The organism is Rothia sp. P5766, from assembly GCF_048513555.1.
Classification (GTDB): domain Bacteria; phylum Actinomycetota; class Actinomycetes; order Actinomycetales; family Micrococcaceae; genus Rothia.
The window spans coordinates 57,672-115,342 of the sequence record NZ_JBLXXS010000004.1 but is presented as its reverse complement, the minus strand read 5'-3'; the positions used below and the strand labels follow the sequence as shown (position 1 = coordinate 115,342).

Annotated in this window: 51 protein-coding genes (2 of these 51 cut by a window edge); 40 read left to right on the top strand and 11 right to left on the bottom strand. The window is 54.7% G+C overall.

Annotated features, from left to right (window positions below):
• The 14 genes from nusB to ACN08V_RS03240 all read left to right on the top strand — a co-directional run.
• Positions 1 to 290 carry the 3' portion of a transcription antitermination factor NusB gene (gene nusB, locus ACN08V_RS03305; RefSeq protein WP_419104529.1) on the top strand. 121 nt of this gene lie to the left of the window's left edge, so 290 of the gene's 411 nt are visible here — the last part of the coding sequence; its start codon lies off the left edge, out of view; the stop codon is at positions 288 to 290.
• A 197-nt stretch (positions 291 to 487) separates the two neighbouring features.
• Positions 488 to 1,093 (top strand): bifunctional pyr operon transcriptional regulator/uracil phosphoribosyltransferase PyrR, encoded by a 606-nt coding sequence (gene pyrR, locus ACN08V_RS03300; protein ID WP_419099653.1) that lies wholly within the window; start codon positions 488 to 490, stop codon positions 1,091 to 1,093.
• Positions 1,090 to 2,073, top strand: coding sequence for an aspartate carbamoyltransferase catalytic subunit (locus tag ACN08V_RS03295; RefSeq protein ID WP_419104528.1), 984 nt, complete (start codon positions 1,090 to 1,092; stop codon positions 2,071 to 2,073). The genes pyrR and ACN08V_RS03295 overlap by 4 nt, the downstream gene beginning before the upstream one ends.
• Before the next feature lie 23 nt (positions 2,074 to 2,096).
• The gene (locus ACN08V_RS03290; RefSeq protein ID WP_419099655.1) at positions 2,097 to 3,407 is read left to right on the top strand and encodes a dihydroorotase; all 1,311 of its coding nucleotides are present in this window, start codon (positions 2,097 to 2,099) and stop codon (positions 3,405 to 3,407) included.
• Between the two features lie 31 nt (positions 3,408 to 3,438).
• Positions 3,439 to 3,981 (top strand): hypothetical protein, encoded by a 543-nt coding sequence (locus ACN08V_RS03285; protein WP_419104527.1) that lies wholly within the window; start codon positions 3,439 to 3,441, stop codon positions 3,979 to 3,981.
• 33 nt (positions 3,982 to 4,014) lie between these two features.
• Positions 4,015 to 5,184 carry a glutamine-hydrolyzing carbamoyl-phosphate synthase small subunit gene (gene carA / locus ACN08V_RS03280; protein WP_419104526.1) on the top strand — a complete coding sequence of 390 codons (1,170 nt, stop codon included), beginning with the start codon at positions 4,015 to 4,017 and terminating at the stop codon, positions 5,182 to 5,184.
• An 11-nt stretch (positions 5,185 to 5,195) separates the two neighbouring features.
• Positions 5,196 to 8,501 (top strand): carbamoyl-phosphate synthase large subunit, encoded by a 3,306-nt coding sequence (gene carB / locus ACN08V_RS03275; protein WP_419104525.1) that lies wholly within the window; start codon positions 5,196 to 5,198, stop codon positions 8,499 to 8,501.
• A complete protein-coding gene (pyrF, locus tag ACN08V_RS03270; protein WP_419104524.1) occupies positions 8,498 to 9,358 on the top strand; it encodes an orotidine-5'-phosphate decarboxylase in 861 nt (286 codons plus the stop codon). The genes carB and pyrF overlap by 4 nt, the downstream gene beginning before the upstream one ends.
• A 230-nt stretch (positions 9,359 to 9,588) precedes the next feature.
• Positions 9,589 to 9,903: an integration host factor, actinobacterial type gene (mihF, locus tag ACN08V_RS03265; RefSeq protein ID WP_419099660.1), complete on the top strand. Its 315-nt coding sequence runs from the start codon at positions 9,589 to 9,591 to the stop codon at positions 9,901 to 9,903.
• Positions 9,904 to 9,913: 10 nt separating this feature from the next.
• On the top strand, positions 9,914 to 10,486 hold the full coding sequence (gene gmk / locus ACN08V_RS03260; protein WP_419104523.1) for a guanylate kinase: 573 nt from the start codon (positions 9,914 to 9,916) through the stop codon (positions 10,484 to 10,486).
• Between the two features lie 152 nt (positions 10,487 to 10,638).
• Positions 10,639 to 11,025 (top strand): DNA-directed RNA polymerase subunit omega, encoded by a 387-nt coding sequence (gene rpoZ / locus ACN08V_RS03255; protein WP_419099662.1) that lies wholly within the window; start codon positions 10,639 to 10,641, stop codon positions 11,023 to 11,025.
• A 13-nt stretch (positions 11,026 to 11,038) separates the two neighbouring features.
• Positions 11,039 to 12,289: a bifunctional phosphopantothenoylcysteine decarboxylase/phosphopantothenate--cysteine ligase CoaBC gene (gene coaBC, locus ACN08V_RS03250; RefSeq protein WP_419104522.1), complete on the top strand. Its 1,251-nt coding sequence runs from the start codon at positions 11,039 to 11,041 to the stop codon at positions 12,287 to 12,289.
• 44 nt (positions 12,290 to 12,333) lie between these two features.
• On the top strand, positions 12,334 to 13,539 hold the full coding sequence (metK, locus tag ACN08V_RS03245) for a methionine adenosyltransferase (RefSeq protein WP_419099664.1): 1,206 nt from the start codon (positions 12,334 to 12,336) through the stop codon (positions 13,537 to 13,539).
• A 12-nt stretch (positions 13,540 to 13,551) separates the two neighbouring features.
• Positions 13,552 to 15,675, top strand: coding sequence for a primosomal protein N' (locus ACN08V_RS03240; protein ID WP_419104521.1), 2,124 nt, complete (start codon positions 13,552 to 13,554; stop codon positions 15,673 to 15,675).
• Here the strand turns inward: ACN08V_RS03240 and ACN08V_RS03235 are convergent.
• Together ACN08V_RS03235 and ACN08V_RS03230 are read right to left on the bottom strand one after the other, a co-directional pair.
• The gene (locus tag ACN08V_RS03235; RefSeq protein ID WP_419104520.1) at positions 15,672 to 16,796 is read right to left on the bottom strand and encodes a glycosyltransferase family 4 protein; all 1,125 of its coding nucleotides are present in this window, start codon (positions 16,794 to 16,796) and stop codon (positions 15,672 to 15,674) included. The genes ACN08V_RS03240 and ACN08V_RS03235 overlap by 4 nt on opposite strands.
• Positions 16,793 to 17,710, bottom strand: a complete 918-nt coding sequence (locus ACN08V_RS03230; protein WP_419104519.1) for an alpha/beta fold hydrolase — start codon at positions 17,708 to 17,710, stop codon at positions 16,793 to 16,795. The genes ACN08V_RS03235 and ACN08V_RS03230 overlap by 4 nt, the downstream gene beginning before the upstream one ends.
• A gap of 237 nt (positions 17,711 to 17,947) precedes the next feature.
• On the opposite strand from ACN08V_RS03230, the gene leuS reads away from it, so the two are divergent.
• From leuS to holA, 6 genes are all read left to right on the top strand, one after another.
• The gene (gene leuS / locus ACN08V_RS03225) at positions 17,948 to 20,386 is read left to right on the top strand and encodes a leucine--tRNA ligase (RefSeq protein ID WP_419104556.1); all 2,439 of its coding nucleotides are present in this window, start codon (positions 17,948 to 17,950) and stop codon (positions 20,384 to 20,386) included.
• Between the two features lie 100 nt (positions 20,387 to 20,486).
• Positions 20,487 to 21,395, top strand: coding sequence for a DegV family protein (locus tag ACN08V_RS03220; protein ID WP_419099668.1), 909 nt, complete (start codon positions 20,487 to 20,489; stop codon positions 21,393 to 21,395).
• 165 nt (positions 21,396 to 21,560) lie between these two features.
• Positions 21,561 to 22,487: a helix-hairpin-helix domain-containing protein gene (locus ACN08V_RS03215; protein WP_419104518.1), complete on the top strand. Its 927-nt coding sequence runs from the start codon at positions 21,561 to 21,563 to the stop codon at positions 22,485 to 22,487.
• Positions 22,488 to 22,798: 311 nt separating this feature from the next.
• Positions 22,799 to 24,067: a ComEC/Rec2 family competence protein gene (locus ACN08V_RS03210; RefSeq protein ID WP_419104517.1), complete on the top strand. Its 1,269-nt coding sequence runs from the start codon at positions 22,799 to 22,801 to the stop codon at positions 24,065 to 24,067.
• Positions 24,064 to 25,041 (top strand): ComEC/Rec2 family competence protein, encoded by a 978-nt coding sequence (locus ACN08V_RS03205; RefSeq protein ID WP_419104516.1) that lies wholly within the window; start codon positions 24,064 to 24,066, stop codon positions 25,039 to 25,041. The genes ACN08V_RS03210 and ACN08V_RS03205 overlap by 4 nt, the downstream gene beginning before the upstream one ends.
• 51 nt (positions 25,042 to 25,092) lie before the next feature.
• Positions 25,093 to 26,100, top strand: a complete 1,008-nt coding sequence (gene holA / locus ACN08V_RS03200) for a DNA polymerase III subunit delta (protein WP_419104515.1) — start codon at positions 25,093 to 25,095, stop codon at positions 26,098 to 26,100.
• A 114-nt stretch (positions 26,101 to 26,214) separates the two neighbouring features.
• Here the strand turns inward: holA and rpsT are convergent, their stop codons facing one another.
• Both rpsT and ACN08V_RS03190 read right to left on the bottom strand, forming a co-directional pair.
• Positions 26,215 to 26,478, bottom strand: coding sequence for a 30S ribosomal protein S20 (rpsT, locus tag ACN08V_RS03195; RefSeq protein ID WP_419099673.1), 264 nt, complete (start codon positions 26,476 to 26,478; stop codon positions 26,215 to 26,217).
• Positions 26,479 to 26,679: 201 nt separating this feature from the next.
• Positions 26,680 to 27,375: a type II toxin-antitoxin system PemK/MazF family toxin gene (locus ACN08V_RS03190; RefSeq protein WP_419104514.1), complete on the bottom strand. Its 696-nt coding sequence runs from the start codon at positions 27,373 to 27,375 to the stop codon at positions 26,680 to 26,682.
• Positions 27,376 to 27,520: 145 nt separating this feature from the next.
• Between ACN08V_RS03190 and lepA the strand changes: the two genes are divergently transcribed.
• Positions 27,521 to 29,377 (top strand): translation elongation factor 4, encoded by a 1,857-nt coding sequence (gene lepA / locus ACN08V_RS03185; protein ID WP_419099675.1) that lies wholly within the window; start codon positions 27,521 to 27,523, stop codon positions 29,375 to 29,377.
• Positions 29,377 to 30,624, top strand: a complete 1,248-nt coding sequence (gene hemW / locus ACN08V_RS03180) for a radical SAM family heme chaperone HemW (protein ID WP_419104513.1) — start codon at positions 29,377 to 29,379, stop codon at positions 30,622 to 30,624. Before lepA ends, hemW begins: the two co-directional genes overlap by 1 nt.
• A 60-nt stretch (positions 30,625 to 30,684) precedes the next feature.
• Here the strand turns inward: hemW and ACN08V_RS03175 are convergent, their stop codons facing one another.
• Both ACN08V_RS03175 and ACN08V_RS03170 read right to left on the bottom strand, forming a co-directional pair.
• On the bottom strand, positions 30,685 to 31,101 hold the full coding sequence (locus ACN08V_RS03175) for a DUF4870 domain-containing protein (RefSeq protein WP_419099677.1): 417 nt from the start codon (positions 31,099 to 31,101) through the stop codon (positions 30,685 to 30,687).
• A gap of 159 nt (positions 31,102 to 31,260) precedes the next feature.
• Complete coding sequence (locus ACN08V_RS03170; RefSeq protein ID WP_419104512.1) at positions 31,261 to 32,112, bottom strand: DUF3097 family protein; 852 nt, start codon at positions 32,110 to 32,112, stop codon at positions 31,261 to 31,263.
• Between the two features lie 149 nt (positions 32,113 to 32,261).
• Between ACN08V_RS03170 and hrcA the strand changes: the two genes are divergently transcribed.
• From hrcA to ACN08V_RS03110, 12 genes are all read left to right on the top strand, one after another.
• A complete protein-coding gene (gene hrcA / locus ACN08V_RS03165; RefSeq protein WP_419099679.1) occupies positions 32,262 to 33,254 on the top strand; it encodes a heat-inducible transcriptional repressor HrcA in 993 nt (330 codons plus the stop codon).
• Between the two features lie 57 nt (positions 33,255 to 33,311).
• The gene (gene dnaJ, locus ACN08V_RS03160) at positions 33,312 to 34,427 is read left to right on the top strand and encodes a molecular chaperone DnaJ (RefSeq protein ID WP_419104511.1); all 1,116 of its coding nucleotides are present in this window, start codon (positions 33,312 to 33,314) and stop codon (positions 34,425 to 34,427) included.
• 9 nt (positions 34,428 to 34,436) lie between these two features.
• Positions 34,437 to 35,198 carry a 16S rRNA (uracil(1498)-N(3))-methyltransferase gene (locus ACN08V_RS03155; protein WP_419104510.1) on the top strand — a complete coding sequence of 254 codons (762 nt, stop codon included), beginning with the start codon at positions 34,437 to 34,439 and terminating at the stop codon, positions 35,196 to 35,198.
• Between the two features lie 185 nt (positions 35,199 to 35,383).
• Positions 35,384 to 36,493, top strand: a complete 1,110-nt coding sequence (locus ACN08V_RS03150) for a PhoH family protein (protein WP_419104509.1) — start codon at positions 35,384 to 35,386, stop codon at positions 36,491 to 36,493.
• Entirely contained in the window at positions 36,490 to 36,996 is a 507-nt protein-coding gene (ybeY, locus tag ACN08V_RS03145) for an rRNA maturation RNase YbeY (RefSeq protein ID WP_419104508.1), read from the top strand. Before ACN08V_RS03150 ends, ybeY begins: the two co-directional genes overlap by 4 nt.
• Positions 36,997 to 36,999: 3 nt before the next feature.
• Positions 37,000 to 38,292, top strand: a complete 1,293-nt coding sequence (locus tag ACN08V_RS03140; protein WP_419104507.1) for a hemolysin family protein — start codon at positions 37,000 to 37,002, stop codon at positions 38,290 to 38,292.
• Between the two features lie 178 nt (positions 38,293 to 38,470).
• Positions 38,471 to 39,553, top strand: coding sequence for a GTPase Era (locus tag ACN08V_RS03135; protein ID WP_419099685.1), 1,083 nt, complete (start codon positions 38,471 to 38,473; stop codon positions 39,551 to 39,553).
• Between the two features lie 159 nt (positions 39,554 to 39,712).
• Complete coding sequence (locus ACN08V_RS03130; protein WP_419099686.1) at positions 39,713 to 41,125, top strand: LCP family protein; 1,413 nt, start codon at positions 39,713 to 39,715, stop codon at positions 41,123 to 41,125.
• Between the two features lie 290 nt (positions 41,126 to 41,415).
• Complete coding sequence (gene leuA / locus ACN08V_RS03125) at positions 41,416 to 43,155, top strand: 2-isopropylmalate synthase (protein ID WP_419099687.1); 1,740 nt, start codon at positions 41,416 to 41,418, stop codon at positions 43,153 to 43,155.
• A 124-nt stretch (positions 43,156 to 43,279) separates the two neighbouring features.
• Positions 43,280 to 44,047 carry a DNA repair protein RecO gene (gene recO / locus ACN08V_RS03120; protein WP_419104506.1) on the top strand — a complete coding sequence of 256 codons (768 nt, stop codon included), beginning with the start codon at positions 43,280 to 43,282 and terminating at the stop codon, positions 44,045 to 44,047.
• Between the two features lie 4 nt (positions 44,048 to 44,051).
• A complete protein-coding gene (locus tag ACN08V_RS03115) occupies positions 44,052 to 44,831 on the top strand; it encodes an isoprenyl transferase (RefSeq protein WP_419104505.1) in 780 nt (259 codons plus the stop codon).
• Between the two features lie 51 nt (positions 44,832 to 44,882).
• Complete coding sequence (locus ACN08V_RS03110) at positions 44,883 to 45,968, top strand: quinone-dependent dihydroorotate dehydrogenase (protein ID WP_419104504.1); 1,086 nt, start codon at positions 44,883 to 44,885, stop codon at positions 45,966 to 45,968.
• A gap of 70 nt (positions 45,969 to 46,038) precedes the next feature.
• Here the strand turns inward: ACN08V_RS03110 and ACN08V_RS03105 are convergent, their stop codons facing one another.
• On the bottom strand, positions 46,039 to 46,650 hold the full coding sequence (locus ACN08V_RS03105; protein WP_419099691.1) for a DUF3043 domain-containing protein: 612 nt from the start codon (positions 46,648 to 46,650) through the stop codon (positions 46,039 to 46,041).
• A 56-nt stretch (positions 46,651 to 46,706) separates the two neighbouring features.
• On the opposite strand from ACN08V_RS03105, the gene ACN08V_RS03100 reads away from it, so the two are divergent.
• From ACN08V_RS03100 to ACN08V_RS03080, 5 genes are all read left to right on the top strand, one after another.
• Entirely contained in the window at positions 46,707 to 48,101 is a 1,395-nt protein-coding gene (locus tag ACN08V_RS03100) for a M20/M25/M40 family metallo-hydrolase (RefSeq protein ID WP_419099692.1), read from the top strand.
• Positions 48,102 to 48,187: 86 nt separating this feature from the next.
• Positions 48,188 to 48,544, top strand: a complete 357-nt coding sequence (locus ACN08V_RS03095; RefSeq protein WP_419099693.1) for a HesB/IscA family protein — start codon at positions 48,188 to 48,190, stop codon at positions 48,542 to 48,544.
• Between the two features lie 217 nt (positions 48,545 to 48,761).
• Positions 48,762 to 49,631 (top strand): cytochrome c oxidase subunit II, encoded by an 870-nt coding sequence (gene coxB / locus ACN08V_RS03090; RefSeq protein ID WP_419099694.1) that lies wholly within the window; start codon positions 48,762 to 48,764, stop codon positions 49,629 to 49,631.
• A gap of 10 nt (positions 49,632 to 49,641) precedes the next feature.
• Positions 49,642 to 51,342 carry a cytochrome c oxidase subunit I gene (gene ctaD / locus ACN08V_RS03085; RefSeq protein WP_419104503.1) on the top strand — a complete coding sequence of 567 codons (1,701 nt, stop codon included), beginning with the start codon at positions 49,642 to 49,644 and terminating at the stop codon, positions 51,340 to 51,342.
• Between the two features lie 9 nt (positions 51,343 to 51,351).
• A complete protein-coding gene (locus tag ACN08V_RS03080; RefSeq protein WP_419099696.1) occupies positions 51,352 to 51,753 on the top strand; it encodes a cytochrome c oxidase subunit 4 in 402 nt (133 codons plus the stop codon).
• Positions 51,754 to 52,550: 797 nt separating this feature from the next.
• Here ACN08V_RS03080 and ACN08V_RS03075 read toward each other — a convergent pair.
• Genes ACN08V_RS03075 through ACN08V_RS03060 form a run of 4 tightly spaced genes read right to left on the bottom strand, consistent with a single transcriptional unit; the run spans position 52,551 to position 56,839 of the window.
• Entirely contained in the window at positions 52,551 to 54,215 is a 1,665-nt protein-coding gene (locus tag ACN08V_RS03075) for a cytochrome b (RefSeq protein ID WP_419104502.1), read from the bottom strand.
• The gene (locus ACN08V_RS03070; RefSeq protein ID WP_419099698.1) at positions 54,215 to 55,303 is read right to left on the bottom strand and encodes a Rieske 2Fe-2S domain-containing protein; all 1,089 of its coding nucleotides are present in this window, start codon (positions 55,301 to 55,303) and stop codon (positions 54,215 to 54,217) included. The genes ACN08V_RS03075 and ACN08V_RS03070 overlap by 1 nt, the downstream gene beginning before the upstream one ends.
• A gap of 49 nt (positions 55,304 to 55,352) precedes the next feature.
• Entirely contained in the window at positions 55,353 to 56,147 is a 795-nt protein-coding gene (locus tag ACN08V_RS03065; RefSeq protein WP_419099699.1) for a c-type cytochrome, read from the bottom strand.
• 53 nt (positions 56,148 to 56,200) lie between these two features.
• Positions 56,201 to 56,839: a cytochrome c oxidase subunit 3 gene (locus ACN08V_RS03060; protein ID WP_419099700.1), complete on the bottom strand. Its 639-nt coding sequence runs from the start codon at positions 56,837 to 56,839 to the stop codon at positions 56,201 to 56,203.
• Between the two features lie 243 nt (positions 56,840 to 57,082).
• Here ACN08V_RS03060 and trpD point away from each other — a divergent pair, with 243 nt between their 5' ends.
• Positions 57,083 to 57,671, top strand: partial view of an anthranilate phosphoribosyltransferase gene (gene trpD / locus ACN08V_RS03055; protein WP_419104501.1) — the 5' portion only. Its footprint extends 452 nt past the window's final position; the window shows 589 of its 1,041 coding nt (coding positions 1-589); the start codon lies at positions 57,083 to 57,085; its stop codon lies beyond the right edge, outside the window.

Genomic DNA, 57,671 nt, shown 5'->3' with positions numbered 1-57,671 from the left:
CCCTGTACTCCGAGCAGGTGGTTCGCGGTGTCCGTGACCACGCCGAAGAAATTCGGGAGTACATTGAAACCTATTCGCAGGACTGGACTATGGACCGCATGCCCAGTGTTGACCGTGTTGCCCTGCAACTTGGTGCCTGGGAGCTTCTCTACAATGATGAGATTCCCGATGCGGTAGCTATCTCAGAGGCCACCGGCCTGGTAAGGCTCCTCTCAACCGATGACTCACCCAAATTTGTCAACGGTTTGTTGGATCGTTTGCGCCAGGTTAAGCCGACCCTTCTGGTATAGTTCCTACTTTTTATCCCCACCCGCTCATTGAGCAGGTGGGGATTTTGCCTTCGGGCCTTGGGACTGCACAGCGATAAGGTGCGTCCAGTACGTAATATTTTTGTGGCCCTCATACCACCGGGTAACCTGACATGGTAAATTGAAGTGCGACAGCAACCTTTAAGTCCGTCCTGTGAGGCGGGGAAGGAGGCCGGCACATGATGGATACCACCGGTGTATCTTCAGACCCAGAACACCAGAGAGTGATTCTGGAGCAAGCCGACATAGAGCGTGCGCTCACGCGCATTGCACACGAAATTTTGGAAGCCAACAAGGGCAGTGAAAATCTGGTTCTGCTGGGTATTCCACGCCGAGGATATCCTCTTGCCGAAAGGATCGCCGCTAAGATAGCGCAGACTGATTCCGGCTTTAATCCAGCCCTTTCGCTCGGCCAACTCGATATCACCATGTACCGTGATGATCTCAGGTCTATGCCCGGGCGAACCCCACAGCCAACGCGCCTACCGGCTGCCGGGATTGACGGCAAGAATGTAGTATTGGTCGACGATGTCCTCTACTCAGGGCGGACCATTCGGTCCGCTCTCGATGCCCTCAAAGATTATGGTCGCCCAGCGGTAGTTCGGTTAGCCGTTCTCGTGGATCGGGGCCACAGGCAACTACCTATCCGGGCTGACCATGTGGGAAAGAACCTGCCCACCAGCTCCGGCGAATCCGTCAAAGTCCTCTTGGAGAGCATAGACGCTATCAGCGACCGAGTAGTGATTATTCAGAAGGCATCAACCAAACAGGGGGCTGGTGCATGAAACACCTACTGGATACCCAAGACCTGAGCCTGCTAGAAGCTCTCGATATTCTCGACACCGCCGATTACATGGGTGAAATCGGCCAGCGCGAGGTCAAAAAACTGCCCGTCCTTCAAGGCAGAACCGTTGTTAATCTTTTCTTCGAGGACTCCACCCGCACCCGCCTCTCATTTGAGGCAGCAGAGAAGCGGCTCTCTGCAGATATCATCAATTTTTCCGCCAAAGGGTCTTCTGTTTCCAAGGGCGAATCTCTTAAAGACACTGCTCAGACCTTAGCGGCTATCAAGGCTGATGCAGTTGTTATCCGGCACAGTGCCTCCGGGGCACCCCAGCGTTTAGCCCAAGCCGGTTGGATTGATGTGCCTGTTCTCAACGCCGGTGATGGAACCCACGCCCACCCTACTCAGGCTCTGCTCGATGCTATGACTCTCCGGCAGTTCAAGGCCCGTGTTGAGGGGTGCGAGACCCGAGGACTCACCCTTGAGGGCATGCGGATCGCCATTGTGGGAGATATCCTGCACTCCCGTGTAGCCCGCTCCAACCTCTGGCTACTTCACACCTTAGGTGCAACCGTTAAGTTTGTTGCACCACCGACCCTGCTACCGGTGGAAATCGGACATTGGCCAGCAGAAGTTTACTACGACCTTGACGATGCGATTGAGTCAGGCCTTGATGCCATCATGATGTTGCGCATCCAAAAAGAGCGTATGAACGACGCTTTCTTCCCCTCCAGCCAAGAATATTCCCGCCGCTGGGGGCTTACCCCTGAACGCTTTATCAGGCTTGATAGCGCTAGCCATGAAACCGCAATTCTGCACCCCGGCCCCATGAACCGAGGTCTAGAGATTTGTGCCCAAGCAGCTGATTCACCCCGCTCCTGGGTGCTTCGCCAAGTCACTAACGGCGTATCGGTCCGTATGGCTGTGCTCTATCTACTCATGACCGGTGGCTCATCCGCTGACTTCTACTCGGGTTCCTAACCCCGCAAGGAAAAGAGAACACTATGACCTCTCATCTTTATCTCATCAAGGGAGCATCACTGCTCGGTGAAAAGACCGCCGACATTCTCATTCGCGGCGGGAAGATTGCTGAAGTGGGGGAGAACCTTCAAGCCGCTGAAGCTCAAATCATTGAGGCTAAGGGGCTCATCGCTCTGCCCGGCCTGGTCGATTTACACACCCACCTTCGTGAACCCGGCCAAGAGGACGCAGAAACCGTAGAAACCGGCAGCCGTGCGGCAGCTCTGGGTGGTTACACCTCAGTCTTTGCAATGGCTAACTCTAAGCCTGTAGCCGATACCGCTGGTGTTGTCGAGCAGGTCTATGAGCTGGGCCGCGAATCGGGTTGGGTTCACGTTCAACCTATCGGTGCCGTCACCGTAGGCCTGGCAGGAGAGCGGCTCTCAGAAATTGGTGCTATGGCAGATTCACGTGCTCAGGTACGCGTCTTCTCGGATGATGGCATGTGCGTATGGGACCCGGCCTTGATGCGCCGCGCCCTGGAATACGTCAAGACTTTCAACGGTGTCATTGCCCAGCACGCCCAGGAGCCGCGCCTGACCCAAGGCGCCCAGATGAACGAGGGCAAGGTATCAGCTGAGCTAGGCTTGGCTGGCTGGCCCGCGGTAGCTGAGGAATCTATCATTGCCCGCGATGTACTACTTGCAGATCACGTTGGTTCGCGTCTGCATATCTGCCATCTCTCCACCAAGGGCTCGGTAGAAATCATCCGCTGGGCCAAAGAACGGGGAATTAACGTCACCGCAGAGGCAACCCCCCACCATCTACTGCTAACCGATGAGCTGGTGAGAACCTACGACCCCGTCTATAAGGTCAACCCACCCTTACGGACCGAAGAGGACGTTCTGGCCCTGCGCCAGGCAGTTGCCGATGGGATTATTGACATCATCGGTACTGACCATGCCCCGCACCCGGCAGAAAGCAAGGACTGTGAGTGGGCATGTGCAGCTAACGGGATGACCGGGCTTGAACAGGCTCTCTCCATCGTGCAGAAAACCCTGGTCGACACCGGGTATATCAGGTGGGCTGATGTCGCCCGAATCATGAGCACCAAGCCTGCTGAAATTGGTCTAGCCAACCAGCAGGGACGCCCCCTAGAAGCCGGAGAACCAGCAAACCTAGTTCTGGTTGACCCCGCAGCGACCCGCCTGATTGACCCGCAGGCTCAGGCAACCAAGGGTAAAAACAACCCCTACCGCGGTCTCGAAGTCCCCGGCATGGTTGTTGCCACTTTCTACAGCGGCCACCCCACCGTGCTTGATGGCAAACTCAATTCCCCCGTTCCCGCTGCCTAATTTGGGCACCAACCACAGATTAGAGAAGACCGTGCAGGAAAAGCTCATCCCCACCCTCATTCTGGCCCTCCTCTGCCTCCTTATTTTCTGGGCAATGCGGGCAGGCTGGAAAAGTCGTCAAAAGCGGCAGGTACAGGTGGGGGAGTTGCCCCCCGTACCAGCCCACTATGACGATGCCGAATCCGTCCTGGCCGTCCCCGGTGTTTACATTGCCACCACGATCATGGGGGACTGGCTCGATAGAATCGCTACCCAAACCCTGGGAGTCAAGGCAGCAGGAACTTTCTTTGTCTTTGACGATGCACTGATTATTGCACGTGATGGTGCCGAAGATATCTGGATTCCCGCGACCGACATTATTGCCGTGAGAACAGAGTCAGGTATGAGCGGCAAGTTCGTTGAAAAGGACGGCCTGGTCATGGTGTCCTGGTCCTTGAACGGAAACGCAGTCGATACCGGCTTCCGCACTCAGTTTGCCATCGATAAGCAATCTTTGCTCTCCGCTATCCGGGCTATCGCGCCGCAGGCATCCACAACCCTGCCCGATTGGCCTGTCTCAACTCTTAGCCGCTAACTGCGGCCTAACCGACCAAGATCAAGAGGAAGTGTGAATTTGTCTCAGCAAGCCAGTACCCCCCAAACCGCCGTCCTCGTCCTTGAAGACGGCACCGTCTACCGTGGTGAAAGCTACGGAGCTATAGGTTATACTCTGGGCGAGGCGGTTTTCTCTACCGGCATGACCGGCTACCAGGAAACCCTCACCGACCCCTCCTACGCAGGGCAGATCGTTATCCAGACCGCCCCCCACATCGGTAATACGGGTGTCAACAGGCAAGACGCTGAATCTCGACGTATCTGGGTTGCCGGCTACGCGGTTCGTGATGCGGCTCGTCGCCCTTCCAACTGGCGTTCCGAGCGTTCTCTGGATGAAGAACTGATTGAGCAGGGCATCGTGGGTATTCAGGGCATCGACACCCGCGCTCTGACCCGTCACCTGCGCAGCGCCGGTGCCATGCGGGCCGGTATCTTTACCGGTAGCCATGCAGAACAGCCTGTTTCTGAACTGCTTGAAAAGGTCAAAGAAGCCGCGCCCATGAAGGGGCAGAAGCTGGCAGATCGCGTCTCCGTTGAGGCCGCCTACACTGTTGAACCGGCTGACTGGGGCTGGGACGGCCCTGTGCGGGCCACTCTGCTTGCTCTTGACCTTGGGATTAAGGCCATGACTCCTCAGCGCTTCGCAGAGCGCGGTGTGCGTGTTCATGTCCTTCCTGCATCCGCAACACTTGAAGAAATCAAGGGCTTGAGACCTGACGGTGTCTTTTTCTCCAACGGCCCAGGTGATCCCTCGACAGCCGACCAGCAGGTTGAACTGCTCCAGGACATCCTGCGAACCGGCACTCCCTTCTTCGGAATCTGCTTCGGCAACCAGTTGCTGGGCCGTGCCCTGGGCTTTGGCACCTACAAGCTACCTTTTGGCCACCGTGGCATTAACCAGCCCGTGCTTGACCGCACCACGGGCAAGGTAGAGATTACTGCCCAGAACCACGGTTTCGCTGTTGATGCACCGCTTGATGGCCCTGTGACCGCCCCCAACTCAGAGTTTGGTCGTGTAGAGGTCTCTCATATCGGCCTCAACGATCAGGTCGTAGAAGGTCTGCGTTGCCTCGACATCCCGGCCTTCTCGGTTCAATACCACCCAGAAGCCGCGGCTGGCCCGCACGATTCGGCCTACCTTTTTGACCGTTTCATTGATCTCATGCTCGAAAAGAAGAACTAAGGAAAAGAACCATGCCCAAGCGTCACGATCTCACATCAATTCTGGTCATCGGTTCAGGCCCCATCGTTATCGGTCAGGCCGCCGAATTCGACTACTCAGGTACACAGGCCCTCCGCGTGCTCAAAGATGAAGGTGTACGCGTCATTTTGGTCAACTCCAACCCGGCCACCATCATGACCGACCCCGAGTTCGCCGATGCCACCTACATAGAACCGATTACCCCAGAAGTCATTGAAAAAATCATTGCCAAGGAAAAGCCCGACGCAATCCTGCCTACCCTGGGTGGCCAGACCGCCTTGAACGCGGCCATCTCTCTCGATGAACAGGGAATCCTGGATAAGTATGGTGTTGAGCTTATCGGTGCAAACATCGAGGCTATCAACCTGGGTGAAGACCGAGAAGCCTTCAAGGGGGTCGTCGAACGTGCTGGTGGCGAATCTGCCCGGTCAGTCATTGTTCACACCATGGAGGAAGCCCTTGAAGCGGCCAAAGAACTGGGCTATCCCATGGTGGTTCGCCCGTCTTTCACCATGGGTGGTCTTGGCTCCGGCATGGCCTACAATGAGGTCGACCTGCACCGCATTGCCGGTGCCGGTATCCAATACAGCCCCACCAGCGAAGTCCTGCTCGAAGAGTCAATCCTGGGCTGGAAAGAATACGAGCTGGAAATGATGCGGGACAAGAACGATAACGTGGTTGTCGTCTGTTCCATCGAAAACTTTGATCCGGTCGGTGTTCATACCGGTGACTCCATCACGGTTGCCCCGGCCCTCACTCTGACCGACCGTGAGTACCAGCGCCTGCGTGATATCGCTATCAAGGTGATTCGTGAGGTGGGCGTTGATACCGGTGGCTGTAACATCCAGTTCGCCATTGACCCGGCTACCGGCCGTATCATCGTCATTGAGATGAATCCCCGTGTGTCGCGCTCTTCAGCTCTGGCCTCCAAGGCAACCGGTTTCCCCATCGCAAAGATCGCAACCATGCTCTCGCTGGGCTACACCCTAGACGAAATTCCCAACGATATTACCCAGAAGACTCCGGCTAGCTTTGAACCTACCCTTGACTACGTTGTGGTTAAGGTTCCCCGATTTGCCTTTGAGAAGTTCCCTGCGGCTGACCCCACTCTGACTACCACCATGAAGAGTGTGGGAGAAGCTATGGCTCTGGGCCGTAACTTTACTGAAGCTCTGCAAAAGGCTATGCGCTCCATGGAGCAAAAGGGCTCGACCTTCCGTTTTGACCAGCCCCAGCTTAGTTCTGCTGAGCTGTCAGAGCTAATTGAAAGTAGCAAGGTGGCAACCACCGAGCGTATCTTCCAGGTCCAGCGAGCTCTGCTTGCAGGTGCCACCGTTGAACAGATCTACCAAGCAACGGCCATCGACCCCTGGTTCCTGGACCAGCTGGTTCTGCTGAACGAGGTGGCTGCTGAAATCGCCCAGTCCAAGACACTCAACGAGCGGACCCTGCGCCTTGCTAAGCGACATGGCTTCTCCGACGCGCAAATCGGTGAGATTCTGGGCATGAACGAGGCAGTGGTTCGGGGTATCCGCCATGCTCTCAACATCCGCCCGGTCTTCAAGACCGTAGATACCTGCGCCGCTGAGTTTGAGGCTTTTACCCCCTATCACTACTCTTCCTACGATCTTGAAGATGAGGTAGCGCACCACGAGAAGCCCTCCATCATGATTCTTGGTTCAGGGCCAAACCGCATCGGCCAGGGTATCGAGTTCGACTACTCCTGCGTGCATGCCTCCTTGGTCCTGCGTGAGGCCGGCTATGAGACCGTCATGGTTAACTGCAACCCCGAGACTGTCTCCACTGACTACGATGTCTCCACTCGCCTCTACTTTGAGCCCCTCACCCTAGAGGACGTCCTGGAGATTGTTGAGGCAGAGCGCCGAACTGGAGGCCTGATGGGTGTCTTTGTTCAGCTCGGTGGGCAGACCCCGCTCAAGCTGGCTCAGGAGCTTAAGGCTGCTGGTATTCCGATTCTGGGTACCTCGCCCGAGGCAATTGACCTAGCCGAAGACCGCGGTGAGTTCTCACGCGTCTTGGAAGAAGCCGGCCTGATTTCACCCAAGAACGGCATGGCTTTCACCTTTGAGAACGCCAAGAAGGTTGCTGACGAGATCGGTTACCCGGTCCTGGTTCGCCCATCCTACGTCTTGGGTGGCCGTGGCATGGAGATTGTCTACAGTGAAGAACAGCTGGCCCGTTACCTGGAAAATGCAACCGAGATTTCGCCCTCTCAGCCTGCCCTCATCGACAAGTTCCTCGAGGACGCTGTCGAGATTGACGTTGATGCTCTCTATGACGGAAGGGAGCTCTACTTAGGTGGGGTCATGGAGCATATTGAAGAAGCCGGTATTCACTCCGGTGACTCGGCCTGTGCCCTGCCGCCTATCACGCTCGGCCCCGATCTTGTTGAGCAGGTCAAAGAGGCAACCCTCAAAATCGCTCAGGGTGTTGGTGTACGGGGTCTGATTAACATTCAGTTCGCTGTCGCTTCTGAGATTCTTTATGTCATTGAAGCTAATCCCCGCGCTTCGCGCACTGTTCCTTTCGTCTCAAAGGCAACGGGTGTACAGCTCGCTAAGGCCGCAGCTCTGATTGGTGCAGGTAAGACCATTGCCTACTTGAAGGCCGAGGGCTACCTGCCCGCTAGCATGGACGGAGCTTCACTGCCCGCTGGTACCGCGATTGCTGTCAAGGAAGCGGTGCTCCCCTTCAGTCGCTTCCGCACCCCCGAAGGTATCGTTGTTGATTCCCTGCTGGGCCCGGAGATGCGCTCTACCGGTGAGGTTATGGGCCTGGACCGCTTCTTTGACACCGCTTTCGCTAAGGCTGAGAAGGCAGCCGGTTCCAGCCTACCGACTGAGGGTAAGGTCTTCGTATCGGTGGCTAACCGCGACAAGCGCAACTCGATTATTTACGTCAAGATGCTTCAGCAGCTTGGCTTTGAGATTGTTTCAACAGGCGGTACCGCAGAGGTGCTCCGACGAAACGGTGTTGAATCGCAAGTTGTTGCAAAGATCGCTGATACACCTGAGGGGGAGCGTTCCATCGTTGATTTGATTCGTGATGGCGAAATCAACCTGATTTTCAATACTCCCTCCGGTGGCCAGGCCCGTGGCGACGGCTACGAGATTCGTGCGGCTGCTACCTCGGTTGGTTGCCCGGTCATGACCACGGTTTCAGAATTCGGTGCTGCTGTTCAGGGTATCAACGCTCTGCGTGAGTATAGCTGGGGCGTCATGAGCCTACAGGAACACGGCGCTTCCATTGCTGCCGCGCTGACTCAGGAGCAGGCATGAGTGCCCGGGTAGGTTTCGGTGATCGCCTTGCAGCGGCTATGGAGTCGCGCGGGCCTCTGTGCGTAGGGATTGATCCCCACCCGGGTTTGCTTTCTGCCTGGGACCTGCCTGATACTCCGGAGTCCTTAGAGGCCTTTGCTTTGACAGTGCTTGAAGCTTGCGGGCCCGTTTCAGCAGCGCTCAAGCCTCAGGTTGCCCTATTTGAGCGCCACGGATCTGCTGGCTTGGCCGTACTTGAAAAACTGCACCGGGTGGCAGCTGATGCCGATGTGCTGATTATTGCTGATGCCAAACGCGGCGATATTGGCTCCACTATGGCCGCTTATTCCGATGCCTGGCTGGGGGAGCGTTCACCTCTGGCAACAGACTCTGTAACTCTGAGCCCCTACCTGGGCTTTGAATCGCTTCGGCCAGCTCTTGATCAGGCAGCGCAGACCTCGCGCGGCGTCTTTGTTCTTGCTTTGACATCTAACCCTGAGGGCAAGACTGTTCAGCATATCGGTGGGGAGCACTCTGTTGCTAAGGGAATTGTCGATGCCGCTTACCAGGAGAACGCTCAAGGCCACTGGTCTGTTATGGGGCCGTGCGGTTTGGTGGTCGGGGCAACAGTGGGTCCAGCTCTTCAGGAGCTTGGTATCGACCTAGCCAGCTTCAACGGGCCAATCCTTGCTCCTGGGTATGGTGCACAGGGCGCAAGTGCGTTAGATCTTTATAAAGTGTTTACCGGGGTTAAACAACAAGTGCTTGTTAATTCGAGCCGCGGTGTACTTGTGTCGGGACCTGATGCTATATCTTTGAGAAACGCCGCCGAACGTTCGCGAGACGAATTGATCAAAGCGCTTCTCAAGGCAGAGTAATCATACAAATGGTGGGGAATTATTCAATTTCCCACCATTTTTTATATTGTTTCGTGTTACTCATGGGTAACATCTTCCATAATCGCCTCTGACATGCTAATTTGTAAATGTTGGTTCGCAGTAGGCGTGTATCACCCCCAAAAAAATGAGCATCTGCTCAGATTCACCCTACCCAACACCTTATGAACCCCCGTTGCCGGTAACGGCACCTCGCACAGAAGGATACGATTATGCCTCTACAACCTCTGACCGAAGAACAGCGCGCAGCCGCCCGCGAAAAGGCCAAGAAAGCTCGCGTTACCCGCGCAGAAATTAAGAATGCTGTCAAGACCAAGCAAATCACCATTGCAGAGGTCCTTAAGCGCGCTGAAACCGATGAAGCAGTCGCTAGACTTAAGGTGACCGATTTGCTCACCTCCCTGCCGGGCGTGGGTGAGGTTCGGACCGAAAACATTTTGAACGACCTGAATATCGCCGCCTCCCGTCGCTTGCGTGGCCTTGGCATCCACCAGCGTAAGGCGCTTATTAACCTTCTCGATCGATAGGGAACACCGCATGACAGAACAGACAGCCACACCTCAGCTCACCGTACTTGCTGGCCCTACCGCCGTCGGCAAAGGGACGGTTTCTGCTTACATCCGTGAGCATTACCCGGAGGTCTGGTTCTCTGTCTCTGCCACGACCCGTGATCCCCGCCCCGGCGAAGAAGACGGTGTCCACTACTACTTTGTCTCCGACGAAGAGTTCAGCTCCATGGTTGAAAACCGGCAGATGCTGGAGTGGGCTACCGTTCACAATAGCTACAAGTACGGCACGATTCGTTCTATGGTGCAGAAGCAGCTCAATGCGGGTAAGCATGTATTGCTAGAAATTGATTTGCAGGGGGCACGTCAGGTCCGCAATGCCATGCCCGAAGCTCAGCTCATCTTTCTTGCTCCCCCCAGTTGGGATGAGCTTGTTGCCCGCCTGATTGGTCGCGGAACGGAATCAGCGCAGGAGCAAGAGAGTCGCCTGGAAACAGCCAAAATTGAATTAGCAGCTGAACCCGAGTTTGACCACACTGTCATTAACGAGACAGTAGCCGAAGCGGCTGAAGAGATTATCAAGCTCATGGGTATTGGGCGTTAGGTTTTACGGCACGGGGCGGCAGACTAGGGGAACATCACCCTAAGACGCCGCCCTTTTGCGTGACAAAAAAACCGTTGACCGATAGTATAGGTAGAGTTTTATGCCGTCGTTATTTTCGATGGCCAGCAAGCATAGTCAAGATGGAGTCTTAAGTGGCAAACGCACACAACGATGAAGGTATCATCAATCCCAGCGCAGACGCTCTGATCCAAAAAGCTGAGTCGAAGTACGGTCTGGTGATTTTTGGTGCTCGCCGTGCACGCCAGATTAACGCCTACTACTCTCAGCTTCACGAGAACCTCTACGATCATGTTGGTCCTCTGGTTGATTCTGAGCCCAACGAAAAGTCACTTTCCGTGGCTATGCGTGAAATCAACGAAGGCCTGATTGAGTCACGACACATCAAGGACGGCCAGTTCGACGAGAACGGTACCCTGATTCACGAAGATGAGCCCAGCGCTTTCCTTCCCGGCAATGACTTCTACATCGACGAACCTTTTGTAGAGTACGTCGATGCAGATGGCACTCAGCAGGCCTAGCAGCTCATCACCGATGCGAGTCGTTATAGGCATTGGAGGGGGCATTGCTGCATATAAAGCAGCAATGCTCCTTCGTCTTTTTGGTAAAGCGGGCCATGAGGTTATCGCTATCCCCACCCAAGCCGCGCTCAAGTTCATTGGGCAGCCCACACTCGAGGCTCTCAGCAGTAACCCTGTCTCTGTAGACGTATTTGAGCGAGTGCCCGAGGTCAACCATGTGCGCCAGGCCGAGCAGGCCGATGCAGTGATTATTGCACCGGCTACAGCAGATTTGATGGCCCGCCTTGCAACGGGTCGGGCAAACGATTTGCTGTCGGCAACAGTTCTGACCACCCATGCCCCAGTTATTCTGGCACCCGCTATGCACACCCAGATGTGGGAGCACCCTGCCACCCAGGCCAATGTAGCCACGCTTCGGTCCTATGGCTACCGGCTTATTGAGCCTGCTGTTGGCCGGCTCACCGGCCCAGATTCCGGGGTTGGCAGACTACCTGAGCCTGAAGAAATTTACGCTCAAGCCCTAGCTGTCCTTGGTTGGGGCCGGGAACAGGGCTCCTGCGCTGAGACTGTCTCGAAGCCACTTGCAGGGCAGAGGCTGCTGATTACTGCCGGTGGCACAAGGGAGGCCCTAGATCCTGTCAGGTTCTTGGGCAACCGCTCATCGGGTAAGCAAGGGGTTGCTCTTGCCCAAGTAGCAACCGACCTAGGGGCAAGGGTTCATCTGATTGGAGCCAACCTAGAAGTCAGGCCACCGTCAGATCTAGATAAACTGACCCTTGTCACCAGCGCCGAGCAGATGCGCAGGGCTGTATTCGACGCCTTATCTGAGTCGGATATGGTAATCATGGCGGCAGCAGTTGCTGATTTCAGGCCTGCAGACTACACCGACTCCAAGATTAAAAAGACCGATGATCCGCTGGCCGATCCGGTTATTCGTCTAGTGCGTAATCCCGATATCCTGCGTGAAATCGTCCTGCACCGCCAGAACAATCCTGAGGGGGGACCAAGGACTATCGTGGGGTTTGCGGCCGAGACCGGCGATGACACGGCTACCCCGCTGGAGTACGGTCAAGCAAAGCTGACACGAAAAGGGTGCGACTATCTGGCCGTAAACACCGTCAGCCCTACGCTAGGTTTCGGAGCAGATAATAACACAGTTACGCTTTTGCCCAAAGATGTGGGAGAGCACTTGGTCGCCCAAGGCACTAAAGAAGACGTGGCTCGTGCGCTTCTGCTTCATATCGCGCAACAAACCCAACAGTAGTTAACTTTATAGCCCGCTTTCATTGAGAGAAGTACAGTAGAACCGTGACTGAAAATAACCATCTCCGTTTGTTTACCAGTGAGTCCGTCACTGAAGGACACCCCGACAAAATTTGCGACCAGATTTCAGACTCCATTCTGGATGCTCTGCTGACCGTTGACCCGCTCTCTAACGTCGCTGTAGAAACCTTGGTCACCACCGGCCAGGTTCACGTTGCAGGTGAAGTGACCACCAACGGTTACGTCGATATTCCCCAGATTGTCCGTCAGACCATTCTTAAAATTGGTTACAATTCCTCAACCCACGGGTTCGACGGTGAGTTCTGTGGCGTATCAGTTTCCATCGGCGAGCAGTCACCCGATATCAATTCGGGTGTCTACAACTCTCTTGAGGCCCGCCAGGGAACCGCAACCGATGACCTTGATCTACAGGGCGCAGGAGACCAGGGCATCATGTTCGGCTACGCGACCAAGGAGACCGATGTTCTCATGCCCGCTCCTATCTACCTGGCCCACCGTCTAGCCGAACGACTGACACAGGTACGCAAAGAGGGAACTCTGCCTAATCTACGCCCCGATGGTAAGACCCAGGTAACGCTCGGTTACGACGATAACTTCAAACCCGTCACTGTCGATACCGTGGTGGTTTCTACCCAGCACACGGCAGACTACGATTTGGCTCAGCTCGATGCCGATATTCGTGAGCACGTCATTGAACCCGTTCTGGCCTCTTTTGACTGTGATTCCTCAAACGCAAAGTTCATTATCAACCCGGCTGGCCGTTTCGTTCAGGGTGGCCCCGTGGGCGATGCCGGTCTAACCGGCCGCAAAATTATTGTCGATACCTATGGTGGTATGGCACGCCACGGAGGCGGTGCCTTCTCAGGCAAGGACCCGTCCAAGGTTGACCGCTCCGCTGCCTACGCTATGCGCTGGGTTGCCAAGAACATCGTGGCAGCCGGTCTTGCGGACCGCGCCGAGGTCCAGGTAGCCTACGCTATCGGCCAGGCCGCTCCGGTGGGTATCTACGTCGAAACTTTCGGTACCGAGAAGGTATCGGTAGCAACCATCGAACACGCTATCCGCGAGGTCTTTGACCTGCGCCCCCTAGCTATTATTCGTGACCTGGAACTGCGCCGGCCAATCTACGCAAGGACCGCAGCCAACGGCCACTTCGGCCGCGAAGAACGTGAGTTTACCTGGGAGCGGACCAACCGCGTCAGCGAGCTTAAGGCTGCAGCGGGCATCTAATATAATGTCCTCATGACTCAGGTGCCTTCTTACGAATCCCCGCAACTTGATTTGTTGCGGGGATTCGACCTTGCTTCGCCCCAGCAGGCTGATGCTGTACCAGCCGAAGCGCAGGCCGGGCATCTACCCGTAGCAAGGGTTCACATTGATAGTCCGCTACCGCACCTGGACAGGCTCTTCGATTACAGCATTCCTGTCTCGCTTGATGCCCAAGCACAGCCCGGTGTGCGGGTGCGCGTGAAATTCAACAACCGGACCGTCTCAGGCTGGATTCGTGAAAGGGCAGCAACAAGCAGTGTCGCGGGACGCTTGCTACCCCTCCAAGAAGTAATCTCACCGGTTTCCGTTGTTTCACCCCAGGTTTTTCAGCTTGCTGATGCGCTAGCTGATAGGTATGCGGGGCTGATTCCCGATATCCTGCGCCTTGCGATTCCACCGCGTGTTGCCAGCGTTGAAAAACCCTATCTACCGCGAAAGGGCGATAGCGGCCCCGGCCAGCACGGCCTGACCCACACCTATCGTGCTGAACCGCTGGAAATAGCACCGGTGGATTTGGAAGGCTTTGCTGACTATACCAACGGTCCCGAGTTCTGCGATGACCTTTTAGCAGGTGCAGAGGCGCGGGCAGTTATGGCCGTCCTACCCTCGCACCCCGAACGGAGCTGGGAGGACCTACTTGCCTCAGCTCTGGTGGCTACCGCCAGCACCGGCAGGGGAGCCTTAGCTCTCGTTCCTGACCGCAAAAGCCTGGACCGCCTTGCCCAGGCTCTGAATAAGCTGGTTCCGGCATCAGCATTCGTCCAGCTAACAGCACACGACCAGCCCACCATAAGGTACCGTAACTTTCTGTTGACCAGATGCGGGGCCGTGCGCATTGTGATTGGAACGCGCTCAGCAGCCTACGCCCCGGTTGCTAATTTAGGACTGGTAGCCTGCTGGGACGATGGGGACTCTTCACTCATTGAACAGCGGTCGCCCTACTGCCATGCACGCGACGTCCTTTTGCTGAGGGCTAGCCAAGAAAACACGGCGGCTCTCTTCATGGGCTACGCAGTTTCCAGCGAGGCAGCGCGCTTGGTACGCACCCGCTGGGCCAGTTTTATCGGGGCCGAACGAGAACTGGTCCGCTCCTTTACACCCAGGGTTATGACAACGGGTGATGACTACGCACTGGCTAGGGACCCGCTGGCTGCTATAGCCCGTATCCCGCACCAGGCTTTCGCTGTAGCCAAAGACGCCCTCGAAACGGGGCCCGTTCTTATACAGGTAGCTCGGGCTGGCTACATTCCTGCGCTCAGCTGTCAGCGGTGTCGTATGCCAGCACGTTGCGCAGACTGCCGCGGACCTATGATTGTACCTGGCGGAGGTAGCGCCCCCCAGTGCGGTTGGTGCGGTCATCTGGCCCAGGGCTGGCATTGTATCGAATGCGGCTATGACCGCTGGCGTACCGGCGCAGCCGGTGCCTTACGCACCGCCGAAGAACTGGGCCGGGCTTTCCCTGGTGTACCGGTGATCACCTCCAGTGGCGAGAATATCCGCCCCGCTATCGGCCCCGAACCGGCCCTGGTCATTGCCACTCCTGGCGGGGAGCCGGTGGCCCAAGGTGGCTACTCTGCGGCGCTCTTGCTTGATGCTGATCGCATGCTCCAGTTTGATTCGCTGCGGGCACCGGAGACCGCTTTGCGTCGCTGGTTCAACGCCGCAGCGCTGGTGCGTTCTTTTGCGGTGGGTGGCCGCGTGGTCACGACAGCTAGCCCTTCACCCACGCTTGAAGCCCTTATCCGTTGGGATCCCATGGGCTTTGCCCTGTGGGAGATGGATGAGCGCAACGAGATTGGCCTACCACCGGCTGTTCGTACCGCTGCTATTACGGGCAGTGAAAAAGCTGTCCAGACCTTCTTGGACGCTATTGAACTACCTGACCAAGTGCGGGTGAGCGGGCCAGTAGCTTTAGCTGACCCTACAGGGTTTTACGACGGTGAACCCGAGGGAGATCTCTACCGCGCCATTATCTTCTTTACCTATGCGCAGGGGCCTAGTCTCACCCATCACCTCAGAGCAACAAAGGCATCCCTAGCTGCCCTGCATAAGAGCGAGCCAGTCCAGATTAGGTGTGACGGCCTAGATATCCTCTAGGCTTCCGCCTGCCCTTGGTAGAGCTTCATTGCTGTCTCAACTAGTGTGAGTGCGCTGGCCTGCCAGCTGTAGCGTTGAGAATCCTTTAATCCTGCTCTGACCGCCTGCTGGGCAACAGCCGGGGCGGACAGACCTCGTATTGCCTGCGCAAATTCCCAGGCGTTATGGGTGCTGGCAAAGTGGGCGTTCGGAGCTATCTCACGGAAGATAGGGATATCGCTGAGTACAACGGGGCAACCGGCGGCCTGTGCTTCAGCAACCGGCAGACCGTAGCCCTCATCCTTTGAGGCGGTGAGCAGGGCGTGGGCGCGCCCCAGCCAATTGCGGTATTCCTCATCGCTCACACCGTTGTGGAAGGTGACGTTGGAACCGGCAAGTGGCAGTAATTCAGCCTTCCGGTGGGGACTGATTTTAGAGAGCAGGTGCAGGCGATAGTCGGGCAGGAACTTCATGGCCCGCAGTAGGGTCTCCACATTCTTGTAGGGCATGAAGGAACCCATATAGATCAGGTCTTTGGTACGGGTCGAAAGCGCTGCAAGCGCCTGAGCTTCGGTCACAATACTCCCTGGCTGGGGGGCATTAGGGATCTCGACAAGACAGCGGTGTGTCAGGCTGTGTTGTCTTATGAGATCTGCCGTTGTCGCCGATACCGTTGCAACAGCATCTGCGCTGTTGAGCAGGTATTGCTGGGGAGCGTAGGTTGAATGGAAGACCCTCCAGCCCAGGCGTACGGGCAGGGGCAGGAAGGAGGGCGGAGTAGGGTAGCTGTAGTAGATCAGGTCGTGAAGGGTCAGAATTAGCTTGAATTTGCGTCCTAAACCGCCCAAACCAAGGGTCTGCATGGGAGAAAAAACTACGTCAGGGTTGTGACGATTCAGCTGGAGGGCCGCGAGAGGCTCAAGGGCAGATGTTGGTGAGCAGATTGTGATGTAAGGCAGAGGCGGAAGCATCTCAAGCTGGCGAAGGTCGTGGATAGCCATGACTAGCTGGAAGTCCCGTGGCAGGTGGCTATCTTGGCTCTCTATCAGCTCATGTAGAGCTGTCAGGAGTGATGCTGTATAGCGGCTAATTCCATCGTGGAAGCCAATGCGGGTGTAGCGTGCATCAACGATTAGCTTCACAGTTCTAGCCCTTCACGGTTGAATTCTTTAATGAGAGCGGCTGCTCGTAAGGGTGTTTCGTAGTGAATAAGGTGGCCCACCTCGGGGATCAGATCAAAACGTCCCTGCTGCAGAGAAGCGGCCATCTGCTCTTGAAGTTCCAGTGTACCCAGGTCGTCTTTTTCGGCAACAATCATCTGAACGGGCAGGGGGACTGAGGGCGCAAAATCAGCGGCAGTGGCCGATATGGAGGCCCGGTAGGCTTGCAGGACGGCATCGCGGGAGGCAAATGAGCCGAAATAGGCGTCGTGCTGGCTGTTGATAAAGGCGCGAAGCTCTGGGTCCTGGGTCTTCATCATATACTCGCTACTGAGCCTGGTCACCAGCCGGGAACGGAGCAGAGCAAATCCCAGACCCGAGGGGAGACAGGCGCCCGCCCCATAGTAAAGCTCGGCCAGACGGGTCATAATCTTCTGCTCGCCTTCCAGGGCAGGCTGGCAGATGGGGTTGATGAGGGTGAGCCGGGTGAAAAGCTGGGGGCGGACTAGCGCCGTGTAGCTAGTGATAATAGACCCAAAAGAGTGGCCGACCAGGTGGACGGGGCTAGGGCTTGTCAGTTCAATGAAGTCAACCAGCCAGGCCGCATAGCTAGATATCGTGTGCTCAGCACCGGGGATCGCCTCGCTTCTGCCAAACCCAGGTAGGTCGGGGATATAGACACAGTAGTCCTCTAGGCCCTGGGCTATGAGCTCCAACCCGTGGTGGTCACCCCGAAAACCGTGAATTAGAACCAGGGGAGGGGCATCTTCCTTGCCGTAGACCCACCAGCGGCAGCGGGCACCGGCAATTACACCCTCGTGAAGGTGCCCGCGCATCTTGATGGTGGGTACCGGTTCAAAGACCGAGGGCTGCTGTTCTGAGGTATCCAACGGCATCATCAACTCCTTTACCAAAACACTGTACCCGTTTTCACCCAAGGTATGCTTTCTCACCCAGCAGACGGGCGGGGTAAACCCTGCCGAGGCGCGGTACACTAGGTAACAAATGATTGACAGCTTTGGCTTTGGTGTGCCCAAAAATGGTGCTCCAGAATCGAATGACAGACAGGAAACACCGTGACTGGCCAGGTAGAACCTACCGAACAGAACGAAACCACCTGGGACTTCCGTGCCATGGAAGCCAAGTGGCAGCCCTACTGGGAAGAGACTAAGGTCTTTGAACCCACCGATGATGAAAGTCTAGAAACTCGTTATGTAGCGGATATGTTCCCCTACCCCTCCGGCGACCTACACATGGGTCATGCCGAGGCCTTCGCTATTGGCGATGTGACTGCCCGTTTCTGGAAGCAGAAGGGCTACAATGTTTTGCACCCTATCGGTTGGGACTCCTTTGGTCTGCCCGCTGAAAACGCGGCTATCAAAAATAACACCCACCCTCAAGAGTGGACCTACAAGAACATTGAGACCCAGGCAGGTTCTTTCAAACGGTACGGCATTATGGCCGACTGGTCGCGCCGCCTGCACACCTCAGATCCCGAATACTACCGGTGGACCCAGTGGCTCTTCCAGCAGTTCTACAAGAAGGGCCTAGCCTACCGTAAGTTCTCGCAGGTCAACTGGTGCCCCAAGGACCAGACCGTACTCGCTAACGAGCAGGTTGTTAACGGGGAGTGCGAGCGCTGCCATACCCAGGTCACTAAGAAGTCTCTGAACCAGTGGTACTTCAAAATTACCGAGTACGCCCAAGAACTCCTGGACGATATGAAGGAGCTTGAAGGGCACTGGCCTGACCGTGTTCTGGCGATGCAACGGAACTGGATTGGCCGTTCTGAGGGTGCGCAGGTTACGTTCGCCCTTGAGGCAGCTGAGGGTAAGCCCGCTAGCAGTGTGGATGTCTTTACAACCCGCCCCGATACCCTATACGGTGCTACTTTCTTCATCGTGGCTGCCGATGCCGATCTGGCCCTCGAACTGGTCACCGATGATCAGCGCGCGGCTCTGGAGGCCTACCGCGAGAAGATCAAGGTTCTATCGGACATTGACCGCCAGGCCACTGACCGAGAGAAGACCGGTGTCTTCCTAGGCCGTTACGCAATCAACCCGCTCACCGGCGATAAGCTACCGCTGTGGGCTTCTGATTACGCCCTAGCTGACTACGGTACAGGTGCGCTCATGGCCGTGCCCGCCCACGACCAGCGCGACCTGGACTTTGCCCGCAAGTTTGATATTCCCGTCATTACCGTTCTTGAGACTGGCGAGGAAGACCCTGCGGTTTCAGGTCTTGCAACCACCGGTGACGGTGTCCATATCAACTCTGGCCCCCTGGACGGCCTCAACAAGGCTGAGGCAATCTCCAAGGTAATTGAGATGCTGGAAGAGAAGGGCCTAGGTAGCGGCAAAGTCAATTTCCGCCTGCGTGACTGGTTGCTCTCCCGTCAGCGTTTCTGGGGTTGCCCGATTCCTGTAGTCCACTGTGAAGAGCACGGTGAGCAGCTGGTGCCCGAGGACCAGCTACCTGTTCTCCTGCCCGATAACCTCTCGGGCGAAGACTTGGCCCCTAAGGGCCAGTCACCTCTTGCTGCGGCCACCGAGTGGAATACCGCTCCCTGCCCCGTATGTGGCAAGGATGCCAAGCGTGACTCCGACACCATGGACACTTTTGTGGATTCCTCCTGGTACTTCCTGCGCTATGTTTCCCCCAACTTCGATGCTGGCATCTTTGATCCCGAGCAGATGAAGAAGTGGAACCAGGTTGACATGTATGTTGGCGGTGTTGAGCACGCTATCTTGCATCTGCTCTACGCACGCTTTTTCACCAAGGTCATTCGTGACCTGGGCCTGATTGACCATTCAGAGCCTTTTAAGGCTCTGATGAATCAGGGCCAGGTTCTCAACCAGGGTAAGGCTATGTCCAAGTCCCTGGGCAACGGCGTTGACTTGGGTGAGCAGCTGGATAAGTTCGGTGTCGATGCTATCCGAACCGTCATGGTCTTTGCTTCCCCGCCCGAAGACGATGTGGACTGGGCCGATGTATCACCCGCAGGTATGCAGAAGTTCTTGGCACGCGCCTGGCGTGTAGCCAACGATGTCAGCAGCCAACCCGGTGTTGACGGCGCCACCGGCGATAAGACCCTGCACCAGCTGGTTCACCGCACCATCTTTGAAGCCGGAAATCTGGTAGAAAACGGCAAGTTCAATGTTGCTGTTGCTAAAACCATGGAGCTGGTGAACGCCACCCGCAAGGTGATCGACTCTGGCGCTGGTGCGGCTGACCCCGCGGTCCGCGAGGCGGCTGAGGCTATTGCGATCCTGCTTTCACTCTATGCCCCCTACACCGCTGAGGACGCCTGGCACCTGCTGGGCCACGATACCCCGGTTCTGACCGCCGGTTGGCCTGCCGTTGACGAGAGCCAGCTGGTTGATGAGACAGTCACCGCTATCGTCCAGGTCAAGGGCAAGCTCAAGGACCGTCTGGAGGTTGCCAAGGACATTTCCGAGGCAGACCTTGAGAAGCTAGCTCTAGCGTCTGAAGCCGTTCAGCGTGCTCTGGCTGGGGCTGAAATCCGCAAGGTAATTGTTCGTGCCCCTAAGCTCGTGAATATCGTCATCTAATATTTCTTGGCTGTTTTCAGGCGGGGTGCCACCAATCTGGGTGGCATCCCGCCTGCTTTCTGTTAAGGGTGCTAGACAGCAGAAGGGGTAGAGTAGGAGGGTGCGTTCACTTGCTCTCGTTACCGATTCTTCTTCCGCTCTGCCTACAGAGCTGCTGGCAGCTCTGCTCAGTGCGGGCGGCTTTGCCATTGCGGATTTACCGGTTTCAATCGACAATCAGCCGGTTGATAGCCTGGACTCCATGACCGTTGATGAGGCTATTGCTATGGCCCATGTTCAGGGCCAGCAGGTTACCACTTCCGGGGTGGCTCCCGGGGCCCTGGCTGATATTTACGAGGACTTCGCCCAGCAAGGGTTTGAGGGCGTTGTTTCGGTACACCTGTCGGGTGAGCTTTCTGGCACCTGCGATGCAGCAGGCTTGGCCGCGTCCATGGTTGATATCCCGGTTGCGGTGGTGGACTCTCTCAACCTTGCAATGGGTCTGGGGGAGCCGGTTGCCCGCCTGCACCGGTTGTTGGCCGAGGAGGGCGACCTAGAAAGAGCAAGCCTTCTGGCTGAAGAGCTGTGTTCAAGCACCGAGCTCTTCTTCTTTATTCCAACCCTAGACGCTCTCAAACGGGGCGGTCGGGTCAGCCCAGCCCTTGCAATGGTTGGGCAGATGTTCCAAATTCGACCTGTGGCAACCGTTCTGGACGGCAAGCTAAGCTACCTTGAACGCCCACGCACCACGGCAAAGGCTATTGAACGCCTCGTAGCCCTCACACATGATGCTTGTAGTAAACGCTCCGGTGAGTTGCCTTTAGACATCACTTTAGAAACCTCTGAAGCCAGATCGCTGATACAGAGGGCCGGCAGGGTCGTTGCTATCCACTACAGCGGGAATGTGGAGCAGGCAAAAGAACTTAAAACTAGGCTCGGTCAAGTAGCTGAGCAAGCTCAGCTTAGCCCGCTACCGCCGGTTCTAGCCGCCCACGCAGGCCTGGGTGCTCTTGCAACCGTTGTGCTCTAGGCTTTGGTAGGTGGGCCGCCTGTGAGCATCGTGTTCTACAGCCGCGTCATATATTCACCTTTTTCACTAACTGATGAGCTAAGTGCTGGAGAATAACAGTGCCCTGGCCTTCCACAGCTAGGGTTGAATACAGGTCGCTAGGACCGATCGGTCTAACCTGTCGGCATGAAAGAACAGCACTTTCAGAGCCCCGACCTTTCGCAGGAGGCCTGGCCAGAACCCTACGACTGCGAGGATGATAGGCCTGATCGACTCACAGATTATCTGATTACGACAAGAGGTCCTGCCCCCGGTGAGGATCCAGCTCAACCTTCAGAACAGGTCGGCAGCTCACGCCCACGCCACCGGCTACTGATTGAACAGGCCCTGCAGGCGCAGTCAGCTCATAGCTCTTTATCAGCCCCTCAAGCATCGGTGATTCGTTGGAAGGTACCTACCGGAGCGCTTATTATCCTTGCACTGGTTCTTTCCGGCTTTGCCCTGTGGCCGTTAGCAGGAGATTCAAGAGGTAGCCAAGAAGTCATCTCTCCCGTTTCTGCTCCGGCACAGGAACAGGCAGGTGCACGGTCCAGGCAGGAGCCAAACAACACCTCAGATTCCAGTACGCCCACCAGTAGCAGTTCAGCCACATCAGGTGGTGCTGTCCTAGTACATGTGACCGGTGCTGTGATCTCTCCCGGCCTCTACGAGCTTAAACCGGGGGGCCGCGTCAACGACGCACTTACTGCTGCCGGTGGGCCTAGGCCCGATGCAAATACCTCGGCTATCAATCTGGCAGAACCGGTCATGGATGGGAGGCAAATATATGTTCCGGCGGTGGGGGAGGAAACCGTCCTGCCACCCGCACAGGCTACCCAAGGAAAGGCAAGTAGCTCCGCCGGTAGTTCCTCTGCTACCGATCATTTGGTGAACATCAACACAGCAGAAGCTAGCGAGCTGCAGACTCTGCCCCAGGTTGGTCCTGTAGTTGCTGAATCGATCATAGCCTGGCGTGAAGAGCACGGAGGTTTCCAGTCCGTTGACGAGTTAGACCAGGTATCAGGTATCGGGCCGGCTAAACTCGAAAAACTCAGGCCATTGGTGACCGTCTAATGGGATCTGCACAGTACCTTCGCAAGCGCTGGCACCAATCCCGGGCCCTGAGCTGGCATCGGCTGGCGCAACCTCGTTTTACAGATATACGGCTCCTTCCTGCGGCACTTTCTCTCTGGTGTTTTACTGCCCTTACGCACCTATACCCTTTCAGAGTGGCTCTGATCTTCCTGCTCTTACTTGCTTTCCTGCTGTGCCTTTCCTATCGGCCCTTGACTCTCAGAATAAGCAGAATCAGCACCAGGATTCACGGGGGATTACAGGCCTGTCTAGCCTTTGCGCTCCTGCTTTGTTGTCTGCAAGCCGTCATTATGGTGGGCAAAGATTACCCAGCTAGGTTAGCCCTACTCCAAGAGCTCAACGGTCAGGGCATACGGCTTGCCGGCCAGGTTGTGAACTCCGAACCGGCCACTCGGGGAGGCTACAGGACGACCGTTGCCACTCACCAGCTATCGAAGTATCCCAGCACCTACGAGGCAGCTATCAGCCTTCATATCTACACAGAGCAGCTGTTTGTTCCCGGAAGCTCAGTAACCGGTGTAGGTAGATTTCGTGTTCAGGGTAGCTACTACAGCGTCAAAGGGGCGCTACGGTACCAGGGCGGTGCCCCATCAGCTCCCGCTATTTTTCTTCTCAAAAACGAGCTACGGGCAAAGGCGACTAGAGAGATAGGTGCGGATGAGGCCGGGCTGGTCTTAGGGATGGCATACGGGGACGATACTCCGCTTTCAGAGCAGGCGGTCAATGCTTTAAGAGCCTCAGGGCTCACTCATCTCACAGCCGTATCCGGTTCCAATATCACCCTCATCTTCGTACTGGCCTACCGGCTGGTTCAGCAACTGGGCCTACCCAGGTTACTTCTGATTTGTTCTGGTCTGGGCGCTGCCACCCTCTACGTCTCGGTTGTCGGCCCGGACGGTTCGGTATTAAGGGCTTGGACTATGGGCCTGCTCGGTGCGGTAGGTCTTGTGCTGGGGCACGGGGCCTACCGGCTTACCTTGCTCTCAAGCTGCCTTATCGGTTTGCTGTTTATATCACCCGAACTGGCAACCGACTACGGGTTCGTGCTATCCGTTACCGCCACAGCCTCGCTGATGCTGTTGGCACCTGCCATAACGCGTCTTCTCTGCCATATTTTTCCTTTACTCTGGGCCGAAGTCTTGGCTCTTCCTTTGGCGGCTTCTCTATGGTGTGCACCGGTTATTTTGCTCCTTTCAGAGTCTTTCTACCCCTATACCGTTCTTGCGAATATCCTGGTGGCCCCATTCGTTGCCCCTATTACCTTGGCCGGCCTAGCGGCCCTCCTAGCTTCAAGCCTGAATTATGCCGATCAGGTAGCTAGCTTCTTCCTCCAATGCGGTGGCCTGGGCGCCCAAACCGTCCATTGGGTAAGCCGCTGGTGCTATGACCTCCCCGGTAGTCGCATCCCTTTAGAGGTGAGCCCCCACAACCTACTGCTGACGCTCTTTGGCGTGGCGGCTGTCAGTGCCATAGTTTTGGTGACCGATGCCCGGATTAACACCCCGCAGGATTCAAGAGTTCCTGCCTTATTTGATGTTGGCGGGAGCGGTATAGCGTGAGCAGAACACCTTCTTTGAATAACCTCTTACCCGGTTCCTGGAGAAAAGACCCAGCACGAAAATGGGCCAATCTGGTGCTCTTCTGCCTCATTGTGGTTCTTCTGTTCGTACTTATCACTCCACGCTTTTCATCAAGAGATAAGGCCCCAGCTGACTGGCAGTGGATTACCTGCGACGTTGGCCAAGGCGATGCCCACCTCATCAGAATAGGCAATAGTTCTGCCATCCTCCTGGATACAGGGGATAACCCTCAAGCACTTAAAACCTGTCTGGACTGGGCTGGCATCGACGAACTAGAGGCAGTCGTGCTCACGCACGAGCACAGCGACCACTACGGTGCCTACTCTTGGGCTTTGGCCTCCCTACCCGTCAAGAATGTAGTGGTAAGCCCCTATTTTGCTTCAGAAAAACTCAACCAGCTAGAAGGTCACGTTTCCCGGCAGCTACAGCATCAACCGGCACTGCATTCCCTTGAGCAGGGGAGCTCTGTAGGCTTTCCCCTCAGTAATCACCGGGTACAAGCTACCGCAGAGGTTTTGTGGCCACCGTCCGAACCGCAAGCGATACCCGGTGAATCAGATAGCTCAAGCTGGACCAACAATACCTCGCTGGTGATGCGCTGGGATATCGCGCCCTTGAACTCGCAAGAGGAGCACCTCACGGTACTCACCACAGGCGACCTAGAGGCGGAAGCTGCCCATAGCATCATCACAAACTACGGCTCAGCCTTGCCCTCAGCAGTGCTTAAGGTCGCCCACCACGGGTCCAGGGGGAGCGGGACCGATCTCATCATCGCTGTCAAACCTCAGCTAGCTGTAGTTTCGGTGGGACAGGGCAACAGCTACGGCCACCCTCACCCCAGCATTATGGAATTTTTAGAGAAACAGCGCATAGCTACTAAGAGGACAGACCAACAGGGCCATATCGCGGTGAGCTCCCATGACGATGGTCTACACCTCATCACTTCTCGTTAACCTGCACGCCCAAAGATTTTCTGACAAGATGGAAGGGCACGAAGGAGGCCCATGGCACGCTCATCAAAATCACGACCGTCCACTGCAGACAAGGCTTGGAGGACAGTTCCTCTGGCGGCAGTAGCCCTACTGTACGGACCCGAGGAATATTTTGCCCAACGAGCGAAGGAACGGCTCCGCAAGCTCTTTGCTGAAGAACACGGGGCCTATGAGCTATCGGTACTTTCAGCTAAAGACTACAAAGCTGGCCAGCTAGGGGTCCTAGCTAGCCCTTCTCTCTTTGACGAGCCCAAAATTATTGAGGTCGAACAGCTTGCACAGATGAACGACCTCTTCTTAACCGATATGTTGGCCTACTGCCAGACTCCGCAGGCTTCAACCCTGACTATCCTTCACCACAGCGGGGGAAACCGCGGAAAGAAACTCTTAGACACCATCCGTGCTAACAGGAATTACCCAGTAGTTGAGTGCAAATCTCTCAAGAACGAACGTGACCGTGTAGATTTTGTGATTTATGAGTTTAGGGAAGCTGGTCGGCGTATTGACCCCCTTGCCGCCTCCACCTTGGCAGCTGCTTCCAGCGATATAGCTGAGCTGGCATCGGCGACTCGACAGCTGGCCTCCGATGAACCCGGTGAGATTACCCTGGAGACTATCAACAGATACTTCGGAGGCCGAACCGAGGTCACAGCCTTTAAGGTGGCCGATGCTGCTATTGCCGGTAACAGCAGGGAAGCCATCAAGCTTGTCCGCCAGGCTATGGACACCGGAAGTGACCCTATCCCACTGCTCGGTGCCTTGGCCGCCCGTATCCGTAATATCGCCAAGGTTCACGGGGTACCTGGGAGCGCTAACCAGCTCGCAAGTGAGCTCAAGATGATCCCCTGGCAGGTCGAGGCCGCGCAACGTGATGCACGCAGGTATTCTCCGGCTGACCTTGCGCAGATTCTAGCTCTTCTGGCTGATACCGATGCCCAGCTCAAGGGTGAGAACCTTGATCCGCTCTACCCGCTGGAAAAAGCTGTCCTTGCTATTGCACAGACGGCACAGAGCCGGTAATAGGTCCTGGCAAAAATATCCCTGGCATGCACAAAGCCCCACATACCCTAAGGGTGTGTGGGGCTTTATGTCACTTCGCTCTTAGACGCCGGCTAGAGGGGCCGGAACCAGAACTTAGGAAAGCTTGTTTACCAGAACAGCAAGGCCTGACTTCTTGTTTGCAGCGTTCTTCTTGTGAAGAACACCCTTTGAAACAGCCTTGTCAAGCTTGCGGTTTGCGGTACGAAGAGCGTCAGTTGCTGCTTCAACATTCTGAGCTTCAACTGCCTCGGTGACCTTACGGATGGAGGTCTTGAGATCGGACTTGATTGCGTTGTTGCGCAGGCGAGCCTTCTCGTTGGTGAGGATACGCTTCTTCTGGGACTTAATATTAGCCACGATTAAAAACTTTCTGTTTTTGTCTAATTGGTCGGTGAGGGCTGTGCTGACCGGTCATCGACTGAGCGGCGTGGGGATGCCTATGGCAACCAGTCAGCAGTGCCCGATGACCATCGGACACACAAGCATTAACTTTATCAGTTTATTGGCTCTGTGTGGCGGAGATTAAGGCAACACTTATGCACCTGCCCTGAAGATAGTTCAGCGTTGGTTGTAGGCCTGAACAACCAGGTCGAAGGTTGCCCTATCCATAGTGGCGCCTTCACGACGAAGACCCCTGGGGTTGAGCTGGATGACCCGGTTGAGCTTGACCTCGGAGGGGCGGCCTTCCTTATCCCATGCGCCGCTACCGATATCGAGATAGTTGGGGTCGGTGGTTGCGGCGTTGGTGTGGTCCTTACTGGTCAGCATGAGACCTAGCAGGTAGTTGCCGCTCTTCCCGATAATCAGAAGCGGGCGGTCCTTTCCCTGGGTGTAGTCTTCTTCGAAAGGCACCCAGGCCCATACAACTTCACCGGGGTCAGCTTCACCATCGGGGTTAGGGGAGTAGTCGAAAGTTACAGTTCCGAAGTAATCGCCGGGGTAGCCGCCGGTTTCCCAGCTACCAGTGTTTGAGCTGGTAGCAGGAGGCGGCGTTGTACCGGTTGCGTAAGGGTTTGAGGGGACTGCCGGCGACTGGCCTTGAGTGCTCTCTGCCGGTCTCTGCTGAGCTGGCTCAGTCCCAAAAGTTCCGTAGTCACCCTGACGTTTGGTTTCTCGCGTGGTTTTTGAGCGGGTGGTCTTCGGGGCTGCGGTACCCTGCTGACGATCCTTCTGGTTCTGGTACTTGTTCCATTCGCGCATAAGCTTCTGGCCGATGCTGAGCGCCTGGTTGATGGTTCTCAAATTGATCTTCATGGTCACTACAATAAACGCTTATGAGCGGCGCGCGAGCAGACACGCACGCGTGAAGTGTGAGAAACTGGTTAACTGATTTCTATCGTCAGAGACTTCCCTGTGAGCTTCTGCAAGCTACTGTGAGTCGTGAAAGGACCAAACCCACGTGTCACCCTTGGCGACCAACCCACCTAAGCCCGCGGCTACTGATCCCTCCATCATCCGCAATTTCTGCATTATCGCGCATATCGACCACGGTAAATCGACCCTGGCCGACCGCATGTTGCAGGCTACCGGGGTTGTTACCCCGCGTGAGATGAAAGCTCAGTATCTTGACCGCATGGATATCGAGCGTGAGCGCGGTATCACCATTAAGTCCCAGGCTGTTCGTATGCCTTGGGAAGTCAAGGGCGTTAACTACGCTCTGAACATGATTGACACACCCGGCCACGTGGACTTCACCTATGAGGTTTCACGCTCTCTGGCAGCATGTGAAGGCGCTTTGCTTCTGGTTGATGCGGCTCAGGGTATTGAGGCCCAGACCCTGGCTAATCTCTACCTAGCCATGGAAAACGATTTGGCTATTATCCCGGTCCTCAACAAGATTGATCTGCCAGCGGCACAGCCCGATAAATATGCAGAGGAGCTAGCTCATCTGATTGGAGTTGAGCCCGATGAGGTTTTGCGTGTTTCCGGTAAGACCGGTGAGGGTGTGCCCGAACTTCTAGACCGTATTGTGGAGCTCTTGCCTGCACCTAAGGGGGAGCAGGATGCTCCCGCCCGCGCCATGATTTTCGACTCCGTATACGACTCTTACCGCGGCGTTGTCACCTATGTTCGTGTAGTTGATGGTAAGCTCACCCCTCGTCAAAAAATCAAGATGATGTCCACGGGCGCGGAGCATGACCTGCTCGAAATTGGTGTGATTTCGCCCGAACCTAAACCCACCGACGGACTGGGCATGGGCGAAGTGGGCTACCTGATTACCGGTGTAAAAGACGTCCGTCTCTCCCGCGTGGGTGATACCGTGACAAGTTCGCATCTGCCTGCCAGTGAGGAGCTGGGAGGTTACCAGGACCCCAAGCCTATGGTGTTCTCTGGCTTGTTCCCCATTGACGGCTCCGACTACCCGGCCCTGCGCGATGCCCTGGAAAAGCTCCAGCTCAACGATGCTGCCCTGATCTGGGAGCCTGAGACTTCAGCGGCGCTAGGCTTTGGCTTCCGCTGCGGCTTCCTGGGTCTGCTCCACCTTGAGATTGTTCGTGAACGTCTTGAGCGGGAGTTCAACCTGGACCTTATCTCCACCGCTCCCAACGTTATCTACGATGTTGTGGGCGAAGATGGAGTTTCCCAGCGGGTGACCAACCCCAGTGAGTTCCCCGAAGGCAAGGTAGCCATCATCAAGGAACCCATGGTCGCCTGCACCATCATCGCTCCCAACGAGTTTGTGGGTGCCATTATGGAGTTGTGTCAGTCCCGTCGCGGTTCCATGGGGGGCATGGATTATCTCTCCCAGGACCGTGTGGAGCTCCGTTATCGTCTGCCACTGGCTGAGATTGTCTTTGACTTCTTTGACCAGCTCAAGAGCAAGACCCGTGGCTACGCTTCACTGGACTGGAAATTTGACGGCGAAGAAGAGGCCGACCTGGTCAAGGTTGACATCTTGCTCCAGGGTGAAAAGGTCGACGCTTTCTCTGCTATCACTCACCGTGATAAGGCATACTCCTACGGTGTCATGATGACCGGTAAACTGCGTGAGCTGATTCCTCGCCAGCAGTTCGAGGTACCTATCCAGGCTGCCATCGGGTCACGCATTATTGCCCGTGAGAATATCCGCGCTATGCGTAAGGATGTCCTTTCTAAGTGCTACGGTGGCGATATTTCGCGTAAGCGTAAGCTCCTTGAGAAGCAGAAGGAAGGCAAGAAACGTATGAAGATGGTGGGCCGCGTTGAGGTTCCCCAGGAAGCCTTCATTGCGGCGCTCTCATCGGGTGAAGAGTCTAAGGACAAGTCAAAGAAATAATGCCGGCTCAGCCTTTAGGCCAACCTGCACCCTTGGACGGCAGAATCCCATTTGATTCTGCCGCCAGTTTGCCGGAACGCGATTTTAGTTTGTATGTGCATGTTCCTTTCTGTTCTGTGCGCTGTGGTTACTGCGATTTCAACACCTACGCAACCGAAGATTTCGGTGACGGCGTTGGGTTAGGCAGTTATGCTGACGATGCTATTGCTGAGCTTGAGTTTGCTCAGCGGGTTCTGCGAGAGTCAGGAGCACCGGAGCGTAAGCTCTACTCTGTATTCTTTGGGGGTGGGACTCCGACCAAATTGCCGGCTGCTGATTTAGTCCGGATTCTGGCGAAAGCCATAAATCTATTTGGCTTGGAGAAGGGGGCGGAGGTTACCACGGAGGCCAACCCCGACTCTGTGACCCGCGATGACCTGTTTACGCTCAGAGCCGGTGGCTTTACCAGGGTATCCTTTGGCATGCAGTCCGTGGTGCCTGATGTCCTTGCAGTGCTTGACCGCACGCACACACCGGCTAATGTTCCTAAGGTAGTGGCTTGGGCCCGCGAGGCCGGTTTACAGGTTTCCCTTGATCTGATCTACGGCGCTCCGGGGGAGAGTCTAGAGCAGTGGGAGCAGACCGTGCGAGCGGCAGTTTCTTATGGGCCTGACCATATCTCGGCCTACTCCCTGATTGTGGAGGAGGGGACTAAACTTGCCGCGCAAATTCGTAGGGGTGAGTTCGCTATGCCCGATGAAGATGCTATGGCCGATAAGTATCTTCTTGCTGAAGCAATCTTCGATGAAGAAGGCTACCACTGGTATGAGGTATCCAACTACGCTAAGTCGCCGGAGTTTAGGAGCCGCCACAACTACGCCTACTGGCGCAACCAGGACTGGTGGGGGGTTGGTCCCGGTGCTCATTCACATGTGGATGGGACTCGCTGGTGGAACCTCAAGCACCCAGTTCCCTACACCACAAGGGTCAGGCAAGGTCTAAGCCCCGCAGCGGCCCGCGAGGTCTTAAGTCAAGAAACGCGACGGTTTGAAGACATCATGCTCATGCTTCGCGTCATCGACGGATTACCTGTGAGCCGGCTGGTGGAGGGCCGGCAGGGCACCGATATCGCTTCGTCCCTCGACTGGCTTATAGGTCAAGGGCTGATTGATGAGCAGGCCCTTGCTGACGGTCGGGTCAGACTCACTCTGCAGGGTCGGCTCTTAGGCGATGCCGTGACCAGGGAGCTACTACCCGACCTGTACTAAAGAAAACTGGGCCTCATACCTGCATAAGGTAGGGGCCCAGAACTTTTAGATTAGCAGAGGCTACTTTTTACGGCTCAAAATCTTAGTGAAAAGGAAAGTGTTGAACTTGTACTGGTAGGGGTTACCGCGAGTTACCACAATGCCGGCAATAAGGGCTGAGAAAGCCAGGTAGGTCCAGGTCAGAGCTGCTACAAGTCCGAAGAACCAGCCGATAGCGGGGATGTTACTCAGAATAATTCCCAGAGCCAAAACGATGGTGGGAAGCAGGGTGAAGTCGAGCGCCTCACGTGATTCCTGCTCAGTGAAAGGACCGCGACCCCGGTAGAGGTAGTAGATAACAGCGGAGGGGATACAGCCGAGTACACCACCGAAGTGGGCAGCAGTCGCTATGTTGCGGTCAGCATTAACGGACAGGTGCGATGCCGTTGCTGAGGACCCCTTGTAGGTGGTGGTCGATGGAGAAGTTGCAGTCTTCAAGAAGGTTTCTCTTTGGTCTTGGGTGGATACGAGTGATGGCACGATGCCAAGTTCATGCCTCAGACAAGTCTAGTCAATAGCTTGTGTACAAGGTATAGGTATAAGTGACTTTTTGTCTTGTGAGCGCACGATATTTATCACATTATTTACCGAGAAAGTTTAGCTTTCAAGAGTCACAAAATCTATGAGTTGTTCTACTGGGCCAAGCAGAGCCGGCTCAAGGTCGGTATAGGTATTAACGCGCTTTAGGATTGAGTCCCATCCGGCTCGAATATCTTCGGGTCTGGCGTAAGGCCGGTTGAGTCGGCGAAGGATTCCCTGCTTCCATTCTTCGCTGCGGGGGATTACGGGCCATTTCTCGATTCCAAGAACGCCGGGTTTAACTGCCTGCCAAATATCGACAAAGGGGTGCCCCATAATCATTACGTTCCCGCGAGCGCCGGGGGTTTTCAGCGCGGCTTCGGCTATACGGCTTTCTTTAGACCCGGTAATCAGGTGATCCACTAGAATCCCGAGTTTTCGGTGGGGCGCTGGTGCGAACTCCCTAATGGCACTGGCTACATCATCAATACCGTGGAGGGGTTCGACCACAATCCCTTCGACACGCAGGTCGTGCCCCCACACTTTCTCAATCAGTTCAGCGTCGTGGATACCTTCGACCCAAATTCGGCTGGCACGGGCAGTCCTAGCGGGGGCATTATCCAAGGCGACAGAACCGGATCGGGAAATCTGCTTGGTGGGCTTAGCCTGTTGCGGTTCAGGAGCAACAAGGTTGACCGGTCGACCTTCAAGGAGGAAGCCGGGGCCCAAGGGGAATTGCTTGACCCGCCCATGCCGATCCTCAAGACCTACCATACGGTTACTGCCAACAGAGCGGAGCGAAACAGCTGCACCCACAAAACCGCTCACCATATCTTCGAGAACCAGCCCCGGTTTGAGCACCACGCGGGGTAATTGGGAATGTTTGTGGGCGCTCAGATCAGCTGACCCCCACGAAGCGCGATAATCCATTGAACTCCTTGAAAACACGGCCAAGTGCCTTAGCCATCAGCGTACTGAATTCTGATTCTAGTGCAGTGGTATTAGAGTTAACGGGTAACTTAGCACTCTGGTATCCCCAGTGCTAAAAACCCTTAAAGCACACATCATCAGGAGGTGAAATGGACCATCCGCGCAGGCTTCAGGTCTTGCAGGCTATCGTCGAGGAATACGTGCATACTCGGGAGCCGGTTGGTTCAAAGACCCTCATTGAGCGGCGGCAGTTGGGGGTTTCTAGCGCCACGGTGCGCAACGACATGGCCGCTCTGGAAGAACAGGGCCTGATATCGGCACCACATGCCAGTGCGGGCAGAGTGCCCACTGACCTGGGTTACCGGCTTTTCGTTGACCAGATATCGGCTTTGCGACCGCTCTCACCCGGGGAGAAGAGAGCAATTCATACCCTGCTCGATAGCGCCGATAGCGTGGATGACATGATGAAAAGTAGCGTCCAGCTCCTTTCTTCGCTTACTCACCAGGTCGCCATGGTGCAGTATCCGACCGGCCCGACGGTTGCGCTACGGCATGTTGAGCTGGTCTCTCTATCAACTTCCACAGTCCTAGTGGTACTGATTACCGATACCGGGCAGGTCACCCAACGAACGGTAGCATGCCCGCATACAGCCGATGAACTGGTCACTATCAAGCAACAGCTTATTGAGGCCTTTTCGGGTCAGCCTCTGTCCCAGGTAGCTCAGGCGCTGGCTCCTCACCCGCGCAGCAAGCTCATGCTCAGCCTCGTCCAGGCCGTTCAGCTACTGGCAGCTCAGGGTGTATCCTCTCAGGTGCTGATAGCGGGAACAGCCTACCTGGCAGAGTCAACCGTTGATTTTCGCGGTAGTATTGCACCTGTACTCGATGCCCTTGAAGAGCAGGTGGTGCTCCTTAAGCTTTTGGCAACAATGGAACACGATGAGCGCGGTTTTGCGGTCAGCATCGGCTCAGAAAACAGGGAGAAATCGCTGGCCGAGACCTCAGTTGTTGCAAGTAGCTACGGCCCTGGAGGAAACGCACACGTTGGTGTTGTAGGGCCAACACGTATGGACTACGCCCGAACCGTCTCAAAGGTGAATGCCGTAGCCCGCTACCTGTCAAAGATTTTGGGGCAGGAGTAAAACAGCTTCTTGCCTCCACATATTTAGTAGTACCCCATGACCCTGAAAGAGAGAACTGTGAGCAGTCACTACGAAACCCTCGGTGTATCGCGCGATGCCAGCCCCGAAGAAATCAAAAAGGCCTACCGCAAGAAAGCCCGCCAGCTGCACCCCGACATTAACCCTTCTGAGGAAGCCGCTGAGGAATTTAAGCGTGTTTCGCTAGCTCACGATGTGCTCTCTGACCCTGAAAAGCGCCGGATTTATGATCAAACCGGTAACGAGAACGGCACAGCCGGCGGCTTTAACGGGGCGGGCGGCTTTGGTGGTTTCCAGGATATCTTTGAGACCTTTTTCAACGCGACTCCGCGCGGGCCGCAGAGCCGGGTTCGTCAAGGGCAGGATGCTCTTATCAACGTCAAGATTGACCTTAAAGACGCTGTCTTTGGCACCAATAAGCCCATCACCGTTGATACCGCTGTGACCTGCGACCTGTGTAAGGGCGAGGGAACCGCTGAGGGTACCCACCCCGAAACCTGTGAAACCTGCCGTGGCCAGGGCTACATGCAGCGCCAGGTTCAGTCCATCTTGGGTACTGTCGTTCAGCCTGTTGAGTGCCCCAGCTGCCGTGGCTTTGGAACCGTTATAAAGCACCCCTGCGCCGAGTGCTATGGTGAGGGTCGTGTGCGTGAACGCAAGCCCCTGACCATCAAGATTCCTGCGGGCGTAACCGATGGCGCCCGTATTCGTCTAGCGGGGCAGGGTGAAGCAGGCACCGCCGGCGGACCTAATGGTGACCTCTACGTTGAGCTTCGCGTAGCGGCCGATCCCACTTTCTCACGCGAACGCGATGACCTCATTGCGGCGGTAGGGGTTCCGATGACCGCTGCCGCCTTGGGCACTACCATCACCTTGGAGACTTTCGACGGGCCGCAGGAGATACAGATTCCAGCCGGCACTCAGTCTGGCGATGTCATCACGCTCAAGGGCCTGGGTGTTAACCACCTGCGCGGTGGTGGCCGCGGTGATTTGCGTGTGCAGGTTGAGGTCCGTACCCCTACCCAACTCACCGATGAAGAAAAGAACCTGCTTAAGCAGTTCTCGGAGTTGCGCGGAGAAGATCTCAAGATGAGTGAAACCGTGACCCATAAGCAGGGTGGGTTCTTCTCCCGCCTCAAAGACCACCTCAAGTAGGAACTCGTTATGAGCAACGCCGTCTACTACATCTCGCCCGAAGATTTTGAGTCCTTGGTCCCAGGTGCCGCCTACAGTCTCCTAGGCGATGAGGGCCACCACGCCAAGACCGTCAAACGTGCGGAGTTAGGCGAGGGGATCGACCTGGTCAACGGCTTGGGCAACCGGGCCGTCACAAGGGTGGAGGGCACAGTAGACGGCGGTTTGCTGCTAAAGGTTCAGTCGCTGGCGCTCGATGAGCTAGGTATTTCGATCTACCTGGTTCAGGCTCTGGCCAAGGGCAACCGAGATATCCAGGCTATTGAGATGGCCACCGAGCTGGGCGCTCACGGTATTGTACCGTGGAGTGCCGACCGCTCAATTGTTCGTTGGAAGATGGAGCGGGCAGCAAAAGCACATGCCAAGTGGCAGAACACGGTCAAAGCCGCAGCCAAGCAGTCTAGGCGGGCACTGCTCCCGCCTGTCTATCAGCTCCACAGCACGGCTGATCTGGCCGATTTGGCCCAGGAATTGGGGGAGCGGGCGCTCTTTCTACTTCTGCATGAGCAGGCAAACTACCGACTTTCACAGGCTTTGGCAGAGCACCTTAGCCCTGCTGTTGAGGAGGTCTATTTTGTGGTGGGGCCGGAGGGTGGGATTAGCCCTCGGGAGCTTGAGATCTTGGAACAAGCCGGCGCACACACCGTATTGCTTGGGCCCGAGGTGCTCCGTAGCTCAACAGCCGGAGCCGCCGCTATTTCAGCACTGAATCTTGCCCTGGGTCGCTGGTAAAGAGTTCATTGCCAGCTTTCAAGAGATCTACCTTGAGTTGGCGAACTGTTCAATATCACGAACTGTTCAATATCACTCTGCGCAAAACCCGTTTTTTCTTCAAATAGTGCGGGTAAAGTAAACCCTGAGCACTACCCCCTGTTCGCTACTGCAATGAGGAGCTCTGAAGGCCCAGCTGGGCACTTATGACTACATCAGTACAATCTACGAGCCGGCCGCTTTCAGTAGCCCGGACTTTCTCTTTCAAATCCACCGCAGAAATGGTGGCAGTTCTTGGCCCCCACGACGGTAATATCGGGCTGGTTGAACAGACTTTCCCCGGCCTAAGGATTCGGCCTAAGGGCCTGGACGTCGTGGTTACCGGACCTTCAGAGACCGTGACGACAACCGTCCGTTTGCTTGCGGAACTCACTCTTTTGGTGGAGAACGATACGCAGGTCACCGCCGAGGTTGTCAAACGGATAATGTCCATGATGACTGCCAGCCTGAACCACCCGGCAACCGCTATGAGCCAAAATATTCTAAGTTCTCGCGGCAAAAATATTCGACCCAAAACCATTAACCAGAAGAGCTATGTTGATGCCATTGACGCCAACACCGTTGTGTTTGGTATCGGCCCTGCGGGTACAGGCAAAACCTATTTAGCCATGGCTAAGGCGGTGCAGGCCCTTCAATCCAAGGAAGTCAACCGTATTATTCTGACTCGACCGGCTGTTGAAGCAGGCGAGCGTTTGGGGTTCTTACCCGGTACCCTCAACGATAAGATTGACCCCTATCTGCGCCCTCTCTACGACGCGCTCCATGACATGATCGATCCTGAGTCTATTCCCAGGCTGATGGAGGCCGGCACCATTGAGGTTGCTCCTCTGGCCTATATGCGTGGACGCACCTTGAACGACGCATTTATTATTCTGGACGAGGCTCAGAACACCACGGTGGAGCAGATGAAGATGTTCCTGACCCGTCTGGGCTTTGGCTCAAAGATGGTGATTACCGGCGATGTCACCCAGATCGACCTTCCGGGCGGTCAGGCTTCGGGCCTCAAGCAGGTTCGGCAGATTCTAGAGGGTATTGATGATATCCACCTTGCAGTGCTTGAGGCAGAAGACGTCGTTCGTCATAGCCTCGTATCCGATATCGTCAATGCCTATGATAAGTGGGATCAGGCAAAGTCCTCTATGGAGCGCCGCCGCAATCGCAAGGTTAAACGTCAGACCATAGAAGCTGCAGCCGAAAAGCTATTGGCTAAATCCGGTATTGATGTGTCAGAGCAAGAAGATGGTACAAACCAGTGAACCTAGAATTTGAAATTGAGGAGCTGGATAGCTCAGCAAGTGATTTTGACCGGGAGTCTTTCGCAGCGGTAGATATTGCGACTATTGAAGGCCTGGTGGCCCACGTTTTTTCGAGCATGAACTTGGCACCCGATACAGAGCTTTCGATTGCAGTAGTGGGGGAATCGGAGATGGAGCGCATCCACCTGGACTGGATGGATCTACCGGGCTCAACCGATGTCATGAGCTTCCCTATGGACGAGCTCACCCCGGGTACCCCTGAACAGCCTTCTTCTGGGGTTCTGGGCGATATCGTGCTCTGCCCGCCGGTAGCAGCTCGTCAGGGCGCTGACGCTGGCCACAGCACCCTCGATGAGCTGTGTCTACTCACCACCCACGGCATTCTGCACTGTCTGGGCTATGACCATGCTACTGCCGAGGAAGAAGCTGAAATGTTCGGGATTCAGCGTTCCTTGCTGGAAGATTTCTTAGGTCGCCCAGCTCCTGTTGAGACGAGGCATTAAACCGTGGTAGGTCTTATCCTTCTTCTTTTTGCTGTCTTGTTGCTAGTCTTGCTGGGCTATCTCTTTACCGCTGTTGAATCCTCTTACACCTACCTTCCTCGGTCCGAGGCCCAAGGTTTAGCTGAAGAATCGGGCAAGGAAAGTATTAGGGCAGTGCTGGCAGACCCTGAGCCTTACTTCAGATCCTTGCGTATCTGGCGCGTGCTAGCTGAAGTTGCCTCGATTATTTGCTTCTACCTGCTAGCCCATGACCTTTTTGAACGCACCTGGGTCAGTGTAATAGCCACACTTCTGGTGATGACGGTTCTGGTCTTTGTCTTCTTTGGTGTAGCTCCGCGTCTGGTAGGGCGCACTAAGCACGTTCAGGTTTTCTCGGCTATGGCGGGGACTGTCTACGCGCTGGGCGTTCTAACCCGCCCCTTCTCATCTATTCTGACGAAGCTCTCTCGTAAGTTCAGCCCCAGGGATTCTGAGCGGGTTACGGGCATCTTTACCGAAGACGAAATCCTCGAGTTCGTTGATAGGGCTAGCTCTTCTGAGGCTATCGAGGACGATGAAGCCGAGATGGTTCAGTCCATTTTCGAGCTTGACGAAACTAGGATTCGCTCCATCATGGTACCCCGTGCCGACATGGTAACCGTTGATGTTGACCAGAGCATTGACCAGTCGCTCTCTCTCTTTTTACGATCGGGCTACTCACGTATTCCGGTACTTGGAGAATCTTTTGACGATGTACGAGGCATGCTCTATCTCAAGGACGTTGTTGCCGCGACACGGACTGGCACTCAGGGTTCCCAGCCAGCGAAAATAGCGGAGCTGATGCGCCCGGTGCGTTATGAACCAGAATCTAAACGGGTCATGGACCTACTGAAAGAAATGCAACGCGAATCAACCCACATTGCCGTCGTTGTCGATGAGTACGGTGGCACAGCTGGTCTTGTGACATTAGAAGACCTGATCGAAGAGCTTGTTGGAGATATTTCCGATGAGTACGACAACGACAAAGCAGAGGTTTCTGTTCAGGAAGACGGCACTTTCAAGATTAGCTCCCGTCTGAGCACCTGGGAGCTCGGGGAAATCTTTGGTATTGAGCTAGAAGACGACGACGTTGATACGGTAGGCGGCTTGCTCGCTAAGCATTTGGGTCGGGTGCCGATTATTGGTAGTGAGGTTCTTGTGGAGGGTATCCACATTCGAGCTATTGGTTCCCGCGGCCGCCGCAACAAGGTGGGCACCCTACAGGTCTGGGTAAGCCCAGATACTGATACTGAACCAGAAGACGAGCACAGCCATTAGTTCCGCACACGTCACTTTTATGATGGGGCCTACCCTCTAGGGTAGGCCCCAGGGTTTATGATGGACCTCTCTTTTATCAGCCGGTGGGGTGGACGGGAGGTAGTTTCGCAACTGGCGGGTGCTAGCTACCTGTAAAGTGATGGGTAGATATTTTTTCACTACTTTTTGGAGCTATTGAGTGGATTTTGCAGCCTTTCCCGAGGATTACACCGCAGGCTTTGCCGTTTTGGTAGGCCGACCTAATGCCGGTAAATCGACACTGACTAATGCTTTAGTGGGCCAGAAGGTTGCGATTACCTCAAATCGCCCGCAAACTACTCGCCACACGATTCGCGGTATTGTTCACCGTGAGGATTTTCAACTGGTGCTGGTAGACACTCCCGGTTTGCACCGCCCTCGTACACTTTTGGGTGAACGGCTCAATGACCTGGTAGCTCAGACTCTCTCTGAGGTCGATGTAATCGGTTTCTGTATTCCTGCGGACGAGAAGATTGGCCCGGGCGACCGTTACATTGCTCAGCAGCTTGCGGCTTCGGGCAATAAACCGATTGTTGCGATTGTGACTAAGGCAGATAAGGTTTCTCACGAGCAACTGACCGAGCAGCTTCTTGCGGTGTCAGCCCTGGGCGATGAAATCATGAGTGCAGAGCGAGCCGCTCGACAGCAGCGCCGCCAACGCCAGGAAGCCAAGCAGAAGGGCGAAGAGCTCGCCTTCCGTAAGGGTAGTGGCCCTGCGGCCAAACGGAATAAAGGCCAGGTTCAGCAGGCTACTGTTATTGACGGTCAGGGGGGCTGGGCAGATATTATCCCCGTCTCTGCCCTTAAGGATTACCAGGTTGATGAAGTTGCCAGGCTTCTTTCTTCTTACCTTCCCAGTTCGCCTCCGCTCTACCCCACCGGGGAACTGACCGATGAACCTGAGGCAACACTGGTTGCCGAGCTGGTGCGTGAGGCCGCGCTCGAGGGTGTGCAGGACGAACTGCCGCACTCTGTTGCTGTCACTGTTGAAGAGATGGAGCTACGTGAGGGGCGTAGCGAAGATAATGCCCTGCTTGATATTCACGTTAACCTTTATGTTGAGCGTGATTCTCAGAAGGGCATCATTATTGGCAAGCGTGGAGCACGGCTCAAAGAAATTGGGCAAAAAGCTCGACACAATATTGAGGCACTTCTAGGGACCAAGGTCTACCTATCGGTCCATGTCAAGGTGGCAAAAGACTGGCAGCGCGATCCCAGGGCACTCGGGAAGCTGGGTTTTTAGTACCAAAAGCCGCTTAAATCAAAAGAATCTTCCCAGCTTGATTGTTTATCCTGGTGCAGGCAAAGTAGCAGGACGAGCCCAGTATTGATGAATCGGAGTAACTGAATGGCGCCTCAGGGTACCCCCAACCAGCGAATTGTTGAGCCACTTGGCCGACATATGGCGAATCAGCCGATTAAATCCCGGCAGCTCCAGTGGATTGCCTTATCGTGCGTGGCCTTGCTGACTATGGTGGTTGCTTTCAGCGGGTTTGCGCTATTGCGTTTACGCAGCAACGTCCATACCGCTGAAATCAATATCGGTGAGCTCTCTAGCAACCTTGCGAGCGGTCCCCTTGATATTTTGATTATCGGTTCTGATACTCGTAGCGGCGCTAACGGAGCTTACGGTTCTGCCGAGGACCTTGAAGCCGGTGCTCGTTCCGATGTCATGATGCTGGTTCAGGTGAGCGAAGACCGCTCAGCGGTGAACGTGATTTCCTTGCCGCGTGACCTCATGGTTGATATCCCCAAGTGCACCGATGCAACCACGGGGGAAGTCTACCCCGCCACCTCTGATACCCAGATTAATGAGTCTCTCGAACGGGGCGGACCGGGGTGTACCGTTGCTACCATCAGCAACCTCACCGGTGTGGCCATTGATCACTTTATGCTGGTTGATTTCAATGCCGTTAAAGCGCTTTCAAGTGTTGTGGGTGGGGTTGAGGTATGCGTTTCCGAGCCGATTGACGATACTTACAGCGGCCTCAAACTTCCTGCCGGTACATCAAGTGTTGAGGGGGAGCAGGCTCTTGCTTTCCTTCGCTCTCGTCACGGCTTTGGTGACGGCAGCGATACAGCGCGTATTAAGGCCCAGCAGAGCTTCCTGGCATCTTTGCTACGGAAGGTACAGTCCGAGGGGACTCTCTCTAACCCCGCCATGCTTCTTAGAATTGCCGAGGCTATCACCCAGAACGTAACGGTCGACACTGAACTTACTAAGCTTGGTAATCTCGTGGGTATTGGCTCAATCTTTTCGTCGGTGGACTTAAGCAAGGTTGTTTTTGCCACGGTTCCTCATGAGCCCTACATCTACGATGAGAATAAGTTGCAGCTCTCGAGTGAGGCAGAGGCTTTCTTCACCAAGCTACAGAAAGACCAGTCGCTTGTTGAGCCTTCTGCCTCACCCAGTGCACCTGCGGAGGAGCCTTCCACCAGCACGGCTCAAGAGCTGAATTATGCTCTTGACGTTACGTTCACCAACGCCAGTGGGGTCACAGGGCGAGCCAATAAACTGGCTTCTATCACCAAGGATGCTGGTTTCTCGGCCGTCACAACTCAGGATGAGGCTACCATCTACCCTGCGTCTACGGTTTACTACCCCTACGGCTACGAAGCAGAAGCACAGCTGATTGCTGACCTCTATGGAATCACGGCGGTAACCCCTTCAAGCCTGCATACCGGTATTGAGGTAGTGCTCGGTTCTGATTTAGCCTCCGAAGATAAGCTTCAAACTACTCAGGCAAAAATTGCTGGGGGAGCCAGCGGCCAGACCGCCGATCAGGTCACCTGCCAGCAGGCATTTAGTTACTAGGTCTGGTAGTTTTCTTAAGCCCGGCTTGATTGCCCCACTACGGGCCTCAAGCCGGGCTTTTTAGACGGCTCTTTCCTGCTGTGGGCGCCTTGACCGGCCGCTAGCCCAGATAGTGAACATAGAGGTTGGATTTTCCCGGTTGGCGTTGACCAACGTGGTACCGTGGCACTATGCGTGAGATGACACGGCGACTGCTTATCTGCCGTAGCGAAGTGCCCCGGGTTTAGCTTCGCTACGGGTATTCGCTACCCGGTGCCAATTTTCTCACCTCATCTGTAAGGGTCATAGCTATGAAAAATTTCCAGAAACCATCGTCCATGCCGGTGCACAAGTACCTGCCTTTCGACCAGCAAATTCATGTTTCTCTTCCCGATCGCACATGGCCGGAAAAGAAGATAAGGAAGGCCCCCCGGTGGTGCGCGGTTGACCTGCGTGACGGCAACCAGGCCCTGATTGACCCCATGGATACTGAGCGTAAGCTGGCTATGTTTAAGCTGCTGGTCCGCATGGGCTACAAGGAAATTGAGGTAGGTTTCCCATCTGCCTCCGCTACCGACTTTAATTTTGTCCGTACCCTCATCGAGGACGGCCATATCCCCAATGACGTCACCATTCAGGTTCTGGTTCAGTGCCGTGAGCACCTGATTCAAAAGACTTTTGAGGCGATTGACGGTGCTCCCAAGGCTATCGTTCACTTCTACAACTCGACTTCAGTCCTCCAGCGTCGGGTAGTTTTTAACCAGGACCAGGACGGAATCCTGGACATTGCGCTCACGGGAGCCCGTTTGTGCAAGAAATATGAAGAGCAGCTTGTACACGATACCAAGGTGACCTATGAGTACTCACCGGAGTCTTTCACCGGCACTGAACTCGAGTTCGCTGTTCGGGTCTGCAACGCTGTGACCGACGAACTGGGCATCGGCCAAGGCCGCGAAGTTATTATCAATCTTCCTGCTACGGTTGAGATGGCAACTCCCAATATTTACGCTGACTCTGTTGAATGGGTCAGCCGCAACCTGACCAACCGTGAGCACGTCATTTTGTCATTGCACCCCCACAATGACCGTGGAACCGGTGTCGCAGCGGCTGAACTGGGTTACCTAGCTGGTGCGGATCGTATCGAGGGGTGCCTCTTTGGTAATGGCGAGCGCACCGGTAACGTCGATTTGATTACCCTGGGTCTGAACATGTACACCCAGGGCGTTAACCCGGAGATTGATTTTTCGGACATTGACGAGATTAGGCGGACCGTCGAGTACTGTAACCAGTTGCCGGTTCATGAGCGCTCTCCCTACGGCGGCGATTTGGTCTTCACTGCTTTCTCTGGCTCGCATCAGGATGCCATCAAAAAGGGATTTGAGCGCATGGAAAAGGATGCCGCTGAACAGGGCAAGAGCCTTGACGAGCTCGTGTGGGCGGTTCCTTATCTTCCCATTGATCCTAAAGACCTTGGGCGCTCCTACGAAGCTGTTATCCGTGTGAATTCTCAGTCAGGTAAGGGTGGTGTTGCTTACCTGCTCAAGAAGGACTTTGGCCTGGACCTCCCCAAGCGTGCCCAGCAGGAGTTCTCGGCGGTTGTCCAGGCTAAAACCGATGCACAGGGCGGTGAGGTTGCTAGCAAGGCTCTGTGGGATATCTTCGCAGATGAGTACCTTCCTAATCAGAAGGCGGAATCTCGATGGGGTAAGTACCGCATCGAGTCTCTGTCCATTGATTCTGAGGAACACGGCGAGACCACCATGCGGGTTGGTCTAAACATTAACGGTCATACCTACAACCGTGTCGCTCAGGGTAGCGGCCCCATCGAAGCACTGCAGTCGATTCTGGCCAAGGAGGGCGTCGATGTCCGCGTCATGGATTACTCGGAGCATACCCTCGGCTCGGCCGCAAATGCGCAGGCTGCCTCGTATATCGAAGCGGCCGTGGGTAGCCGAGTTCTGTGGGGTATCGGTATTGATAATTCAACAACTCGGGCGTCGCTGAAGGCAATGGTTTCTGCTGTCAACCGTGCTTTGCGTGACTCTGAGTAAGGAGTAATTCTAAGTCGGGGTGGGCTGATTTTGCTCACCCCGGCTCTTATGTCAAGCCTCTTGTGATGCACATTCCCCAGCACCAATCAGGGCATATGGGGTGCGGTTATGCCACAATGGGAGTGTGAATTCAGCGCTATCAAGGAAAAAGACCATTCGTGATAGCGCTATCGTTTTACGTACCCAAGATTTGGGGGAGTACGACCGGATCATTATCTTAGCGACCAGGCATGACGGTCTAGTCCATGCCGTAGCAAAGGGGGTCCGGAAGAGTAGTTCGAAGATTGGGGCTCGTCTTGAGCCCTTCATGCTGGTGGAGATTTCTGCGGCAGCCGGTAAAAATTTGGCAACGATTTCTCAGGTCGTGACCCGACGGGCCTACCTTGGACCTATCGTTGCGGATTACACACGCTACACGGTGGCCGCTGTGGTCTGTGAGGTGGCCGAGCAGCTACTGGCCCACGAGCAAGATAGGCTTCAGGACCAGTTCGTTCTGCTGGCTGGTGCTTTATCTGCCCTGGCCGCGGGGGAGCTCCCAGCGTACCGGATTCTCGATTCCTACCTGCTGAGAGCGCTTCATCTTGCGGGGTGGAGTATGGCTTTAGCTAGGTGCGCATCATGCGGTCTCGAGCATGGCCTTACCTACTATTCTCCTGAGGTTGGCTTGCTCTGCACTGGCTGCGCTCGGTCGGGTGATTTCAGCCGCATTTACCCGGTACCGCCACAGACTCCACAGTATTTGCAGGTACTTGCTGGTGGGGACTGGCCTGCTGTTACCGGGCAGTTCCCATCAGTCTTAGCCCATAGAATGTCCGGGCTTATCATGGATTATGTGCAGTGGCAGTTGGATAAGCCGCTGAAGACCCTAGCAACCTTGGAAAAGGAACAATAGCCCTATGACTGTCATCAAGCCACCTGCCCACCCAAGTGGTGTTGTAGCTCCTGCTATCCCCAGTAAGTTTGTCCCTCAGCATGTTGCCGTGGTCATGGACGGGAACGGGCGGTGGGCTAACGAGCGCGGTCTGCCCAGGAACGAGGGGCACCGGGCGGGGGAGGCGGCACTTCTTGAGGTCGTAGCTGGCGCAATTGAGATGGGCATCCCTTACATTTCTGCTTACGCCTTTTCAACGGAAAACTGGCGTCGGGCACCCGACGAGGTTGCCTTTTTGATGCGTTTCTCATCCGAAGTGCTGGAACGCCAATTAGAAACGCTTAAGTCCTGGGGCGTCCGTATTCGGTGGGCCGGCCGCAGGCCTAAGCTCTGGAAGTCCGTCATCTCGCTCCTTGAAAAATGCGAGGAAGAGACCAAGAACAATACGCTGTGTACCCTGACCATGTGCGTCAATTATGGGGGGCGCGCCGAGATTGCCGATGCAGCAGCCCTCCTTGCCGAGGATCTTGCTAGCGGCAAGCTGAAGGCCAAACACATCAACGAAAAAATTTTCCAGCGCTACCTTGATGAACCCGATTTACCCGATGTAGACCTTTTCCTACGCACATCTGGCGAACAGCGAATTTCAAACTTCTTGCTCTGGCAAAGCGCCTACGCCGAAATGGTCTTCATGAACGTTCTCTGGCCCGATGTAAACCGTCTCACCCTATGGCAGGCTGTCCAGGAGTACGCCTCTCGCGATAGACGCTACGGTGGGGCGGTAGATAAGGTCAGCAAACCCTAGTTTTTGCTTACAAATTGGCAGTTGTGATGCCCTAGCTGAAAGGGGTCCCCGATGCGGATCTACCCAACCCTGTTCAAGCTCTTTTTTAAACCGATGGACCCTGAAAAGGCCCACCATCTAGGTATGTGGGGTGTGAAGACCCTGCGAGCGACGGGTGTGACGCGGTGGGGTGGCAGGTTCTTCTCGCCTGACCCCTCTTTGTCCACGGAGGTCATGGGTATCCGGTTCCCATCTCCTTTTGGAATTGCCGCTGGTTTTGACAAGGGGGGTACGGCTATCGTAGCTCTGGGTAACTTGGGCTTTGGGCATGTCGAGATTGGCACCATCACAGGCCAGGCCCAACCTGGTAACCCTCAGCCACGATTATTCAGATTGCTTGAGGACCGTGCAATTGTTAACCGCATGGGCTTTAACAATAACGGTGCAGCAGACACTGGACCGAGGGTAGCTGCGGCTAGAGCTGACCTTGATGCCGAATACCGGGGTAAGGTACGTCCTGTTATTGGTATCAACATTGGTAAGACCAAGGTCGTTGAGTTGGACCAGGCCATTGAGGATTATCTGATCAGCACCCGTATTCTTGCGCCTCAGGCGGATTATCTTGCGGTTAATGTAAGTTCTCCCAATACTCCTGGGCTCAGGGATCTTCAGGCTATCGAAACCCTCGAGCCGCTTCTTGCCGCTGTGCGTGCTGAGGCCGATAGGGTAGTGCTAGGCCGACGAGTTCCTCTGGTCGTCAAGATTGCGCCTGACCTTGCCGATGAGGATATCAGAGACCTTGCCGCCATGGCTCTGCGCCTTGGCCTCGACGGCATTATCGCCACCAATACGACTATTGCTCGTGAGGGCTTGGAGCTGATAACCCCCATGGATAAGGTCATGGAACTCGGTGCTGGTGGCCTATCGGGGGAGCCACTCAAGCATCGTTCGCTTGAAGTTCTGAAGCTCTTGAAAGCAGAGGTAGGGGATAAGCTCGCGCTGATCTCTGTAGGCGGTGTAACAACTGCTCAGGATGTTGCTGAACGGCTAGATGCTGGGGCCGACCTGGTTCAGGGTTATACAGCCTTCATCTATCAGGGGCCGCTCTGGGCTGCGCACATCAACCGAGAGCTCCTCAAACTGAGGAAAGCTTCCTAGTCTCCAGCAGATACGATAAAGGGCCGCTACCGAGTGGTTAGCGGCCCTTCTCATGCGCCTGTGAGCTCTATTAGCTGGGGTAGTTTCCTCGTTCTACCTGCGGTTTAGGCAGGCGGAACCTACGAATCATCATGGTGCGGTTGAAAGCGTAAAGACCAGAACGAGGTTCAAGAGTGGTGAATTTTTCGGTTAGCTTTTTCTTGAGCTTGCGCCACATGATGAAGTAATCGAGGATCCACAGCAGAAGCATTGCCCACATGAGTAGAGCGGTTAAATGCTGTGTAGCGGGAACTATCAATCCGATAATGAAAATCAACAGGATGACAATCAGCATAAAATCACCTACGTTGAAACGGGCATCAACGTAGTCACGAATGTAGCGACGCTGGGGGCCACGATCGTTAACCGGGAGGTAGCGTTCATCCCCGGTCTGAAGGGCCTGTTGCTGCTTAGCCCGGAATTCACGCTCTGCGGCGCGCTGAGCCTCTTTCGCGGCCTTCCGGTCAGCGGGAACGAGAGGGTTCTTACGCGCAGCTTCACGTTCCTTACGTGATGGGGTAGGGCGTCCCTTCGGTGGCGTGTATTTTGCGGGCTTGTTATCTTTGTCGCTTGCGGCGGGGGGAGCGGAGTCAATTGCTGCGGCATCCGCTGTTTCTACTGATTTCTTATTTCGTCCAAACACCCCTTAAGAATAGCAAGTTGTTCAAAGTTATAGTGGCTCGGCGTATTCTGGGATACATGACAACAACATGTTTTAATTTTTCGGCACGTGATGAACTAGCTCGCTTCATTGATGAGCGATTCGAGCAATATGTCCAGGAGCTGACAGAACTAGTAGCTATTCCTTCGGTGGCTTGGGAATCTTTTGATTTGGATGAAGTTGCTCGGAGCGCTCAGAAGGTTCAGGAGCTTGCGCTTGACGCTGGCTTTGACTCGGCAGAGGTTCTGACAGCTACCTATGGTAAGGGGCAGCAGGGCATGCCCGCAGTTCTAGCTTCGAAGTCTGCCGCCCCGGGCTACCCCACTTTTGTTCTCTACGCCCACCACGATGTCCAACCTGCCGGTGATCTCGAACTCTGGGAGACAGAACCTTTTAAGGCTCAGCAAAAGGGGGATAGACTTTTTGGGCGTGGGGCAGCCGATGACAAGGCTGGAGTTATCGCCCATCTGGCCGCTTTTAGAGCTGTGAAAGCAGTCTTGGGCGATGATTTTAGAGCCGGCGTCACCCTCTTTATTGAAGGTGAAGAAGAAGCGGGTTCACCCAGTTTCGATAGTTTCATTGCAACTTACCGTGAGAAGCTCTCAGGTGACTATATTGTCGTGGCAGACTCAGCCAACTGGCGGGCAGGAGTTCCTGCTCTCACGGTGGGTCTGCGAGGTGTTGCAAGCGGTGATATCTCGGTGAAGGTTAGTGACCATGCCGTTCACTCAGGGGTATTCGGTGGGCCCCTTCTCGACGCGAATACGGTTCTTATTCAGTTGCTTGCCACCCTCCATGACCCTCAAGGTTCGGTTGCAGTTGAAGGTTTAATCTCTTCCCCTGAACTTGAGGTTGAATATTCTGAAGAAGATTTTAGGGCGGATTCGGGTATCGTCAAGTCGATGAAACTTGCTGGTAAGGGCTCTATTACTTCACGCCTGTGGTCCCAGCCGGCTATTTCAGTCATCGGCATGGACATCACTCCTGTATCTGAAGCAGCCAATACTCTTGCGGCGACTGCTAAAGCAAGGATTAGCGTTCGTCTTGCGCCAGGCCAGGACCCAGCAGCTGCTCACTCTGCTTTGGCACGACACTGTGCAGAAAATAACCTGTTTGGGGCTGAGATTACATACAGTGCTGTAGATTCTGGACGCCCGTATAAGGGTGAAGTTGATGGTGACGGTGCTCAGCTCGCGCTGGCATCCTTCGCCCAAGCCTGGGGGGTGGAACCCGTTAAAACCGGCTTAGGAGGGTCCATTCCTTTTATCGCGACACTCACTGAGGTTTTCCCCAGCGCCCAGATTCTCATCACAGGTATTGAAGACCCCGACACTCGGGCCCACAGCGCCAATGAGTCGCTCTTTTTGCCAGACTTCAAAAAAGCCATCCTGGCTGAAGCGCTGATGATTTCCTCCCAATGTCTTGACTGCTAACAGTTGACCGGCCTGCGAACAGGTCGCCCAAAATTTAATAAAGGCGTAAGATAAAGGCAAATTAGTCGAATGAAAGGATTCATGGAATGACTGAAACAGTTTCCACGGAACTTCCCACCCACGGTGTCAATCTCACGGAGGTTGCTGCTGACAAAGTCCGCAGCTTGCTCGAGCAGGAGGGGCGCACTGATTTAAGACTGCGCATCGCAGTTCAACCCGGCGGTTGCTCTGGTCTGATTTACCAGCTCTATTTTGACGAGCGAGTTCTTGATGGCGATGCTGTCCGTGACTTCGATGGGGTAGAGGTTATCGTGGACCGCATGAGCGTGCCTTATCTTGATGGTTCAACTATCGATTTTGAAGACACTATTCAGAAGCAGGGCTTCTCCATCGATAACCCTAACGCTCAGGGATCATGTGCTTGTGGAGATTCTTTCCACTAAGTCTTGCTTGTTTACCAGGAGGGGCACACCGTGGGTGCGCCCCTCTTTCTGCTTTTAATAGTGAAATACTTGTGAAATGACACGTTGCTTAGGTGACAGATTGTCACTTTTTACGCCCATTTGAGGGTAAGCTCGTAATGAAAGATTTAACACCTGGATTCTTGCTGTCCATACACAGCACCGGGTGGCACGCACATCGCTACAGGAAGGGCCGTCTGTGAGTTCGCAGCATCGAACCAGCAGCAAGGGGCTGAAGGGCAAGGCACTTGTCCTTGCCACAGCAGCTTCTGCGCTGCTCTTGACCGGTTGTTCAGAACAGGCAAAGGTGGGCTGGCTGCCCACCAGGCGTGGTGTTACCGATAACGCAAATACCATCATGGAGCTCTGGATTGGTGCCTGGATCGCTGCACTGGCAGTTGGTCTGGTCACCTGGGGTCTCATGATTTGGTGCCTTATCGCCTACCGTCGCCGCAAGTACGAAACCGGTTATCCTCGCCAGGTGAGCTATCACCTTCCCCTGGAAATTTTCTACACCGCAATCCCCATCATCTTGATTGTCAGCTTCTTCACCTTCTCCGATAAAGCGGAGCGTGAGATTACTGCTCCCAAGTCGGATGTTGCTGACGTAACTATTGAGGTTTACGGTAAGCAGTGGTCCTGGGACTTCAACTACATCGACGAAAATGTCTACTTTGCTGGTGTTCAGGCTCGCCTGGATAAGGAAGGCCAGGTAGGAGTTGAGGAAACACTCCCCACTCTCTACCTGCCCGTGGATTCAACCGTGGACATTCAGCTTAAGTCTCATGATGTCGTTCACTCATTCTGGGTCCCCGCCTTCCTTGAGAAGCGCGACACCATCCCCGGTATGACTAACCACATGTACTTCACCACCGGTAGCGAGCCTGGCACCTACCAGGGTAAGTGCGCCGAACTCTGTGGGGAATACCACTCAGAGATGCTGTTCAACGTAAAGGTAGTCAGCCAGAAAGACTACGACGCTTACATCCAGTCACTGAGGGATTCCGGTCAAGAAGGCCGCCTCGGTGATGAGCAAAACCGTAACCCTAACATGAACACCAACCAGTAAGAGGTGACCCGTGACTACTCTTGAGTACTCAGCGGAGACAACCGGTAGTGTTGTTCCGCGGGTGGTTCCCAAGTCAAAGGGACGCATCATCGTCAATTGCCTGACTTCCACCGACCACAAAACAATCGGGTACATGTACCTGATTGCAGCATTTATTTTCTTCTGCTTAGCCGGTGTCATGGCTCTACTCATGCGCCTTGAGCTTTACTCACCCGGTATGCAGCTCTTGCAGACTAAGGAACAGTTCAACCAGCTGTTTACCATGCACGGCACGCTCATGCTGCTGATGTTTGGCACGCCTCTGTTCACTGGTTTCGCAAACGTACTGGTTCCGCTTCATATCGGTGCCCCTGACGTTGCTTTCCCTCGTTTGAACTCCCTGGCCTTCTGGTTCTTCCTGTTTGGATCTTTGGTAGCTATTGCAGGCTTCCTGACGCCTCAGGGCGCTGCTTCGTTCGGCTGGTTTGCTTATGCACCTCTGAACAGCACCACCTACAGCCCTAGCGTAGGTGGCGATCTCTGGATCTTTGGCCTGGCACTGCAGGGCTTCGGTACCATCATGGGTGGCGTCAACTTCTTGACAACCATTCTGTGCATGCGTGCCCCCGGTATGACGATGTGGCGTATGTCGGTGTTCACCTGGACCACACTGATTACCGCAATTCTCATCATCATGATCTTCCCGCCGCTTGCATCTGCTCTGTTTGCGCTCGGCATGGATCGTCGCCTCGGTGGCCACATCTTTGACCCTGAAAACGGTGGTGCCGTTCTCTGGCAGCACCTGTTCTGGTTCTTCGGTCACCCTGAGGTTTACGTTCTGGCACTGCCTTTCTTTGGCATTGTCTCTGAAATTATCCCGGTATTCTCTCGTAAGCCGATTTTTGGTTACAAGGGCCTGATTTTCGCAACCATTACCATCGCCGCTCTCTCTGTTACCGTGTGGGCTCACCACATGTACGTTACTGGCGCTGTCATGTTGCCCTTCTTCTCCTTCATGACCATGCTGATTGGTATCCCCACCGGTGTTAAATTCTTCAACTGGATTGGCACTATGTGGCAGGGGTCAATTACCTTCGAAACCCCTATGCTCTGGGTTGTTGGCTTCCTGATTACCTTCCTCTTCGGCGGTATCACCGGTATTATCCTGGCCACCCCTCCGCTGGACTTCCACCTGTCGGATTCTTACTTCGTGGTTGCTCACTTCCACTACGTAATTTTCGGTACCTTGGTGTTCGGCATGTTTGCTGCTCTCTACTTCTGGTGGCCTAAGTTTACTGGCAAGATGCTCAATGAACGTCTGGGAAAGATTCACTTCTGGTTGCTGTTCATTGGCTTCCACACCACCTTCCTCGTTCAGCACTGGCTGGGCGTTGATGGCATGCCTCGTCGTTACGCCGACTACATGCCTGAGGATGGTTTCACCTGGATGAACCAGCTTTCAACTTTTGGCTCAATGATTCTTGCTGTCTCCATGATCCCTTGGTTCTGGAATGTCTTTACAACTGCTCGCTCAGGCAGGCGTGTTGAGGTCGATGACCCTTGGGGCTTTGGAGGTTCCTTGGAGTGGGCAACTTCTTGCCCGCCTCCACGCCATAACTTTACGGCTCTACCCCGTATCCGTTCAGAACGCCCGGCGCTGGATCTTCATCATCCCGAGCTATCAACCAATCACGATATTGCTGCGGCTGCCCGCCAGGCTACCGAGCGATAGGAGACATGCGTGAAACTTCTAGGTAATATTTTTGGGCTGATCGGTGTCTTCCTCATTCCTGTCGGTATCGTCTATGGTGTGATGACTGACTTCACTGAGTGGGCTGGCTTCCCGGCCATCCTGGCTACTGCGGTCATGTGCTTGTTCCTGTGGTTCTTCCTCAAGTTCACAGATAAGCGGCATCCCGATATGCCCTATGAAAACCTTGAGGGTGAGATTGCAGATGGCGCTGGTGACTATGGTTTCTACTCACCGTGGTCATGGTGGCCTCTCTTCATCGGCGCTGCTTGCACCATTGTTGTAGTCGGTCTGGCAATTGACTGGTGGATTGTTCTCCTGGCCATTCCTTTTGCCGCTACCGCTGTTATTGGTTGGGTCTATGAGTACAACCGTGGCGATCACGCTCACTAAGGGCCAATAGGTCATAAAAGTAAGGCGGAGCCCATATCTGAAAAGATATGGGCTCCGCTTTTATGTGTTTGGTACTTTCCTGTCGGGGGGAGTAGTGATGGTAGCTGGCTTGAAAATCTAGCGGGAGAGCGCTGATGAGAAGGTTTGATTCCCTGCAAGTGGTGTATTGAAGCCATGTTAAATCTGTGCGAGGTTGCCGGTGCGCCTGGGGGCAAGTTCCCCCCCCTGTATTGTTTGGTTTTTCTTTTTACCTTCTGGGGGTACGGAGTCCTTAGCTCTTAGCTTCAATTGATTAGAGTTTTATGACTACCTTTCGCCAGATAGAGCTGGTTGTCTAGCCGTATGGGCCTATCTAGTAGGGGCGAATTGAAAACCTCGCTAAGGGGCTCCAACTCTAGTGCAATCCTATGCAGGAGGCTTTTTGCATGATCACCAGGCTAAGCGACGCCCAGAACAGCCCAGAACAGCCCAGAACAGCCCAGAACAGCCCAGAACAGCCCAGAACAGCCCAGAAGGCATCTTCGCGCCCAAGGAGCTTGTGTGGCAGCAAGACACACCGTCTCTAACACAAACTGTTTTTCAAACAGATCACTCATGATCCGAGCACTAAGGTTTGCGCCCATCTATTGAGCTTCCAGTATCGGTTCCAGGCCTAGGGGAGTAGCAGGGATTATACCCACAATAAGCCCCTTGAGGCAGACCAGCAGAGAAAGCTCGTCCGCTACAGATTAAACCGCTTTAAACAAATGTGGGGCATCCGCATAAGCGGATGCCCCACACCTAACTACAACCTATATTTACTTTTCGATTGATTCTGCAGAGCTAGCAGTCACAGCATGATCGCCGTGATGCTCATGGTGAGCAGCTTCTAGTTCTGTGGGGGTGACGGCAAGAACGCGGTCTTCGAACCAAATCTTTGAGATGCCTGAACGCAACTTCTCAATCGAGCTGATCTTACCCTTCTTATTGGGCTGAGCAGGAATTGGCGCAGGTGACTCAAAGGAAACCAGCTCGTAGCGGCGGTATTCATCAATAGGCTTGTGAACCTCAATGAACTCGCCGTGGGGCAGCTGAACAACCTTACCTGTTTCAACACCATGCAGAACCAGCTCACGGTCTTTACGCTGAAGCGACAGGCAAATGCGCTGAGTGAGCAGGAACCCAATAATGGGGCCCAGGACAAAGGAGGCACGCAACCAATAGGCCACATCGTTGAGTGAGACATGGAAATGGGTTGCAATGAGGTCCGAGCTTGCAGCAATCATGAGGGATGAGTAGGCAGTAATACCAGCTACACCACAAGCAGTTCTGAACGGGGCATTCCGGGGGCGATCAAGGATGTTGTGAACACGATCGTCTTTGGTAACCCAGCGTTCAATCCAGGGCCAGAAGACCATGGCCATCATGACGGAACCAGCCATCAAGGCAAAGGGGAGAAGAACATTGAGAACCCAGGTTCCACCAAGGAACTCAAACTCCCAGGGCCAGGGCCAGACCCCGGGCCACAGGCGAAGAGCGCCATCGCCGAAGCCGACATACCAGTCAGGCTGGGTTCCTGCCTGTACAGGTGAGGGATCGTAGGGGCCGTAGTTCCAGATAGCGTTGATGGTAAAGGTCGCACCCAGGAAGGCAATGATACCGAAAACGATGAAGAAGAAACCGCCAGCCTTTGCTGCATAAACAGGACCGACAGGGAAGCCAACGACATTGTTTTCAGTCCGGCCAGGCCCAGGGTACTGGGTGTGCTTATGAAGTACAACCATGAACATGTGAATGGCAACCAGCAAGAGGAGCATAGCTGGGATGATCATGATGTGCAGGCTGTAAAGTCGACCTATTACGGCATCGCCGGGGAACTCTCCACCGAAGAAGAAAAGAGAGATGTAAGTACCAACCAGAGGTATGGACTTGAAGATACCGTCGATGATCCTCAAACCATTGCCCGAAAGAACATCGTCAGGCAAGGAGTAGCCGGTAAAGCCTGCGAGAATGCCGATGATCAGCAGGACAGTTCCTATAACCCAGTTTAGTTCACGGGGGCGTCGGAAGGCGCCGGTGAAAAAGACACGTAGCATGTGTACTGACATAGCCATCATAAACATCAGAGCCGCCCAGTGGTGGATCTGACGCATGAGGAGTCCACCGCGGATATCAAAGGAGATATCCAGGGCAGAGGCGTAGGCTGCAGACATGTGCGTGCCCTTCATGGGCACATAGGAACCATCGTAGGTTACGGAGACCATGGTGGGGTTGAAAAAGAAGGTCAGAAAGGTTCCCGAAATAATCAGGATTACTAGGCTGTAAAGGGCAACCTCACCGAACATAAATGACCAGTGATCTGGGAAGATCTTACGGCCGAACTCCTTGATGATGCCGGAGGCACCAACCCGCTGGTCGACATATTGAGCGATCTTTCCCGTTGAGGTTTTTGCCTTGTAGTCATTTTGCAATGAAGTAGACATTACGCTTCACCTGCCATTTCCTTGATTTGCTGTGCGCGTTCCCAGTAGCCGGGGCCTACGGGTTCATGGAAATCGCTTTGAGCGATTAGGTAGCCTTCTTCATCAACTGCGATGGGCAGCTGAGGTAGGGCGTGACCTGCCGGACCGAATACAACCTCGCACTCATTTGCCGCATCGAAGGTCGACTGGTGGCAGGGGCAGAGTAGATGATGGGTCCGCTGTTCATAGAGCGCGATAGGGCAGCCGACGTGCGTACAAACCTTTGAGTAGGCAATAATGCCATCGACGTTCCAGTCCTCGCGGCCCGGGGACACGTTGAGCTCGTCAGGATCTAGGCGCATCAGTAGCACTACTGCTTTTGCCTTCTCTTCAAGATATCCATTTTCATGAGAAAGGCTTGACAGGGTCTCAGGCAGTACGTGGTAGGCGGAGCCTAGAGTGACATCGGAAGCCTTGATAGGCGTACCCGAGGGGTCACGCACAAGGCGAACGCCCTTATCCCACAGTGTGTACTTCAGTACTGAAGGATCAGCCGGGCCCAAGTCCCGGAACAGGGTGACGAATGTCAGGGGAGCGAGGATTACAGAGCCGATGAGTGTGTTTCGCAGAAGCGGGCGTCGTTTGATGCCTGATTCCTCGATCACAGTTTCAACGATTTCCTGTGCCTCAGCTCGATCCTCTTCAGAGGTGACTGCATGACGCTCTTCGACCATTTCATGGTCGGGCATGAGCGAGCGTGCCCAGTGGACGATACCGATGCCGATACCGAACATGGCAAATGCGATACCTAGACCCAGCAGGAGGTTCTGCAGGCGAAGCATGTTGTTTGCTTCGGGGTTCATGACATCGTAGAAGTTGCCGGTTACCTCAATCCCGAAGTAGCCGAACCAAAAGAGCAGTGAACCCAGCATTGAGATGACGAATAGTAGAACTACCTGTCGCTCAGCACCTTTAGCTTTTTTGGGATCGACGTCGGTGAGTCGCGGAGCATGCGGGGGAAGCCCCGGGTTGGGGAACTTCTCCTTACTTGCCTCTTGAGAGGTAACTACGGCAGCATTTTCGTGTGCGCCGTCACTATGGTTTCCCATGTGTTGCCTCAAATCTTCCTTAGTACGAAATTAATGTGTGTGCGTGAGCTTATGCAGCTCGTGAAGTTAGCCAGAGGGTAAAAGCAATAACAATGACCAGGCCAAGTGTCCAGATGAGCAGACCCTCGGATACCGGGCCGAGTGAGCCAAGCTTGAAACCGCCAACAGATGCGTTAACTTCCTGAGACTTCAGGTAAGTAATGACATCGCGCTTTTCTTCAGGGGTGATGTTTGCATCGTTAAATACAGGCATGTTTTGAGGGCCAGTTTCCATGGCCTCGTAGATATGCTGCTCGGATACGCCCATCAGGGTAGGTGCAAACTTACCGCGGGTTAGAGCACCACCAACGCCTGCAGCGTTGTGGCACATTGCGCAGTTAGCAAGGAACACCTTTGAACCGTTAGCTGCATCGCCCTGCGATACGTCCAGGTATTCAGCTTCGGGGATAGTGGGGCCAGCACCCAGCGAAGCTACGTAAGCAGCAAGCTGCTTGGTCTGCTTTTCATTAAACTGGCCAGGCTTCATTTGAGCCTGCACGCCCTGCATCTGCATAGGCATACGACCTGTGCCGACCTGGAAGTCAACGGCTGCAGCGCCAACACCAATCAGGCTGGGTCCGTCAACAGAACCCTCGGCGTTTGTGCCGTGGCAGGTAGCGCAGTTAGCCAAAAACAGCTTCTGCCCAGCATCAATATCATCACTGGTGTAAGTCGTGCTTGTTGCAGCCTGTGCTTCGTTGGTAGCCGTTGCAACAGAGTACAGGCCTCCAGAAAGAATCAGCGCGAGAGCAAGCAAGACGAGAGCTGCAAGCGGATGGCGTCGCTTTTGAGAAAGTGCCTTCACGTCGTTGTTCCTTAGTGTGTGTGCTATTTGGGATTATTTTTAGCGGTTACCGGTTACTTGAGGAAGTAGACAACAAGGAACAGAACGATCCAGACGACGTCTACAAAGTGCCAGTAGTAAGAAACAACGATTGCTGAAGTTGCTTCGTAATGACCAAAACGCTTTGCTACATAAGCACGGCCAATGATGAGCAAAAATGCGATAAGGCCGCCGGTAACGTGTAGCGCGTGGAAACCGGTGGTGATGTAGAAAGCTGAACCGTAGGCGCTTGAAGCGATGGTCATGCCTTCAGCTACGAGATTTGCGTATTCGAAGGCCTGAACAGAAACGAAGAAGGCGCCCATGATGAAGGTCAAGAGGAACCATTCAACCATGCCCCATTCGCGGATGTTGAAAAGTGATCCGGTACGACGGGGCTTGAGCTGTTCAGCTTTAAATACACCAAACTGGCAGGTAACAGAACTCAAGACCAACACGATGGTGTTGGCAAGAGCTAGCGGGACTTCAAGGTGCACGGAGTTCTCGGCCCAAATATCGGGTCGAGATGCACGCAGAGTGAAGTACATTGCGAACAGGCCGGCAAAAAACATGACCTCAGAAGCGAGCCAAACAACGGTGCCTACAGCTACCTGGTTGGGTCGATTAAGAGTGGCATGAGCCGACTTACTTGGAGTATGGGTTGCAGTTGTCACATAGACATTATGTCTGTAAAACAGCCCTTGAACCAATAGGAGAGGGGGTTTAGGGGTAGGTGTGTTGTAAATCTTGCGCTTGCCCCTGCATTTCTGGGGCTTTCATCACGAGATATCAGACACACTGTCTGTAAAACTCGCGTAACCATGCCGCATCAGAGAGCCTCACAGCTTCTATTTACCTGTTCCTTAATCCATAGAGGATAGAAGGCTTAGCTAGCTGATATACGTAGAATAAGGAGCATGACACCCAATATCACCTGGAAACAGATACTCACCAAGCTCATAGCCCATCAAGAGCTTGAACCGTTTGAAGTTGCTTGGGCCATGGATCAGATGATGGAGGGTGAAACTCCAGAAGGCATACTGGCTGCATTTCTTATTGGACTTCACGTTAAAGGCGAGACTTCTGCAGAGCTTAATGCTTTAGCGGAGGGAATGCTTGATAAGGCTCGCCCCATTGAAATCACCCACAAGGCAGTTGATATTGTAGGAACCGGTGGCGATCAACAAAATACCGTCAATATATCCACTATGGCCTCGTTAGTTGTGGCAGGTTCCGGTATTCCGGTTATCAAGCATGGCAACAGGGCATCATCTTCAATGAGCGGAAGCGCGGATGTGCTCTCCGAGCTTGGTATAAATCTAGACCTTAAGATTAAGGATGTTGCAGGAGCCTTGGATTCGGCTGGTATTACATTCTTATTCGCACAGGTATTTCACCCATCAATGCGTTACCTAGCACCCGTTAGGCGGGCACTCGGGGTTCCGTGCGCATTCAACTATCTAGGCCCCATGACCAATCCCGCAAAAGTGCGGTCTTCTGCTATTG

What these genes read in the sequence shown, in the direction of transcription:
- pyrF (WP_419104524.1), top strand. Translation starts at nt 8,498, where the DNA reads ATGAGTGCCCGGGTAGGTTTCGGTGATCGCCTTGCAGCGGCTATGGAG.
- ACN08V_RS03100 (WP_419099692.1), top strand. Translation starts at nt 46,707, where the DNA reads ATGACAACAACATGTTTTAATTTTTCGGCACGTGATGAACTAGCTCGC.
- leuA (WP_419099687.1), top strand. Translation starts at nt 41,416, where the DNA reads ATGAAAAATTTCCAGAAACCATCGTCCATGCCGGTGCACAAGTACCTG.
- ACN08V_RS03290 (WP_419099655.1), top strand. Translation starts at nt 2,097, where the DNA reads ATGACCTCTCATCTTTATCTCATCAAGGGAGCATCACTGCTCGGTGAA.
- ACN08V_RS03210 (WP_419104517.1), top strand. Translation starts at nt 22,799, where the DNA reads ATGGTGGGCAAAGATTACCCAGCTAGGTTAGCCCTACTCCAAGAGCTC.
- hemW (WP_419104513.1), top strand. Translation starts at nt 29,377, where the DNA reads ATGCCGGCTCAGCCTTTAGGCCAACCTGCACCCTTGGACGGCAGAATC.
- ACN08V_RS03130 (WP_419099686.1), top strand. Translation starts at nt 39,713, where the DNA reads ATGGCGAATCAGCCGATTAAATCCCGGCAGCTCCAGTGGATTGCCTTA.
- leuS (WP_419104556.1), top strand. Translation starts at nt 17,948, where the DNA reads ATGGAAGCCAAGTGGCAGCCCTACTGGGAAGAGACTAAGGTCTTTGAA.
- ACN08V_RS03170 (WP_419104512.1), bottom strand. Translation starts at nt 32,112, where the DNA reads ATGGATTATCGCGCTTCGTGGGGGTCAGCTGATCTGAGCGCCCACAAA.
- ACN08V_RS03240 (WP_419104521.1), top strand. Translation starts at nt 13,552, where the DNA reads ATGACTCAGGTGCCTTCTTACGAATCCCCGCAACTTGATTTGTTGCGG.
- hrcA (WP_419099679.1), top strand. Translation starts at nt 32,262, where the DNA reads ATGGACCATCCGCGCAGGCTTCAGGTCTTGCAGGCTATCGTCGAGGAA.
- ACN08V_RS03295 (WP_419104528.1), top strand. Translation starts at nt 1,090, where the DNA reads ATGAAACACCTACTGGATACCCAAGACCTGAGCCTGCTAGAAGCTCTC.
- ACN08V_RS03110 (WP_419104504.1), top strand. Translation starts at nt 44,883, where the DNA reads ATGCGGATCTACCCAACCCTGTTCAAGCTCTTTTTTAAACCGATGGAC.
- carB (WP_419104525.1), top strand. Translation starts at nt 5,196, where the DNA reads ATGCCCAAGCGTCACGATCTCACATCAATTCTGGTCATCGGTTCAGGC.
- ACN08V_RS03115 (WP_419104505.1), top strand. Translation starts at nt 44,052, where the DNA reads ATGACTGTCATCAAGCCACCTGCCCACCCAAGTGGTGTTGTAGCTCCT.
- ACN08V_RS03155 (WP_419104510.1), top strand. Translation starts at nt 34,437, where the DNA reads ATGAGCAACGCCGTCTACTACATCTCGCCCGAAGATTTTGAGTCCTTG.
- coaBC (WP_419104522.1), top strand. Translation starts at nt 11,039, where the DNA reads ATGCGAGTCGTTATAGGCATTGGAGGGGGCATTGCTGCATATAAAGCA.
- ACN08V_RS03215 (WP_419104518.1), top strand. Translation starts at nt 21,561, where the DNA reads ATGAAAGAACAGCACTTTCAGAGCCCCGACCTTTCGCAGGAGGCCTGG.
- ACN08V_RS03095 (WP_419099693.1), top strand. Translation starts at nt 48,188, where the DNA reads ATGACTGAAACAGTTTCCACGGAACTTCCCACCCACGGTGTCAATCTC.
- ACN08V_RS03075 (WP_419104502.1), bottom strand. Translation starts at nt 54,215, where the DNA reads ATGTCTACTTCATTGCAAAATGACTACAAGGCAAAAACCTCAACGGGA.
- gmk (WP_419104523.1), top strand. Translation starts at nt 9,914, where the DNA reads ATGACAGAACAGACAGCCACACCTCAGCTCACCGTACTTGCTGGCCCT.
- mihF (WP_419099660.1), top strand. Translation starts at nt 9,589, where the DNA reads ATGCCTCTACAACCTCTGACCGAAGAACAGCGCGCAGCCGCCCGCGAA.
- ACN08V_RS03070 (WP_419099698.1), bottom strand. Translation starts at nt 55,303, where the DNA reads ATGGGAAACCATAGTGACGGCGCACACGAAAATGCTGCCGTAGTTACC.
- pyrR (WP_419099653.1), top strand. Translation starts at nt 488, where the DNA reads ATGATGGATACCACCGGTGTATCTTCAGACCCAGAACACCAGAGAGTG.
- ACN08V_RS03190 (WP_419104514.1), bottom strand. Translation starts at nt 27,375, where the DNA reads ATGAAGATCAATTTGAGAACCATCAACCAGGCGCTCAGCATCGGCCAG.
- ACN08V_RS03150 (WP_419104509.1), top strand. Translation starts at nt 35,384, where the DNA reads ATGACTACATCAGTACAATCTACGAGCCGGCCGCTTTCAGTAGCCCGG.
- ACN08V_RS03230 (WP_419104519.1), bottom strand. Translation starts at nt 17,710, where the DNA reads ATGCCGTTGGATACCTCAGAACAGCAGCCCTCGGTCTTTGAACCGGTA.
- holA (WP_419104515.1), top strand. Translation starts at nt 25,093, where the DNA reads ATGGCACGCTCATCAAAATCACGACCGTCCACTGCAGACAAGGCTTGG.